Annotated in this window: 54 protein-coding genes and 1 riboswitch; of the genes, 27 read left to right on the top strand and 27 right to left on the bottom strand. The window is 74.2% G+C overall.

Translation table 11 applies throughout. The features are described from left to right. Positions 1–50: 50 nt before the first annotated feature. On the bottom strand, positions 51–554 hold the full coding sequence (locus tag ACF1BN_RS09895) for a MarR family winged helix-turn-helix transcriptional regulator (protein WP_392331090.1): 504 nt from the start codon (positions 552–554) through the stop codon (positions 51–53). A gap of 132 nt (positions 555–686) precedes the next feature. Between ACF1BN_RS09895 and ACF1BN_RS09890 the strand changes: the two genes are divergently transcribed. Further along, the gene (locus ACF1BN_RS09890) at positions 687–1754 is read left to right on the top strand and encodes an alkene reductase (RefSeq protein ID WP_392331089.1); all 1068 of its coding nucleotides are present in this window, start codon (positions 687–689) and stop codon (positions 1752–1754) included. Between the two features lie 90 nt (positions 1755–1844). Here the strand turns inward: ACF1BN_RS09890 and ACF1BN_RS09885 are convergent, their stop codons facing one another. After that, the gene (locus ACF1BN_RS09885; RefSeq protein WP_392331453.1) at positions 1845–2948 is read right to left on the bottom strand and encodes a pyridoxal-phosphate-dependent aminotransferase family protein; all 1104 of its coding nucleotides are present in this window, start codon (positions 2946–2948) and stop codon (positions 1845–1847) included. Positions 2949–3034: 86 nt separating this feature from the next. Between ACF1BN_RS09885 and ACF1BN_RS09880 the strand changes: the two genes are divergently transcribed. Continuing rightward, the gene (locus ACF1BN_RS09880) at positions 3035–4120 is read left to right on the top strand and encodes an amidohydrolase family protein (protein WP_392331088.1); all 1086 of its coding nucleotides are present in this window, start codon (positions 3035–3037) and stop codon (positions 4118–4120) included. 192 nt (positions 4121–4312) lie between these two features. Here ACF1BN_RS09880 and ACF1BN_RS09875 read toward each other — a convergent pair whose 3' ends face one another. Continuing rightward, entirely contained in the window at positions 4313–4879 is a 567-nt protein-coding gene (locus tag ACF1BN_RS09875; protein WP_392331087.1) for a GNAT family N-acetyltransferase, read from the bottom strand. Next, on the bottom strand, positions 4876–6954 hold the full coding sequence (locus tag ACF1BN_RS09870; protein WP_392331086.1) for a penicillin acylase family protein: 2079 nt from the start codon (positions 6952–6954) through the stop codon (positions 4876–4878). The genes ACF1BN_RS09875 and ACF1BN_RS09870 overlap by 4 nt, the downstream gene beginning before the upstream one ends. Before the next feature lie 102 nt (positions 6955–7056). Here ACF1BN_RS09870 and ACF1BN_RS09865 point away from each other — a divergent pair, with 102 nt between their 5' ends. Both ACF1BN_RS09865 and ACF1BN_RS09860 read left to right on the top strand, forming a co-directional pair. After that, entirely contained in the window at positions 7057–7776 is a 720-nt protein-coding gene (locus ACF1BN_RS09865) for a siderophore-interacting protein (protein WP_392331085.1), read from the top strand. A gap of 320 nt (positions 7777–8096) precedes the next feature. Further along, the gene (locus ACF1BN_RS09860) at positions 8097–9137 is read left to right on the top strand and encodes an SCO1860 family LAETG-anchored protein (RefSeq protein ID WP_392331084.1); all 1041 of its coding nucleotides are present in this window, start codon (positions 8097–8099) and stop codon (positions 9135–9137) included. A gap of 200 nt (positions 9138–9337) precedes the next feature. Here the strand turns inward: ACF1BN_RS09860 and cobC are convergent, their stop codons facing one another. Next, a complete protein-coding gene (gene cobC / locus ACF1BN_RS09855) occupies positions 9338–10894 on the bottom strand; it encodes an Rv2231c family pyridoxal phosphate-dependent protein CobC (RefSeq protein ID WP_392331452.1) in 1557 nt (518 codons plus the stop codon). A 36-nt stretch (positions 10895–10930) separates the two neighbouring features. Between cobC and ACF1BN_RS09850 the strand changes: the two genes are divergently transcribed. Beyond that, positions 10931–11659, top strand: a complete 729-nt coding sequence (locus ACF1BN_RS09850) for a ZIP family metal transporter (protein ID WP_392331083.1) — start codon at positions 10931–10933, stop codon at positions 11657–11659. A gap of 2 nt (positions 11660–11661) precedes the next feature. Here the strand turns inward: ACF1BN_RS09850 and ACF1BN_RS09845 are convergent, their stop codons facing one another. From ACF1BN_RS09845 to ACF1BN_RS09815, 7 genes are all read right to left on the bottom strand, one after another. Next, the gene (locus ACF1BN_RS09845) at positions 11662–13005 is read right to left on the bottom strand and encodes a cobyrinate a,c-diamide synthase (RefSeq protein WP_392331082.1); all 1344 of its coding nucleotides are present in this window, start codon (positions 13003–13005) and stop codon (positions 11662–11664) included. Beyond that, the gene (gene cobO, locus ACF1BN_RS09840) at positions 12999–13607 is read right to left on the bottom strand and encodes a cob(I)yrinic acid a,c-diamide adenosyltransferase (protein ID WP_043219477.1); all 609 of its coding nucleotides are present in this window, start codon (positions 13605–13607) and stop codon (positions 12999–13001) included. Before cobO ends, ACF1BN_RS09845 begins: the two co-directional genes overlap by 7 nt. Next, entirely contained in the window at positions 13607–15646 is a 2040-nt protein-coding gene (locus ACF1BN_RS09835) for a putative cobaltochelatase (RefSeq protein WP_392331081.1), read from the bottom strand. Before ACF1BN_RS09835 ends, cobO begins: the two co-directional genes overlap by 1 nt. 49 nt (positions 15647–15695) lie before the next feature. Then, on the bottom strand, positions 15696–17228 hold the full coding sequence (locus tag ACF1BN_RS09830) for a cobyric acid synthase (RefSeq protein ID WP_392331080.1): 1533 nt from the start codon (positions 17226–17228) through the stop codon (positions 15696–15698). Continuing rightward, positions 17225–18199: a cobalamin biosynthesis protein gene (locus ACF1BN_RS09825; RefSeq protein WP_392331079.1), complete on the bottom strand. Its 975-nt coding sequence runs from the start codon at positions 18197–18199 to the stop codon at positions 17225–17227. Before ACF1BN_RS09825 ends, ACF1BN_RS09830 begins: the two co-directional genes overlap by 4 nt. Before the next feature lie 54 nt (positions 18200–18253). Next, positions 18254–18335, bottom strand: a riboswitch (cobalamin riboswitch). A 157-nt stretch (positions 18336–18492) separates the two neighbouring features. Further along, a complete protein-coding gene (locus tag ACF1BN_RS09820) occupies positions 18493–18714 on the bottom strand; it encodes a hypothetical protein (RefSeq protein ID WP_376605914.1) in 222 nt (73 codons plus the stop codon). A gap of 28 nt (positions 18715–18742) precedes the next feature. Next, positions 18743–20017 (bottom strand): anion permease, encoded by a 1275-nt coding sequence (locus ACF1BN_RS09815; RefSeq protein WP_392331078.1) that lies wholly within the window; start codon positions 20015–20017, stop codon positions 18743–18745. 431 nt (positions 20018–20448) lie between these two features. On the opposite strand from ACF1BN_RS09815, the gene ACF1BN_RS09810 reads away from it, so the two are divergent. Both ACF1BN_RS09810 and ACF1BN_RS09805 read left to right on the top strand, forming a co-directional pair. Then, positions 20449–21558, top strand: coding sequence for an alpha/beta hydrolase (locus ACF1BN_RS09810; protein ID WP_392331077.1), 1110 nt, complete (start codon positions 20449–20451; stop codon positions 21556–21558). A 135-nt stretch (positions 21559–21693) separates the two neighbouring features. Next, complete coding sequence (locus ACF1BN_RS09805) at positions 21694–23133, top strand: hypothetical protein (protein WP_392331076.1); 1440 nt, start codon at positions 21694–21696, stop codon at positions 23131–23133. Positions 23134–23200: 67 nt separating this feature from the next. Here ACF1BN_RS09805 and ACF1BN_RS09800 read toward each other — a convergent pair whose 3' ends face one another. Then, positions 23201–23599, bottom strand: coding sequence for a VOC family protein (locus tag ACF1BN_RS09800; RefSeq protein WP_392331075.1), 399 nt, complete (start codon positions 23597–23599; stop codon positions 23201–23203). Positions 23600–23665: 66 nt separating this feature from the next. Beyond that, a complete protein-coding gene (locus tag ACF1BN_RS09795) occupies positions 23666–24559 on the bottom strand; it encodes a neutral zinc metallopeptidase (protein WP_392331074.1) in 894 nt (297 codons plus the stop codon). Between the two features lie 279 nt (positions 24560–24838). Here ACF1BN_RS09795 and ACF1BN_RS09790 point away from each other — a divergent pair, with 279 nt between their 5' ends. The 3 genes from ACF1BN_RS09790 to ACF1BN_RS09780 all read left to right on the top strand — a co-directional run bounded on the left by ACF1BN_RS09790 (position 24839) and on the right by ACF1BN_RS09780 (position 27913). Then, positions 24839–26437: an ABC-F family ATP-binding cassette domain-containing protein gene (locus ACF1BN_RS09790; protein ID WP_392331073.1), complete on the top strand. Its 1599-nt coding sequence runs from the start codon at positions 24839–24841 to the stop codon at positions 26435–26437. Between the two features lie 321 nt (positions 26438–26758). Further along, positions 26759–26980 (top strand): helix-turn-helix domain-containing protein, encoded by a 222-nt coding sequence (locus ACF1BN_RS09785; protein WP_006123601.1) that lies wholly within the window; start codon positions 26759–26761, stop codon positions 26978–26980. Positions 26981–27112: 132 nt separating this feature from the next. Further along, a complete protein-coding gene (locus ACF1BN_RS09780) occupies positions 27113–27913 on the top strand; it encodes an enoyl-CoA hydratase/isomerase family protein (RefSeq protein ID WP_392331072.1) in 801 nt (266 codons plus the stop codon). 26 nt (positions 27914–27939) lie between these two features. Here ACF1BN_RS09780 and ACF1BN_RS09775 read toward each other — a convergent pair whose 3' ends face one another. Beyond that, complete coding sequence (locus tag ACF1BN_RS09775) at positions 27940–28635, bottom strand: hypothetical protein (RefSeq protein ID WP_392331071.1); 696 nt, start codon at positions 28633–28635, stop codon at positions 27940–27942. A 93-nt stretch (positions 28636–28728) separates the two neighbouring features. Here ACF1BN_RS09775 and ACF1BN_RS09770 point away from each other — a divergent pair, with 93 nt between their 5' ends. From ACF1BN_RS09770 to amaP, 5 genes are read left to right on the top strand one after another with little or no spacing between them, the layout of a single operon-like run. After that, the gene (locus tag ACF1BN_RS09770) at positions 28729–29184 is read left to right on the top strand and encodes an Asp23/Gls24 family envelope stress response protein (protein ID WP_392331070.1); all 456 of its coding nucleotides are present in this window, start codon (positions 28729–28731) and stop codon (positions 29182–29184) included. Between the two features lie 47 nt (positions 29185–29231). Continuing rightward, a complete protein-coding gene (locus tag ACF1BN_RS09765) occupies positions 29232–29423 on the top strand; it encodes a hypothetical protein (RefSeq protein ID WP_031002902.1) in 192 nt (63 codons plus the stop codon). 6 nt (positions 29424–29429) lie between these two features. Then, entirely contained in the window at positions 29430–29792 is a 363-nt protein-coding gene (locus tag ACF1BN_RS09760; protein ID WP_392331069.1) for an Asp23/Gls24 family envelope stress response protein, read from the top strand. Beyond that, on the top strand, positions 29789–30445 hold the full coding sequence (locus ACF1BN_RS09755) for a DUF6286 domain-containing protein (protein ID WP_392331068.1): 657 nt from the start codon (positions 29789–29791) through the stop codon (positions 30443–30445). The genes ACF1BN_RS09760 and ACF1BN_RS09755 overlap by 4 nt, the downstream gene beginning before the upstream one ends. A gap of 7 nt (positions 30446–30452) precedes the next feature. Beyond that, positions 30453–31052, top strand: a complete 600-nt coding sequence (amaP, locus tag ACF1BN_RS09750) for an alkaline shock response membrane anchor protein AmaP (RefSeq protein ID WP_392331067.1) — start codon at positions 30453–30455, stop codon at positions 31050–31052. Positions 31053–31175: 123 nt separating this feature from the next. On the opposite strand, the gene ACF1BN_RS09745 is transcribed toward amaP, so the two are convergent. From ACF1BN_RS09745 to ACF1BN_RS09720, 6 genes are all read right to left on the bottom strand, one after another. Further along, the gene (locus tag ACF1BN_RS09745; protein WP_392331066.1) at positions 31176–31931 is read right to left on the bottom strand and encodes an SDR family oxidoreductase; all 756 of its coding nucleotides are present in this window, start codon (positions 31929–31931) and stop codon (positions 31176–31178) included. A gap of 4 nt (positions 31932–31935) precedes the next feature. After that, complete coding sequence (locus ACF1BN_RS09740) at positions 31936–33720, bottom strand: glycoside hydrolase family 15 protein (protein ID WP_392331065.1); 1785 nt, start codon at positions 33718–33720, stop codon at positions 31936–31938. Between the two features lie 33 nt (positions 33721–33753). After that, entirely contained in the window at positions 33754–34632 is an 879-nt protein-coding gene (locus ACF1BN_RS09735; RefSeq protein WP_392331064.1) for an SURF1 family protein, read from the bottom strand. Positions 34633–34734: 102 nt separating this feature from the next. Next, positions 34735–34968, bottom strand: a complete 234-nt coding sequence (locus ACF1BN_RS09730) for a hypothetical protein (RefSeq protein WP_360315617.1) — start codon at positions 34966–34968, stop codon at positions 34735–34737. Positions 34969–35031: 63 nt separating this feature from the next. Then, the gene (locus ACF1BN_RS09725) at positions 35032–36006 is read right to left on the bottom strand and encodes a DEDDh family exonuclease (RefSeq protein WP_392331063.1); all 975 of its coding nucleotides are present in this window, start codon (positions 36004–36006) and stop codon (positions 35032–35034) included. Further along, positions 36003–36701: a TetR/AcrR family transcriptional regulator gene (locus ACF1BN_RS09720; RefSeq protein WP_392331062.1), complete on the bottom strand. Its 699-nt coding sequence runs from the start codon at positions 36699–36701 to the stop codon at positions 36003–36005. The genes ACF1BN_RS09725 and ACF1BN_RS09720 overlap by 4 nt, the downstream gene beginning before the upstream one ends. Before the next feature lie 142 nt (positions 36702–36843). On the opposite strand from ACF1BN_RS09720, the gene ACF1BN_RS09715 reads away from it, so the two are divergent. The 8 genes from ACF1BN_RS09715 (at position 36844) to ACF1BN_RS09680 (ending at position 44764) form a co-directional block, all read left to right on the top strand. Next, entirely contained in the window at positions 36844–37641 is a 798-nt protein-coding gene (locus ACF1BN_RS09715; RefSeq protein WP_392331061.1) for an acetoacetate decarboxylase family protein, read from the top strand. Then, a complete protein-coding gene (locus tag ACF1BN_RS09710; protein ID WP_392331060.1) occupies positions 37641–38525 on the top strand; it encodes an SDR family NAD(P)-dependent oxidoreductase in 885 nt (294 codons plus the stop codon). Before ACF1BN_RS09715 ends, ACF1BN_RS09710 begins: the two co-directional genes overlap by 1 nt. Positions 38526–38550: 25 nt before the next feature. Next, positions 38551–39894 (top strand): amidohydrolase family protein, encoded by a 1344-nt coding sequence (locus ACF1BN_RS09705; RefSeq protein WP_392331059.1) that lies wholly within the window; start codon positions 38551–38553, stop codon positions 39892–39894. An 86-nt stretch (positions 39895–39980) separates the two neighbouring features. Then, positions 39981–41231: an amidohydrolase family protein gene (locus ACF1BN_RS09700; RefSeq protein WP_392331058.1), complete on the top strand. Its 1251-nt coding sequence runs from the start codon at positions 39981–39983 to the stop codon at positions 41229–41231. 24 nt (positions 41232–41255) lie between these two features. Further along, entirely contained in the window at positions 41256–41969 is a 714-nt protein-coding gene (locus tag ACF1BN_RS09695; protein ID WP_392331057.1) for a VIT family protein, read from the top strand. Positions 41970–42077: 108 nt separating this feature from the next. Next, entirely contained in the window at positions 42078–42956 is an 879-nt protein-coding gene (locus tag ACF1BN_RS09690) for a sterol desaturase family protein (RefSeq protein WP_392331056.1), read from the top strand. Then, the gene (locus ACF1BN_RS09685; RefSeq protein ID WP_392331055.1) at positions 42953–43705 is read left to right on the top strand and encodes a lysoplasmalogenase; all 753 of its coding nucleotides are present in this window, start codon (positions 42953–42955) and stop codon (positions 43703–43705) included. The genes ACF1BN_RS09690 and ACF1BN_RS09685 overlap by 4 nt, the downstream gene beginning before the upstream one ends. 15 nt (positions 43706–43720) lie before the next feature. Continuing rightward, positions 43721–44764, top strand: a complete 1044-nt coding sequence (locus ACF1BN_RS09680) for a zinc-dependent alcohol dehydrogenase family protein (RefSeq protein ID WP_392331054.1) — start codon at positions 43721–43723, stop codon at positions 44762–44764. 15 nt (positions 44765–44779) lie between these two features. Here ACF1BN_RS09680 and ACF1BN_RS09675 read toward each other — a convergent pair whose 3' ends face one another. After that, entirely contained in the window at positions 44780–46105 is a 1326-nt protein-coding gene (locus ACF1BN_RS09675; protein ID WP_392331053.1) for a CoA transferase, read from the bottom strand. Between the two features lie 89 nt (positions 46106–46194). Further along, on the bottom strand, positions 46195–47739 hold the full coding sequence (locus ACF1BN_RS09670) for a S8 family serine peptidase (protein ID WP_392331052.1): 1545 nt from the start codon (positions 47737–47739) through the stop codon (positions 46195–46197). A 275-nt stretch (positions 47740–48014) separates the two neighbouring features. On the opposite strand from ACF1BN_RS09670, the gene ACF1BN_RS09665 reads away from it, so the two are divergent. The 3 genes from ACF1BN_RS09665 (at position 48015) to moaA (ending at position 51206) form a co-directional block, all read left to right on the top strand. Further along, the gene (locus ACF1BN_RS09665) at positions 48015–48389 is read left to right on the top strand and encodes a DUF485 domain-containing protein (protein ID WP_376605028.1); all 375 of its coding nucleotides are present in this window, start codon (positions 48015–48017) and stop codon (positions 48387–48389) included. Further along, positions 48386–50044 (top strand): cation acetate symporter, encoded by a 1659-nt coding sequence (locus tag ACF1BN_RS09660; RefSeq protein ID WP_392331051.1) that lies wholly within the window; start codon positions 48386–48388, stop codon positions 50042–50044. The genes ACF1BN_RS09665 and ACF1BN_RS09660 overlap by 4 nt, the downstream gene beginning before the upstream one ends. Before the next feature lie 163 nt (positions 50045–50207). Next, a complete protein-coding gene (gene moaA, locus ACF1BN_RS09655; protein WP_392331050.1) occupies positions 50208–51206 on the top strand; it encodes a GTP 3',8-cyclase MoaA in 999 nt (332 codons plus the stop codon). Here the strand turns inward: moaA and ACF1BN_RS09650 are convergent. Together ACF1BN_RS09650 and ACF1BN_RS09645 are read right to left on the bottom strand one after the other, a co-directional pair. Beyond that, on the bottom strand, positions 51189–51407 hold the full coding sequence (locus ACF1BN_RS09650; protein ID WP_376605816.1) for a hypothetical protein: 219 nt from the start codon (positions 51405–51407) through the stop codon (positions 51189–51191). The two genes, moaA and ACF1BN_RS09650, sit on opposite strands and share 18 nt — an antisense overlap. A 228-nt stretch (positions 51408–51635) precedes the next feature. Beyond that, complete coding sequence (locus tag ACF1BN_RS09645; protein WP_392331451.1) at positions 51636–51980, bottom strand: DUF3099 domain-containing protein; 345 nt, start codon at positions 51978–51980, stop codon at positions 51636–51638. A gap of 168 nt (positions 51981–52148) precedes the next feature. Here ACF1BN_RS09645 and ACF1BN_RS09640 point away from each other — a divergent pair, with 168 nt between their 5' ends. After that, positions 52149–52424: a GlsB/YeaQ/YmgE family stress response membrane protein gene (locus tag ACF1BN_RS09640; RefSeq protein WP_392331049.1), complete on the top strand. Its 276-nt coding sequence runs from the start codon at positions 52149–52151 to the stop codon at positions 52422–52424. 69 nt (positions 52425–52493) lie between these two features. On the opposite strand, the gene tyrS is transcribed toward ACF1BN_RS09640, so the two are convergent. Further along, on the bottom strand, positions 52494–53759 hold the full coding sequence (gene tyrS / locus ACF1BN_RS09635; RefSeq protein ID WP_392331048.1) for a tyrosine--tRNA ligase: 1266 nt from the start codon (positions 53757–53759) through the stop codon (positions 52494–52496). A gap of 51 nt (positions 53760–53810) precedes the next feature. Then, positions 53811–55205: a metallopeptidase TldD-related protein gene (locus ACF1BN_RS09630; RefSeq protein ID WP_392331047.1), complete on the bottom strand. Its 1395-nt coding sequence runs from the start codon at positions 55203–55205 to the stop codon at positions 53811–53813. Between the last annotated feature and the right edge of the window lie 196 nt (positions 55206–55401).

The raw sequence follows: 55401 nt of genomic DNA, 5'->3' as shown, positions 1-55401 counted from the left end.
CCGTCGTAGGGCCCGCGCCGGCCCGGCCGACGGCTCAGGGGTTCAGCGGTTCAGCAGTTCAGCGGCGGGCACTCGCCCGCGTCGCCCGCCTCCGCGCGCAGGTTCTCCGCCAGGACGCCGAGGAGGCGGGCCAGCTCCGTCCGCTCCTCCGGGGAGAGGCCGGCCAGCGAGCTCTCCTCCAGGTCGGACCAGGCGCCCTCGACCCCGGCCCGCAGGGCCTGCCCCGACTCCGTCACCTCGACGATCACGGCCCGCCGGTCGGCGGGGTCGGGGGAGCGGCGCACGTGGCCGCACTGCTCCAGGCGCTGGAGCATCTTCGTCACGGTCGACGGGTCCAGGCCGAGCGACTGGATCAGCTCCGACTGGCGGACCGCCCCGCAGTCCCACAGCCGCATCATCATGAGCTCCTGGCCCGGGTAGAGGCCGAGCTCGCGCAGGCGCCGCCCCATCGCGATCCGGTGCGTCCGGGAGACCCGGGCCAGGGACATGCCGACCGGGCCGCCGCGGGCGGCGGACGGCAGCTGCTCGGTACAGACGGGCTCGACTGTGGTCATCGGGGCTCCTCGGGGCGGTTCCTCGCCCCCAGGTTACCGCGACGCGAATTATTGCTTGGCTGGCCAAGGAATGGGTTACAGTGGCGGCACGCCACATACTTGGCCGACCACATATTTGTCCGGGAGACCGTCATGACCACCGCCTTCGACCCCGTCGACCTCGCCGGCGCCCGCCTGGCCAACCGCATCGCCATGGCCCCCATGACCCGCAGCCGCGCCGAGGGCGACGGCCGCCTCCCCACCCCCCTGGTCGCGGAGTACTACGCCCAGCGCGCCTCCGCCGGCCTGATCATCACCGAGGGCGTCCAGCCCACCGCCGTCGGCCAGGGCTACCCCGACACCCCGGGCCTGCACTCCGCCGAGCAGATCGCCGCCTGGCGCGAGGTCACCGACGCCGTCCACGCGCGCGGCGGCCGGATCTTCGCCCAGCTCATGCACGCCGGCCGGATCAGCCACCCCCAGGTCCTCGGCGGCGGCCTGCACCCCGTCGGCCCCTCTCCGGTCGCCCCGGCGGGACAGCTCTACGCCGGCACCGGCCTGATCGACTTCGTCGCCCCGCGCGAGCTCACCGCCGAGGAGATCCACGAGACCGTCGAGGGCTTCGCCCAGGCCGCCCGCAACGCCGTCGAGGCCGGCTTCGACGGCGTCGAGGTGCACGGCGCCAACGGCTACCTGATCCAGCAGTTCCTCGCCACCGGCTCCAACCACCGCACCGACGCGTGGGGCGGCCCGGTCGAGAACCGCATCCGCTTCGCCGTCGAGGTCGTCGAGGCCGTGGCCGACGCCATCGGCGCCGACCGCACCGGCCTGCGGATCTCCCCCGCCAACACCTACAACGACATCGCCGAGACCGACACCGACGAGATCTACCCGGCGCTCGTCGACGCCGTGGAGCCGCTCGGCATCGCCTACCTCCACATCAGCGAGCCCTCGCCCGAGGTCCGCGAACTGACGCTCGCCCTGCGCAAGCGCTACTCCGGCACCCTCATCCTCAACCCGGCCACCGAGGGCCCCACCGGCCCCGACGCCCTGGCCCTGATCGAGGACGGCACCGCCGACCTCGTCGCCTACGGCGCCCTCTTCCTCGCCAACCCGGACCTGCCCGCGCGCCTGAGCGCCGGCGGCCCCTTCAACACCCCCGAGCCCGCCACCTTCTTCGGCGGCGACCACCGCGGCTACACCGACTACCCCGCGCTGTAACCGGCGCGCGGGCACGCGAAAGGGCGGGGCACGCGAAAGGGCGGGGTCCGGCACCGGACCCGCCCTTCGGCACGTACGCACGGACGCCGACTACACCGCCCAGGCAGCGGTGACCGCCCGGCGCGCGCCCTCCAGGTCCACGGTCCGGCCCGCCTCACCGAGCACCGCGCCCAGCGCGGCCAGCGAGGACTGCACGGCGTTCGGCGTCGCGTCCGCCCCGTAGTGGTTGAGCCGGATCATCTCCCCGGACAGCTTCCCGCCGCCCGCGATCAGCGGCAGCGACGGGTCCGCCGCCAGCGCCTTCGCCACCAGCTCCGCCGCGTCCAGACCGGCCGGGGCCCGGAGCGTCGTCGCCACCGGAGCCGCGTCCGCCGCCTCGTGCACATACGGCTCCAGACCCCCGCCCAGCGCCACCGCGCCCGCCCGGGTCGCCGCCGCGGCCGAGGCGTGCCGGGCCATCAGCCGGTCCAGGCCCTCCGCCTCGATCCGCTCCACGCACGCCTCCAGGGCCAGCATCTCCAGCTGCGCCGGGGCGTGCAGCAGCGCCTTCCGGCCGCCGTCGATCCAGCGCTCCTTCCAGTCCAGGAGGGAGAGGTACGAGCGGCGCGGCGCGGCCGGGTTGGCGGCGAACCGCTCCCAGGCCCGCGCGCTCACCGACACCGCGGAGACGCCCGCCGGGCCGCCCATCGCCTTCTGCGCGCCGATGATGCACATGTCCACGCCCCAGGCGTCCGGCAGCACCGGCTCGGCGCCGATCGACGCCACGGCGTCCAGGTAGAACAGCGCGCCGTGCGCCCGCACGACCTCGCCGATCTCCGCGACCGGGTTGGTGTTGCCGGTGGCGGCCTCCGCGTGCACCAGCGAGACGAAGTCGATCTCCGGGTGCTCGGCCAGCGCCCGCTCCACCTGCTCGGCGGTCACCGCCGCGTGGAAGGGCACCGCGAGGTCGACCACGGTCGCCCCGCAGTCGCGCAGCCAGTCGCCGAAGGTCTGCCCGTACGGACCGGTGACCACGTTCAGCGCGGTCGAACCGGCCCGCGCCCCGCTGCGGATGCACCCCTCCAGCGGCAGCAGCGCCTCGCCCTGGGTGATCACCACGTCCTGCTCGGTGGAGAGCAGCGCGGCGACCCGCCGCTCGATGGACGCGAAGTGCGCGGCGGTCATCGGGGCCAGGTCGAGCAGCGGGTGTGTCACGGTCACGGTGGTGCCTTCTCAGGTCGGTGGTGCGGGCCCGGCCAGCGTACGCCCACCGCTCCCGCGGGCCCTCGTACAGTGCTGGCATGAGCGATCACGAGGTGTTGCACGTGAAGGGGCGGGTGCTCGTCGGCCCGGAGGACGTACGGGACGAACTCTGGTGCGTGGGCGGGCGGATCACCTTCGAGCGGCCCGCGGGCGAGGCCCTGACCGTCGAGGGGTGGGCGCTGCCCGGTCTGGTCGACGCCCACTGCCACGTCGGCCTGGACCGGCACGGGCCCGTCGACGCGGCCACCGCCGAGAAGCAGGCCCTCACCGACCGGGACGCCGGCACCCTCCTGATCCGCGACGCCGGCTCGCCCTCCGACACCCGCTGGATCGACGACCGCGAGGACCTGCCGAAGATCATCCGGGCCGGCCGGCACATCGCCCGCACCCGCCGCTACATCCGCAACTACGCCCATGAGATCGAGCCCGCCGACCTCGTGGAGTACGTCGGCCGTGAGGCCCGGCGCGGCGACGGCTGGGTCAAGCTGGTCGGCGACTGGATCGACCGCGAGGTCGGCGACCTCACGCCGTCCTGGCCGCGCCCCGAGGTGGAGGCGGCGATCGCGGAGGCGCACCGGCTCGGCGCCCGGGTCACCGCCCACTGCTTCGCCGAGGACTCGCTCCGCGACCTCGTCGAGGCGGGGATCGACTGCGTCGAGCACGCGACGGGCCTGACCGAGGAGACCATCCCGCTCTTCGCCGAGCGCGGGGTGGCGATCGTCCCGACGCTGGTCAACATCGCGACCTTCCCGCACCTCGCGGACGGCGGCGAGGCCAAGTTCCCCCGCTGGTCGGCCCATATGCGCCGGCTCCACGCGCGCCGGTACGACACCGTCCGCGCCGCGTACGACGCGGGCGTGCCGGTCTTCGTCGGCACCGACGCGGGCGGCTCGCTCGCCCACGGCCTGGTCGCCGAGGAGGTCGAGGAGCTCACGAAGGCCGGCATCCCGGCCCTCGACGCCCTCTCGGCCACCACCTGGCGGGCCAGGGCCTGGCTCGGCCGGCCCGCCCTGGAGGAGGGCGCCCCCGCCGACCTCGTCGTCTACGACCAGGACCCGCGCGCGGACGTCCGCGTCCTCGCCGCCCCGCGCCGGGTCGTGGTCGACGGCCGGATCCTCGCCTGAGGATCCGGCCGGAGCCCGGAGCCCGGAGCCGGAGCCCGGAGCCCGAGGCCCGAGGCCCGAGGCCCGAGGCCCGGAGCCCGAGGCCCGAGGCCCGAGGCCCGGAGCCCGGAGCCCCGGCCGGGCCCGGACGCGAGCCCGAACTCTGGACTCCGGCCCGGACGCGAGGCGGACGCCGGCCCGGACCGTGGCCCGTCAGGCGGGCCGGCGGAGGAAGGCCAGTCGCGCCTTCTTCTCCGGGATGAAGACCTCCGGCAGGTCGACCTCGGGGAGGACGACCACCGGGCCGAGCTCGAAGCCGGCCCGCTCCATGCGGCGTACGGCCTTCTCGTTGTCCGCGTCCGGCTCGACCACGATCCGCCGGTGGTCCCGGAGGCAGAAGCCGAGCAGCGCGGAGATCAGTCCGGCCGTGAAGCCGGGGGAGGGGGCGGCGCTCGGGGCGATGAAGAAGTGGCAGCCGATGTCGCCCTCCTCCACCTCGTAGCACTCGCTCACCCGGTCCGCCTCGGGCTCGTACGTCTGGAGGATCGCGACCGGCTCCCCGTCGAGCTCCACCATGAAGCCGTGGTGGGTGGTGAGCGAGTCCAGGTGCGCGTAGACGTCCCTGACCTGCTCGACGGTGGTGCCGTTCATGCCCCAGAAGCGGGCCCGCTCCTCGTTGACCCACCTGTGCAGGAGCGGCGCGTCCGCGTCCGGGGCGACGGGTCTGACGGTGACGGTGCCGAGGCCCTCGACGGCCTGGACGTGGAGGGGGGCGGTCATTCCTGCTCCTTGGTGAGGCGGTTCCAGTCGGTGGTGACGGGGGCGAGCTCGCCCCGCAGCCACAGGGGGAGTTGGTCTTCGTGGTGCGGGTCCCCGGCCACCCCGGACGCGCCGAACGGCACGATCCAGCCGCTGCGCTCGCGGTCGGCGAGGTCCCACACGTACCGGGCGGCGGAGGCCCGGGCGCTGCGGTCGGTGTAGCCGGGGGCGCTGGAGGTGGAGAGCACGCAGTCGTGGTCGCCGCCGAGCCCGGGGTGCCTGTCGTCGTCGGGGTCGGGCAGCGCCTGCCACGGCGCGAGCCGGTGGGTGGCGCCCCAGACGGCCGGCGGCTCGCCGGCGGCGGTCTCCTCCAGCGCCTCGCGGACGATCCCGGCCACGTCGCCGGCCGGCACGGGCCCGGACACCAGCAGCGTCTCCAGGGCGAGTCCGACCCGGGGCCCCAGGTACAGCCAGGGCCGGAACACCTCGGGGTACGGCGCCGGCTCCCGCAGCCCCGCGAAGACCTCGTGCGCCGCGAGCCGGCGCACCACCGCGCCCCGCACGGCCGCGTACAGACCGGCGTCGGCGCTGTCCGCGTCCATCCGGCGGTCCCAGCCGAGCAGTCGCTCCCGCACCTCGCGGGCGGCGGGCGAGAGGTCGCCGGACGCGGCCCCGACGGCGGCGAGCAGCCGGGCCGCCGCGCGGTTGTCGGTGTCGCGGTGGACGGCGGGGGTGGCCTCGGCGGTCCAGGCGCCGGAGGCGCCCAGCAGCTCGGCGATCCGGTCGGCCCGGTGCGCCGGCGCGAACTCGACGCCGAGCGGGGCGGCGAGCCCGCGCGCGTTGGCCATCACCGCGTACCCGCCCGTCACCTCGGCGCGGGGCAGCGGCGCCGGCTCCGCGGCCCAGCCGTGCCCCGGCTCCCAGGCCGGCACGGGGCGCAGGGAGTTGGCCCGGTCGCGGACCGGGACGTGACCGGCGACCCGGTGCAGCAGTCCGCCCCCGGTGTCGGCGGCGAGCACCACGTTGACCGGCTCCACCCAGGCGTCGAGGGCCGTGTCGACCTCGGCGACGGTACGGGCGGCGAGCAGGCGCGGCAGGACCTCGAAGCCCAGCCGGCCGGTGACCCGGGGCACGTACCGCAGGCTCAGCCCCTCGCCCTCGGCGCCGGGCCGCTCGGGCACCTCGCCCGTGATCACCGGGCCGCGGTCGGTCTCGACCAGCTCGATCAGGACCGGCTCGCCGCCGGCCGTCTCGACCGTCTCGGTGTGCGCGGCGGCCGGGCGCCAGCCGTCGGGGCCGTACGCCTCCACGCCGCCGTCGGCGGTGCGCCGCAGCCGCTCCCGGTAGAGGTCCTGGTAGTCGGCCATCGCGTTGGTGATCGCCCAGGCGACCGGCCCGGTGTGGCCGAAGTGGGCGAGTCCGGGGACGCCGGGCACGGCGAGGCCGACGACGTCGTACTCCGGGCAGGCGAGCCTGATCTGCTGGTAGACGCCCGGCGCCTCGATGAACCGGTGCGGGTCGCCGGCCACCAGGGCCGCCCCGCTCGCGGTCCGCTCGCCGGCCACCAGCCAGCCGTTGGACCCCGCCGTGGCCGGTCCGTCGGCGGCGAAGAGCTCGGTCCACTCCTCGCCGAGGCCGGTCGCCACCTGCTCGCGCCACAGCTTCGTCGGGAAGCCCGCGAAGAGGATGTGCGTGGAGAGCCAGACGGCCAGCGGCGTCCACGCCTCCCATCGGCCGGCGGCCGACCCGGTCGCGGCGAACTCGGGGGCGCGGCGGGCCCCTTCGGCCAGTCCGGCGTTCACCCCGTCCGTGTACGCCCGCACCCAGTCCGCGGTCCGCGGGTCGGTCTCCTCCAGGCGTGCCAGACAGCGGCGCGCGGTGTCCGCGAGCCGGGCCCGCCGGACGAAGACGTCCCAGCCCTGCTCGGCCGCGCCGAGGAGGGCGGCCGAGGTGCCCCGGGCCCGGTGGCGCTCGACCTCCAGCTGCCAGGCGCGGTCGCGCGCGGTGACCCGGCCCTGCGCGAAGGCCAGCTCCTCCGGGTCCCCGGCGCGCAGATGGGGGACGCCGTACGCGTCCCGGTAGACCTCGATGCTCACCCGATCCGATCCCGTCCTGTGCTTCCCGATGCCGTTAGGTTAGGCTGACCTAAATTGATCGCCGACCCAAAGTAACCCATGGGTCCGGGGGAGGAGCACGCGGTGGGGCACGGGTGGCAGGGCGCCGTCCTGAAGCTGATGGGCGCCAAGGACTTCACGTTCACCGTCACGGGGGCCGAGCAGGTCACCGAGGACTACCGGAGGGTCCACTTCACGGACGGCGGGCTGCTCGCCGCAGCCGGGGTCCACCCGACGATGTGGGTCCGGATCTGGTTCGAGAACGCGGGCAAGCCGCACCAGCGCGGCTACACCCTGGTCGACCCCGACCCCGAGGCGGGCACCTTCAGCCTGGAGTTCGCCCTCCACGACGGCCCCGCCAGCCACTGGGCCCGCGGCTGCGCCCCCGGCGACACCGTCGAGGCCACCCTCCAGGGCACCGGCTTCGAGACCCCCGAGCCCCGCCCCGAGCGGCTGCTGGTCGTCGGCGACCCGGCCTCGCTGCCGGCCGTCAACTCGCTGCTCGACGCACACCCGGACCTCCCGGCCACCATCTGGTTCGAGACCCAGCACGCCTCCGACGAGGAGCTGCCCTTCCGCACCGACCCGGCACGCCACGAGCTGCGCCGGGTGCCCCGTCAGCGGTCCGGCGCCGCCCTCGTCGAGCGGGTCAGGGCCGAGCTGCCCGAGCTCGCCGGTCCCGGGGCGTACGTGTGGATCGCCTGCGACACCGCGACCACCCGCGCGCTGGCCGCGTACGCCCGCAAGGAGCTCGCGCTGCCGAAGGACCGGGTGCACGCGCTCGGCTACTGGCGGGAGAGCTGAAGCGTCCTCATCGGGCAGGCTGTTGACGATCCGTGACCTCATCGGGGCGCGGATCGTTTCTTTTGCCCGCGCGAGGACCTCCCGCGCTCCGGACACACCTCCCCGTACGAAACACGCGGGACGAGCGGGAACGGTTGTGTCCTAAAGAATCGAAAAAGAACACGGAAACCCCCCTTTGGAGTGAACTCACGTCAGGCGACTGTCGGTTCACTCTCCGTGCGTAAAGATTCCGGTGTCTCAAGTCGCCGCCGCCGCGCAGATCCACCGTCCCCGTGGTGAGCGGCCGGCGACGCCATGTCTTCTGTGGGGGTTCCACCATCTTGAACAGCAACACCTTCCGCACGCCCGTCCGCCGGACCGCCGCCGCCGCGACCGTCGTCGCCCTGGCCGTCGGCCCCGTCCTCCTGGCGTCCCCGGCCGCCCAGGCGACGGACGGCGAGCGCCGCGAGGGCAAGGCGGGCGCCGTCGTGCTCCGCACCGGACTGGACGTCTCCCTCCTCGGCGAGACCGTGAAGGTCCCGGTCCGCGCCACGCTCAACGAGGTCCAGGCGCCCGAGAGCGAGAACAAGACCGCGCTCAGCGTGAAGGTGCAGGGCGCGGAGGAGGGCGAGCCGATCGACATCCTCACCGCCGACGTCGCCACCTCGACCGCCACCGTCGACGAGCGCCGGGCTGAGGGGTACGTGAACCTCGCCAAGGCGCGTGTCCACGTCCCCGGCCTCCCCGCGCTCGCCCTCGTCGAGGTCGAGAAGGTCACCTCCAAGGCGGTCTGCGAGGTCGGGAAGAAGCCGGTCGCGGAGTCCAACGTCCTCGGCCACGTCCAGGCCCTCGGCAAGAAGGTCACGCTCACCGCGGGCGGCCGCACCCAGCTCGACGTGCCCGCCGTCGGCCGGATCACCCTGGACCTCTCCCGCACCAGCACCACCACCCGCACCGCGGCCGCCACCGCGCTGGAGCTCGACGTCGAGGTCAACCCGCTCAACCTCGGCGTCGCCAAGGTCAAGGGCACGGTCACCCTCGCCGAGGCCACCTGCGAGACGCCCGACGGTCCGGCCCCGACCGAGAAGCCCACCGAGAAGCCCACCGAGAAGCCCACGGAGCGGCCGACCGAGCAGCCGACCGAGCGGCCCACCCAGGAGCCGACCGAGCAGCCCACCGAGAAGCCCTCGCCGCGGCCCACCGAGCCCGCCGACGACGGCGGCATCACCACGAACAACGGCGGCTCGACGCCGACCCAGAACCTCGCCGAGACCGGTGGCAGCTCCGCCACCCCGTACATCGCGGGCGGCGCCCTCGCGCTGCTGCTCGCCGGCGGTGTCGCCGTGGCCCTGACCCGGTCCCGCGCCCGCGCCCGCGGCTGACGGCCCGAGGGGGAGACAGGGGGAACCCGGCAGGGCGGGCGGTGTGACCACACACCGCCCGCCCTGCCCGTCCGTCCGTCCGTCCGCCCGTGTCCGCCCGCTTCCGGGAGTACGCGAAGGCCTCGGCGTCCCGTGGTGCGTGAAGGCCTCAGCCTCCCGTGGTGTGCGAAGGCCTCGGCGTCCCGCCGTGCGTGAAGGCCTCAGCCGCCCAGCAGAAGCGCCTGGTCCAGTGCCTGGAGGAAACGATTCGTCGTCGCCCGGTCCCGGACCGCGAGCCGCAGCCAGTGCCGGTCGAGCCCCGGGAACGTGTCCCCGCGCCGCGCCGCGAACCCCAGCAGCCGCAGCCGCTCCCGTATCGCGTCCGCGCCCTCGATCCGCATCAGCACGAACGGCCCCTCGGCCGCCGCCACCGTCCGCACCTCGTCGAACTCCGCGAGCCCCGCCAGCAGATGCGCGCGCTCCGTCCCGATCCGGTGCGCCGCGTGCTCCGCCTCCGCCAGCGCCGCCCGCGACATGCAGGCCTCCGCCGCCACCAGCGCCGGCGTCGACACCGGCCACAGCGGCTGCGCCCGCTCCAGGAGCGCGACCGTCTCCGGCTCCGCGAGCACGTAACCGATCCGCAGCCCCGCCAGACCCCAGGTCTTCGTCAGGCTCCGCAGCACCACCAGACCCGGCACGTCCGTCCGGCCGGCCAGCGCCTCCCGCTCGCCCGGCACCGCGTCCATGAACGCCTCGTCCACGACCAGGTACCGCCCCGGCCGAGCCAGCGACGCGATCGTCTCCGCCGGATGCAGCACCGAGGTCGGGTTGGTGGGATTGCCGATCACCACCAGGTCCGCGTCCTCCGGCACCGCCGCCGGATCCAGCCGGAAGCCGTCCTCCTCGCGCAGCAGCACCCGGGCCACCTCGTGCCCGGCGTCCCGCAGCGCCGCCTCCGGCTCGGTGAACTGCGGATGCACCACCACCGGCCGCTTCACCGCCAGCGCCCGCGCCAGCAGCACGAAGGCCTCGGCGGCGCCCGAGGTCAGCAGCACCCGCCCGGTGGGCAGCGCGTGCCGCTCGGCGACCGCCGCGCGTGCCGAACGTCCGTCCGGGTACTGCGCCAGACTTGTCAGGGAGTGGGCGATCCGTTCCCGCAGCCAGTCCGGCGGGGTCGCCGTCCGGACGTTGACCGCGAGGTCGATGAGTTTCTCGTCCCGGACCTCGGCGTCACCGTGATGACGCAGGTCGTGGATGTGCCTGCCCATGTGGGGGCTGTCCGTGTGGGTGTCCATGTCCGCCGTCGTGTGGGGGGTGGGGATGTGGGGTGAGTCAGGCTTGCCAGCGATGTACCCGCACGTCAAGGGCAACAACCGTGCGACGGACGTCACTTCGTCCGGACGAAACGGGACAGAAGCAGCTATCGCGCACGTCACGCGCCGCGACTTCCGCTTCGGCACCAGCAGCACCGCCCCCGGCCCCGCCGCCCGCAGCGCCGCCGCCTCCGCCACCGACGCCGTCCCCGTCGCCGCCAGCGGCACCTCCGACGGATGCGGTACGGCCACCCCGGCCAGCTCCTCCGCGGGGAACCCCGCCACCGGCACCCCGAGCCGCGCCGCCGCCGCCGCGATCCCCGGCTCCGCCACCCGCGCGTCCAGCGTCGCGAGCCCCCGCACCCGTACGCGCGCGTGCCCCGGCCCCTCCACCTCGGCGAGCGCCGCCCGCACCACGGTCAGGACCTCGTCCTCCGAAGCGCCCGAACGGGCCCCGACGCCGATGTGCACATCCGGCCCCCCATCCGATAGCAAGGGCCCATGGCAGTGGTCGTCGCGCTCGGCGCGTTCCTGATGACGCTCTTCGGCGGCTGGGTCGCACAGCGCGTCACCGACCGCCGGCACCTCGTCCTCGGACTCGCCGGCGGCCTCATGCTCGGCGTCGTCGGACTCGACCTGCTCCCCGAGGCCCTGGAGGCCGCCGGGACCGAGGTCTTCGGCGTCCCCGAGGCCCTGCTGCTCTTCGTCGGCGGCTTCCTCTTCGCCCACGTCGTGGAGCGCCTGCTCGCCGTCCGCAGCGCCGCCCACGGCGTCACGGCGGGGGAGCGGGTCCCCCAGGTCGGGCTCACCGCGGCCGCCGCCATGGTCCTGCACAGCCTCATGGACGGCATCGCGCTCGGCGCCGCCTTCCAGGTCGGCGGCGGCATGGGCGCCACCGTCGCCCTCGCCGTGATCACCCACGACTTCGCCGACGGCTTCAACACGTACACGATCGCGAGCCTCTACGGGAACGCCCGCCGCAAGGCGGTCGCCATGCTCGTCGCGGACGCCGCCGCCCCCGTCGTGGGCGCCGCCTCGACTCTCCTGTTCACTCTTCCGGAGGAACTTCTCGGCGCCTATCTCGGCTTCTTCGGCGGCGCCCTGCTCTACCTCGCCGCCGCCGAGATCCTGCCCGAGGCCCACCACGAACACCCCGCCCTCTCCACCCTGCTCTGCACGGTCGCGGGCGTCGGCTTCATCTGGCTCGTGGTGGGACTCTCCGGCCACTGAACTCACCCGCAGTGCGCCACGAACCGCGCGGCGACCTCCGGCGACCCCGCCCAGTGCGTGTGCACGTAACTCGCGTGCACCCCGCCCCGCACGAAGCCCTCCACGCGCCGCTCGGGCTGCCGCAGCCCCCAGGCCGCGACCTCCCCGGCACCCGGCTCGATCACCGTCCGGTGGAACTCGTGCCCGCGCAGCCGCGCGCCGGTCGGCGCCAGCACGCTGTCGCTCACGGCGACGGCGTCCCGGTAGCCGAGCGTCAGCCGCTCCGACATCCGCGCGTCCGCCTCCAGCACCCCGCACATCGGCGTGCCGTCCAGCGACCGCGCCAGGTACAGCAGCCCGGCGCACTCGGCCGCGACCGGCGCCCCGCTCGCCGCCAGCTCCGCCACGGCCTTCCGCAGCGGTTCGTTGGCCGCCAGCTCGGCCGCGTACATCTCCGGGAACCCGCCGCCTATCACCAGGCCGCGCGTGCCCTCGGGAAGCGCCTCGTCCCGCAGCGGGTCGAAGGTGACGACCTCGGCGCCCGCGGCCCGCAGCAGCTCGGTGTGCTCGGCGTACGAGAACGTGAACGCCGCCCCGCCCGCCACCGCCACGACCGGCCGCCGCCCCGCCGCGGCCGCCGCCCCGACGGCCGGGCTCCACGCCTCCGTGTCCAGGGCGGGCGCCGACCGCGCCAGCGCCAGCAGCGCGTCCAGGTCGCACCCGGCCCGCACCTGCTCCGCCTGCGCCGCCACGGCGTCCACGGCCTGCGCCTGCCGCTCGGCGACCGGGATCAGCCCGAGGTGCCGCGACGGCGTCGCCACCGCGGGCGCCCGCCGCAGCGCCCCGAGGACCGGCACCCCCGACTCCCCGAGGGCCTCCCGCAGCAGGTGCTCGTGCCGATCGGTCGCGACCTTGTTGAGGATCACGCCCCCGATCCGCACCTCCGGGTCCCAGGACGCGAAGCCGTGCACCAGCGCCGCCACCGACCGCGACTGCGAGGACGCGTCCACCACCAGCACCACCGGCGCCTTCAGCAGCTTCGCCACCTGCGCCGTGGACGCCAGCTCCCCCTGGTCGGCGGCCCCGTCGTACAGCCCCATGACCCCCTCGACCACGGCCAGGTCGCAGCCGCGGGACCCGTGCGCGAAGAGCGGCGCGACCAGCCCCGTCCCGCACATGTAGGCGTCGAGGTTGCGGCCCGGGCGGCCGGTCGCGAGCGCGTGGTAGCCCGGGTCGATGTAGTCGGGCCCCACCTTGTGCGGGGAGACGGCCAGGCCGCGGGAGGCGAACGCGGCCATCAGGCCGGTCGCCACCGTGGTCTTGCCCGCCCCCGAAGACGGGGCCGCGATGACGAGACGTGCTACCACTCGATGCCCCGCTGGCCCTTCTGACCGGCGTCCATCGGGTGCTTGACCTTGGACATGTCGGTGACGAGGTCGGCGAAGTCCACCAGCTCCTGCGGCGCGTTGCGCCCGGTGATCACCACGTGCTGGTGGCCCGGACGGTCCCGCAGCACCTCGACGACCTCCTTCACGTCGATCCAGCCCCAGTGCAGCAGGTACGCGAACTCGTCGAGGACGTAGAACTTGTACCTCTCCTCGGCCAGGTCCCGCTTGACCTGCTCCCAGCCCTCGCGCGCCTTGTCCTCGTGCGACTGCTCGCCCTCGGCGACCTCGCGCTGGATCCAGGACCAGCCCTCGCCCATCTTGTTCCAGGTGACCGTGCCGCCCTTGCCGGTCTCGCCGAGCGCCTTCAGGGCGTTCTCCTCGCCGACCTTCCACTTGGCCGACTTCACGAACTGGAACACCCCGATCGGCCACCCCTGGTTCCAGGCGCGCAGGGCCATCCCGAAGGCGGCCGTCGACTTCCCCTTGCCGACGCCCGTGTGCACCATCACCAGCGCCCGGTTGCGGCGCTGACGGGTCGTGAGACCGTCGTCGGGCACGACGGTCGGCTGTCCCTGCGGCATTAAGCGGCCCTCCTGACAGAGCGGTTGACTTGCGCTTCCCGTACGAGCCCGGCGATCGCGTCGGCGCGCAGCTCGTCCAGGGTGACGGCGGTGCCGCCCAGATCACGGGCGAGGTTCCCGGCGAGACCGAGCCGCACCGGGCCCGCCTCGCAGTCCACGACCACGCTCGCGGTGCCGTCGGCGGCGTGCAGCCGCGCGGCCCGCGCCGCCAGGCCCACCGGATCCGGCCCGCCGGCCGTCGCCCGCCCGTCGGTCACGACCACGAGCAGCGCCCGGCGCGAGGGGTCCCGCAGCCGTTCCACCCGCAGCACGTCGTGCGCCTTCAGCAGTCCGGCGGAGAGCGGCGTACGCCCCCCGGTCGGCAGCTCCTCCAGCCGGGCGGCGGCCGCGTCCACGGAGGACGTCGGCGGCAGCGCCAGCTCGGCCCCGCGCCCCCGGAAGGTCACCAGGCCCACCTTGTCGCGCCGCTGGTAAGCGTCGAGCAGCAGCGACAGCACGGCGCCCTTCACCGCGCCCATCCGCTTCCGGGCCGCCATCGACCCGGAGGCGTCGACCACGAACAGCACGAGGTTCCCCTCGCGCCCCTCCCGGACCGCCTGCCGCAGGTCGTCGCGCCGCACCACGAGCCCGGCCCCGGACCGGCCGCGCGCCCGCTGGTGCGGCGCGGCGGCCCGTACGGTCGCGGAGAGGTGCAGCTTGGTCAGCGCGCCCCGGGGCCGGGTCGCGCCGGTGGTCCTGCCGTGCTCCGTACGGGCCCGGGAGCGCCGCCCGGCGGCCCCGTCCCCCAGTCCGGGCACGCTGAGCATCTTCGTACGGAAGGGCTCGGCGGCCTTCACCGCGGCCCGCTCACCGGACGCGCCCCGGGGCGCGGGCGCGTGCTCGGGCGCCTGGGCCGGCGCTTCCTCCGGCACGCCGTCGGTCTCGGGCGCGGGCCCCTCGCCGCCCTGCGGCGGCACCCCGCCGCCCCCGCCGGGACCGCCGTCGGGCCCGTCCGGCCCCGGATCGGGATCGTCCTCGGGCTCGTCCCCCTTGAACCGCTCCAGGGTCTCGTCGAGCTTGTCCTCGTCCATCCCCGGCGCGTCGAAGGGATTCCGCCGCCGCCGGTGGGGCAGGGCCAGCAGCGCGGCCCGGCGCACGTCCTCGCTCGTGACCTCCTCCCGGCCGGCCCACGCGGCGAGCGCGGTCGCGGTCCGGGCCATCACGATGTCGGCGCGCATGCCGTCCACCTCGAACGCGGCGCAGGTGGCGGCGATCTGCAGGAGTACGGCGTCCCCGAGCGCCACCTTCGGCAGCAGCTCCCGCGCGGCGACGATCCGCTCCCGCAGCGCGGCCTCCTCGCCGGCCCAGCGGGCGGCGAACCCGGCCGGGTCGTCCTCGAACGCCAGCCTGCGCCGCACCACCTCGACCCGCTCCTCGGGCACCCGGGAGGCGGCGACCTCCACGGTCAGCCCGAACCGGTCGAGCAGCTGCGGCCGCAGCTCACCCTCCTCGGGGTTCATCGTCCCCACGAGCAGGAAGCGGGCGGCGTGCCGCACGGAGACGCCCTCGCGCTCGACGTGGGAGGCGCCCATGGCGGCGGCGTCGAGGAGATGGTCGATCAGGTGGTCCGAGAGGAGGTTGACCTCGTCGACGTAGAGGATCCCCCGGTGCGCGGCGGCCAGCAGTCCCGGCTCGAACGCCTTCACCCCGTCGGCGAGCGCCCTCTCGATGTCGAGCGATCCGACGAGTCGGTCCTCCGAGGCGCCCACGGGCAGCTCGACCATCCGCGCGGGCCGGGCGTCGGAGCCGTCGTCCCCGTGCGGCCCGTCCGGGCACCCGGGGTCGGGGGAGGCGGGATCACAGCTGAACCGGCACCCGGCGACGACGGCCACCTCGGGCAGCAGCTCGGCGAGCGCGCGCACGGCGGTGCTCTTGGCGGTGCCCTTCTCGCCCCGCACGAGCACGCCGCCCACGCTCGGGCTGACGGCGTTCAGCAGCAGCGCGAGCCGCAGGTCGTCCATGCCGACGACGGCGGTGAAGGGATAGCGGGTGCTGCTCATCGGACGGTCGCTCCTTCGGTACGTACGGATGCCTGGACCGGGACGGTGCTCACGGCGCCCCCGGCGGGACGAACGGCAGCCCCTTGGGCGCGCCCTCCTCGATGAGCCGCAGCAGCGCGTCCGTGTCGGCGTGCTCCTCGATCAGGTCGCCGAGGCGGTCGAGCTGCTCCTCGCGCAGGGTGTGGAAGGACGTGTCCGGGGCCGGGACGAAGGACCGTCCGGCGGCCGCCGCCACCTCCCGGAGGAAGGCGCGGCGGAAGGCGTCGCTCTCCAGGGAGCCGTGCCAGTGGGTGCCCCAGACGGCGCCGACGCGGCAGCCGTCGAGGCCGCGGCCCCTGCCGTCGGAGATGAACGCCTCCCCGCCGCGCACGTCCGCGACGCCGTGGTGGATCTCGTACCCCTCGACCGGTTCGCCGAGCGCCTCGCCGACCGGCCGGGCGAGGGTCTTCTCGCGCGCGAACCGGACCCGTACGGGCAGCAGTCCGAGTCCGTCGACGGCGCCCGCCCTCGATTCGACCTCGTCCTCGATGTGCTCGCCGAGCGCCTGGAAGCCGCCGCAGATCCCCAGCACCGGACGCCCCTCGGCGGCCCGCCGGGCGATCGCGCCGGCGAGGCCCCGCTCGCGCAGCCAGGCCAGTGCCCTGACCGTGCCGCGGGTGCCCGGCAGGACGACGAGGTCCGCGTCGGCCAGCTCCTCCGGCCGGTCGACGAACCGCACGATCACGCCCGGCTCGGCGGCCAGCGCGTCGACGTCGGTGAAGTTCGACATCAGGGGGACGGCGCAGACGGCGACCCGCAGCACGTCCGCCCCGAGCGGCGGCGCGACGACGGACTCGCGGACGGTCCCGCGCAGCGAGACCCGCAGGCCGTCCTCCTCGTCGATGCCGAGCCCGTGCGCGTACGGCAGGACACCGAGGGTCCGGCGGCCGGTGAGGCCGTGCAGCATGTCGAGCCCGGGTTCGAGGAGCGTCACGTCGCCCCGGAACTTGTTCACCAGGTATCCGGCGATCAGCTCCTGGTCCTCGGGGGCGAGCAGCGCCGTCGTGCCGAAGAACTGGGCGAAGACCCCGCCCCGGTCGATGTCGCCGACCACGACCACGGGGAGCCGGGCGGCCCGCGCGATGCCCATGTTGACGATGTCGGTGCGGCGCAGGTTGATCTCGGCCGGGCTTCCCGCGCCCTCGCAGATCACCGCGTCGTGGGTGGCCCGCAGCTCCTCCAGGCAGGCGAGGACCGGCTCGAAGAGGGTCTGCTGCCGGCCCCCGTGGTAGCCCTTGGCGCTCATCTCGCCGACCGGCTTGCCCATGAGGACGACCTGGCTGGACCGGTCGCCGCCCGGCTTGAGCAGCACCGGGTTCATCAGGGCGGTCGGCTCGACGCGGGCGGCCTGGGCCTGCATGGCCTGGGCGCGGCCTATCTCGGCGCCCTCCCGCGTCACGAAGGAGTTGAGGGACATGTTCTGTCCCTTGAACGGCGCCACCTTGACGCCCTGCCGGACCAGCCAGCGGCAGATGCCCGCCGTGACGACGCTCTTGCCCGCGTCGGAGGTCGTCCCGGCGACGAGCAGCCCCCCACCCCTCACTTCGTCCTCCGCTTCACCGTGTCGGTCAAGATCCGGCCGCCGACGCAGGCGGCCAGGGTCAGCCAGGTCACCCGGCGGGAGAGCCGGACGGCCCGGTCGATGTCGGCGACCTCGACGGGCCGCCCCCCGCCGTTGAGGACGGGCCGGTGCTCGACCCGTCCGCCGTACGAGAGGGTCCCCCCGAGCCGTACCCCGAGGGCGCCCGCGAACGCCGCCTCGACCGGTCCGGCGTTGGGGCTGGGGTGCCGGGAGGCGTCGGCCCGCCAGGCGCGTGCGGCGCCGCGCGGGTCGCCGCCGGCGACGGTCGCGAGGGCGGCGGTGAGCCGGGCGCCGGGCCAGCCGGCCAGGTCGTCGAGGCGGGCGGAGGCCCAGCCGTAGCGGCGGTACCGGGGCGATCTGTGGCCGACCATGGCGTCCAGGGTGTTGACGGCGCGGAAGCCGAGCAGACCGGGCACGCCCGCGACCGCGCCCCAGACGAGGGCGCCGACGACGGCGTCGGAGGTGTTCTCGGCGACGGACTCGACGACCGCGCGGGCCATCGCGGGCCCGTCCAGGGCCTGCGGGTCGCGCCCGACGAGGTGCGGCATCCGCTCCCGGGCGACCTCCAGGTCGCCGACGGCGAGCGCCCCGCCGATGGCGCGGGCCTCGCGGCCCAGGGTGGTCCCGCCGACGACGGCCCACACGGCGGCGGCGGTCAGCGCGGCGGAGGCCGCCCGGCTGCCCCGGGCGGTACGGGCCGCGAGCGCCCCGGCGGCGGCGGCGCCGCCCGCGCAGACGGCGGTGTGCAGGGCGCCCCGGCCGCGGTGGTCGCGCCAGAGGCGCTGCTCGACGGCGGCGGCGGCCCGGCCGAAGGCGGCGACGGGGTGGCCGCGGCGCGGGTCGCCGACGATCAGGTCGACGGCGAGGCCGGCGGCGGCTCCGGTCGCGAAGACCGCGGTGGCTCGGGAGGCCCTGGGGGTGCGGCCGGGCATGGCGGCGTGTCCTCACTCAGGGTCCGCGCCCTGGCTCGACGTGACCGGCGGCGAGAGTTCCTGGCTCCCGGCCCCGGGTGTGCGCGGGGCCGGTCACAGTGGCGGGACCGCGCCGGATTCGCACCGGGCTTCCTCTCCATTGCCGCCGTATTGGCCCCGGCAGTCCACCACGCCCCGCGAAGGGCCGTCAACCCAGCCTTGACCTGCGACGGATCACTGTGCGAAGCGCCACAGACACGAGGGCCGGGCCCGCCCTCGGAAGAGGTGCGGGCCCGGCCCCGGAGCGTCGTGGATCAGACGACGATGAGGTAGATGCCGTACGCGACGGCGGCGGCGCAGAGCGCGAAGCAGGCGTAGGCGCCGGTGCGGGCGAGGGCCGCGGAGCCTCCGCGGGCCGCGGCCTCCTCCTGCTTGGTGAGGCCGACGATGCCGAGGGTGAAGAGGCCCACGAGGGCGACGGTCGCCACGAGGCTGACTCCGAAGACGGAGCCGAGAGCTGCCCAGTCGATCTTCATGGCTTGGTTTCCCGTTTCCTTGGAGGTCTCAGACCGCGGCGGCGGGGGCCGGGGGAGCGGCGGGGTCGTTCGGCCCCGGCGCGTGGATGGTGGTCTTCAGGCCGTCGTCCGCGACGGCGGCGACGGTGCCGGCCGGCGGCGGGGAGACGGCCGCGATGGCCGTGGTCACGACACCGGGGGTGCCGGAGTCCGGGCCGTCGACGTCGTCGCCGTTCACGTTGTTGTGGTCGACCGGCTCGCGGCGGGAGAGCGCCCAGATCACGGCCGAGCCGCCGATCAGGACGAAGGCCGTGGCGGCGATGCCCCAGGGGCCCTGCTTGGTGAGGAACTCCGCGCCGGCGCCGACGAGGCCGGCGGCCGGGAGGGTCAGGCCCCAGGCGACGAACATCCGGGTGGCGGTCGACCAGCGGACGACACCGCCCTTGCGGCCGAGGCCGGCGCCCATCACGGCACCCGAGCAGGACTGGGTGGTGGAGAGCGAGAAGCCGAGGTGCGAGGAGGCCAGGATGACCGTGGCGGCGCTGGTCTGGGCGGCGAAGCCCTGCTGCGGCTGGAGGTCGGTGAGGCCCTTGCCCATGGTGCGGATGATGCGCCAGCCGCCGAGGTAGGTGCCGAGCGCGATGGCGACACCGGCGGAGACGATGACCCACATGGGCGGGTTCGAGCCGGGGGCGACGACGCCCTGCGTGACCAGGGCGAGGGTGATGATGCCCATCGTCTTCTGGGCGTCGTTGGTGCCGTGGGCGAGGGAGACGAGACCGGCGGAGGCGATCTGGCCGGCCCGGTAGCCCTTGGCCGTGGCCTTCGCCTCGGGGTTGGCCTTGATCTTGTACGTCAGCTTGGTCGCGGCCATCGCGGCGAGACCGGCGACGAGGGGCGCCGCGATCGCCGGGATGAGGACCTTGGTGACGATGGTGGAGCCGTTCACGGCCGACCAGCCGGCCGACATCACCGCGGCGCCGATGAGGCCGCCGAAGAGGGCGTGGGAGGAGCTGGACGGCAGGCCCAGGAGCCAGGTCAGCAGATTCCACAGGATGGCGCCGACGAGGGCCGCGAAGATCACTTCTGTGCGGATGCCCTCTTCGTTGATGATCCCGCCGGAGATCGTCTTGGCGACCTCGACGGACAGGAAGGCGCCGACCAGGTTCAGCACGGCGGACATGGCCACCGCCGTCTTCGGCTTGAGCGCACCGGTCGAGATGGTCGTGGCCATCGCGTTGGCGGTGTCGTGGAAACCGTTCGTGAAATCGAACACGAGAGCTGTCACGACCACAATGGCGAGCAGCAGCGTGATGTGTTCCATTTACCCAGGCAATCGTTTGACGTCAGTGGCTGGACGAACGTAGGCAACCTGAGTGAACGGAAGGTGAACTGGGCGGGGCATCACGGTGTCCCGAACCGGTGTCGCGAGATTCCGCTTCGCCTCCAGGATGCCCCCGTGTCCACCATCCGGTCACCCCGCAACCCCGGGTAATCCCGCCCTGAACGGGACGCACCGGACCCGAGCCGCCTTCACCGCGATCGGCGCGTTCCACGCCCTGGACGGGTTCATCCGCACGGGGCACCCGCGGAGGAGACGCTCGTCACCCTCCCGGGGCGTCCCCGAGGGCCGCCCCCGGGCTTTCCGGCCCGAACCCGCCGGGCTTCCCCGGGAGCCCGGGCTCCCCGGGCCCTCGGGCACCCGTGCGGCCCCGTCCGGTGGCAGCCCGCGGATCCCGTGCCGAGACTGGGAGCGTGCGCCCGGCTACAGCGACGGCAGCGGCCGTCACCACCCTGATCGGTGTCGGCGCGGCCGCGGTGGCGGCCGCCCGCCACGCCGGCGACGTCGCGCTCAGGCCGGCGTCCGGACGGCCCCTCCCCGGCGACCCCAAGCTCACCGTGCACGCCACGGGACCCGAGCGGGTCACCCTCACCCGCAGCCTCGCCTCGCTCCGCCCCGGTACGTACGGGATGACGGCACCCGGAGTGCACGCGGTCACCGGACCCGTCCTCGACCGCGTCCCGCACACCGCGGACACCGTCGTGCGCCGCCTCGAACGCGTGGAGCGGGGCGCGCTCGGGCCCGGCAGCCGCGTCCGGCTCACGCCGCAGCTGCACACCGGCACCCCGGAGACCGCCCTCGGCCTCTTCCACGAGGACGTCGAGATCCCCGGCGAGCTCGGCCCGCTGCCCGCCTGGCTGGTCACCGGCCCCCGCTCCACCTGGGTGGTCGCCCTGCACGGCCTGACCGCCGGCCGCGAGCACACGCTGAACCTCGTCCCCTTCTACGCGCGCCGCCGCGTCCCGGTCCTCGTCCCCGCCTACCGCGGCGACGCGGGCGCCCCCTCGCCGGCCGACGGCCTCTCCCAGCTCGGCGACACCGAGTGGCGCGACGTCGACGCGGTCCTGCGGTACGCGGTCCGGCGCGGCGCGACCAAGATCGTGCTGCACGGCTGGGGCACCGGCGCGACGATGGCGCTGCGCGCGGCGGCCGAGTCCGGCGTACGCGACCGCATCGCCGGCCTCGTCCTCGACTCCCCGGTCCTCGACTGGGAGGCCACCGTCCGCAACCTCGCGGCGGCGCGGGGCGTCCCCGGCCCGCTGGTCCCGCTCGCCGTCCGCGCCGCGCTCGGCCGCACCGGCCCGCACCCCGGCCACACGGCGGGCCTCCGCGTCCCGGTCCTGCTGGCCCACGGCCCCGACGACACGATCGCCCCCTGGGAGCCGTCCGTCGAACTGGCCGCCCGCCGTCCGGACCTGGTGACCCTCCTCCCGGTCCGCCAGGCCCCCCACACGGCCATGTGGAACGCCGACCCCCTCCGCTACGAGGAAGCCCTCCGCCGCTTCCTCACCCCCCTGATGTGACCCCGCGGGCGGCCGCCGGAGCGCCGCCCGCCCCCGGACCCGCCCGCCCCCGCAGGGAGGCGGACACCCGGCGTCCCGCCGTGGCACGCGGCATTCCGATTGGGCTTTCGGGCCGTCAGCGGGAAGACTGCCCCCGTGACGTCTCGAAAGCCCGATGAACCATTGGCGCGCAACTCCAGACTCCGACTCGTCCGTCCGCGGTCGCTGGCCACCGCCCGACGGGCCGCGACGACGCGGCGCACCCGGCCTGCCCCGAGGCCGCCCGAGGGCACCCCGCCCCGCGCGGAGCTGGCCCGCCAGGCCCGGCTCGTCCTCGCCGACGCCGTACGGATCGCCCGCTGGGCCGCCGCGCCGCGCGGCCCGCAGGCGGGTCCCCGGGCGGTCGCCGCCGACGCCTCCGCTTCCGCCCCGCTCGACGGCCCCGCGGCCGCCGAACGGGCCGCCGCCGACCTCGGCCTGACACCGGCTCGGGTCCGGGCCGGCTGGGACCGGGCCCGGCTGGCCGGCCTCGTCGAGCTGCACGGCGCCACCGTCCGCCCCGGCTGGCGGCTCCAGGCGTGGGACCGCGACGACTCCGCGGTGCTCCGCGGCTGGGTCGCGCTCCTCGACGCCTGGTCGCTGGTCCACCCCGCCCCGGAGGGCGTCGCGCCGGGCGCGGTCGCGGAGGTCGTGGAGGCGGTGCCGCAGGTCCTCTCGCTGCTCCAGCTCTCCCAGGGCCCCGTCCTCCTCCCCGCCCTGCTGGACCTCCTCGGCCAGCGCGTGGACGAACTGCGCGAGGAGCGCTGCGAGGTGCCGGACGACGGCGCCCCCGCCCCCGTGGCTCCGCCGGCCCCGGCCGAGCGGCTGCCCGCGCTCCTCGACTGGGCCCTGGAGGGCCTCGCCGAGGTCGGCGCGCTCACCCTCGACCCGGCGGGGCCGGAGGGACGTCACGCGACCCTGACCCCGCTCGGCAACTGGGCGGTCTGGGTCAAGCTGGAGCAGATCTGCGTGGCCGCCCAGAGCCCCGCGGGCAACATCGAGCAGTCCGCCGCCGACATGCTCCGCGGCTGCGCCCGGCTCACCCCCGGACCGGCCCGCGACGAGTACCGCGCCTGGCTCGCCGCCCGCCCGCTGGCCGGCGCGGTCGCCGAACTCCTCGCCGCCGCCCGCGGCGAGGACGCCCTGCTGCGCGGGCTCGCCTTCGAGGCGCTGCGGGTCGTCGGCGCCCCCGCCGAGGCGGAGGTCCGCGCCGCGGTCGCCGAGCCCTCGCTGCGCCCGTACGCGCTGCTGTGGCTCGCCGAGTACGACGGCACCGACCCCGACGACGCCGCCGAGGTCCTGACCCGGGAGGAGGCGACCTGGCTCTGGGTGGACACGGCCGCCGCCGTCGCCGACCACGGCGAGAGCGAGCTGCTGGTACGGCACCTGGACTCGGCCGTCCAGGGCACGGTGCCCGCGCTGCTCGACGAGGTCAGGGCCGTCGGCCACCCGCGTACCGTGCAGGTGCTGGTGGCGCTGGCCGCCGCCCACCCGGACCCGGCCCTGGCGAAGGCCGTGCGCCGGGCCGCCTTCCAGGTCCACACCGGGGGCGCCTGACGGGACGCCGGGACCGGGCCCGCCGCACCGCGGGAACCGACCGGCCCGGCCCGGTCCGCCGACCGGCCTAGTCGCTGCCGGGGGCGTACGTGCCGAAGCTCCACACGTTGCCCTCGGCGTCCTTCGCCATGTAGTCCCGGGAGCCGTAGTCCTGGTCGGTGGGGGGCATCACGATCTCCACGCCGTGCGCGACCGCCCGGGCGTGGTGCTCGTCGACGTCCCGGACGCGGACGTAGATCCCCACCGGGCCGCCCGCGCCCATCGCCTTGTCGAAGACGCTGTCGGTGCCGGTGCTGCCGAGCATCACCGTGCCGTTGCCGTAGCTCAGCTCGGCGTGCGCGACGAGGCCGTCCTCGCCCTCGTACACCGCCGTGGCGGTGAAGCCGAACGCCTCCGTGAGCAGCGTGATCGCCGCCTTGGCGTCGCGGTACTTCAGCGCCGGACAGATGTCGGGTGCCTCGGACATGCCGTCACTCCCTCTCGGTTCGGCCGAATGTGACCTGGGACACAGTCTCTCAGGCGGCCGGGGCGATCAGCGGAAGGTGTTGCACCGGGCCATGTCACCGGTCCGGTACCCCGTGTAGAACCACTGCTGCCGCTGTTCGGCCGAGCCGTGCGTCCAGCTCTCCGGGGTCACCCGGCCCTGGAAGCGCTCCTGGATCCGGTCGTCGCCGACCGCCGCCGCCGCGTCCAGGCCGTCCCGGATGTCGGCGTCGTCGAGCCGGGCGATCAGCGGCCGGCCGGTGGACTCGTCCGGGGTGCTCGTCGCGTGCCGGGCCCACACGCCCGCGTAGCAGTCGGCCTGGAGCTCGACCCGGACGGCGTTGGAGTCGGCCCCGGTCCGCCCGTCCTGGGCCCGGCTGAGCGTCCCCATCAGGTTCTGCACATGGTGCCCGTACTCGTGGGCCACCACGTACGCCTCGGCGAAGGGGCCGCCGCCGGAGCCGAACTTGGTCCGCAGCTCGTCGAAGAAGCCGAGGTCCAGGTAGACCCGCCGGTCGCCCGGGCAGTAGAAGGGGCCGACCGCCGAGCTCGCCGCCCCGCAGGCGGTGTTCACCCGCTGGCTGAACAGCACGGTGGAGGCGTCCCCGTAGGTGCCGCCCCGGCGCCGGTACTCGCCGCGCCAGAAGTCCTGGACGCTGTTGACGACGGCCACGGTCCGGCAGTCCGGCCGGCTGTTGGCGTCCGCCCCGGTCCGGCAGGACCGGTTCACCTCGGCCGCGGAGGAGGCGCCGACGGCGGGTTCCTCCTCGCCGCCGGAGGAGAGCCCCAGCTGGTCGGGGCCGACTCCGAAGAGGACGCCGAGGATCAGGGCGATGAAGCCGATGATGCCGCCGCCGACGGTCGCCTTCCCGCCGGGGATGCGGCTGCCGCGGACGTCCTTCACCTCGGAGGTGTCCAGACGGGCGTCGTCGTCGAACTGCACGGTCCACCTCCGCGTCACCGCGACGGCCCGACCGCCGCCCTCCGCCGAGTATCAGCCGATCTTCCGCGCCCCGCCCCTTTTGTTCCCTCTGGTACGGACTGAGAGATAGGTCCCGATCTGCCCCTCGTCGCCCGCGTGGCCGAAAACCAGTTGCAGGCGCCCGATAGAATGGCCGTATGGACATTCTCCCCTGGGACATCCTCCCCTGGGTGCACTAGCGGCGCCGCAGCCCGTCACCAGCCGTCATCCGCCGTTTTCCCACCGCCCTGGAGTCTGTCCGTGATCACCGCTTCCGGCATCGAGCTGCGCGCCGGTGCCCGCATCCTCATCGAGAACGCTTCCTTCCGCGTCGCCAAGGGTGACCGCATCGGCCTCGTCGGCCGCAACGGCGCGGGCAAGACCACCCTCACCAAGTGCCTGGCCGGCGAGGGCCAGCCCGCCGGCGGCACCATCGCCCGCTCCGGCGAGGTCGGCTACCTCCCGCAGGACCCCCGCACCGGCGACCTCGACATCCTCGCCCGCGACCGGGTCCTCTCCGCCCGCGGTCTCGACGTTCTCCTGCGCAAGATGCGGCAGAACGAGGAGCGGATCGCCACCGGCGCCGGCGCCACCCGCGAGAAGGCCCTCAAGCAGTACGAGCGCCAGGAGACCGAGTTCCTCACCAAGGGCGGGTACGCCGCCGAGGCCGAGGCGGCCACCATCGCCGCCGCCCTGGGCCTGCCCGACCGGGTCCTCGGCCAGCCGCTGCACACCCTCTCCGGCGGTCAGCGCCGGCGGATCGAGCTGGCCCGGATCCTCTTCTCGGACGCGGACACCCTGCTCCTCGACGAGCCGACGAACCACCTCGACGCCGACTCGATCGTCTGGCTGCGCGACTACCTCAAGAGCTACCGCGGCGGCTTCATCGTGATCTCCCACGACGTCGATCTGGTCGAGACCGTCGTCAACAAGGTCTTCTACCTGGACGCCAACCGCTCCACCATCGACGTCTACAACATGGGCTGGAAGCTCTACCAGCAGCAGCGCGAGGCCGACGAGAAGCGCCGCAAGCGCGAGCGCCAGAACGCCGAGAAGAAGGCCGCCGCGCTCAACTCGCAGGCCGACAAGATGCGCGCCAAGGCCACCAAGACGGTCGCCGCGCAGAACATGGCCAAGCGCGCCGAGCGCCTGCTCTCCGGCCTGGAGGCGGTCCGCGTCTCGGACAAGGTCGCCAAGCTGCGCTTCCCGGAGCCCGCGCCCTGCGGCAAGACCCCGCTCACCGCGGAGGGCCTGTCCAAGTCGTACGGCTCCCTGGAGATCTTCACCGACGTCGACCTCGCCATCGACAAGGGCTCCCGCGTCGTCATCCTCGGCCTCAACGGCGCCGGCAAGACGACCCTGCTCCGCCTCCTCGGCGGGGTCGAGCAGCCCGACACCGGCGAGGTCACCCCCGGCCACGGCCTCAAGCTCGGCTACTACGCCCAGGAGCACGAGACCCTGGACCCGGAGCGCACGGTCCTGGAGAACATGCGCTCCGCCGCCCCCGACCTCGACCTCGTCGAGGTCCGCAAGACGCTCGGCACCTTCCTCTTCTCCGGCGACGACGTCGACAAGCCGGCCGGAGTGCTCTCCGGCGGCGAGAAGACCCGGCTGGCGCTCGCCACCCTGGTCGTCTCCTCGGCCAACGTGCTCCTGCTCGACGAGCCCACCAACAACCTCGACCCCGCCAGCCGCGAGGAGATCCTCGGCGCGCTGCGCACCTACAAGGGCGCGGTCGTCCTGGTCACCCACGACGAGGGCGCCGTCGAGGCGCTGGATCCCGAGCGGATCATCCTGCTCCCGGACGGCGTCGAGGACCTGTGGGGCCCCGACTACGCGGACCTCGTCGCCCTGGCCTGAGAGCGGACTGGATCATTCGGCTCATCGCCGGATCCGTCATCTGAGTGAGAAGGTCTCGTACCCCCGGCGCGGACCTCTGCCGAATCCTTCCGGCAGAGTCCGCGCCGTACGTGTGTTCGCATGGCTGCGCTGACCTGCCAGTCCCTTGATCCACTCGTCCGATGGTCGGGTTCCGGCCGCGCGGAATGACTGCTTCCGATCGTGAGGACGACCTCCTCGTCCGCAAACCCGACAGGACGGACCTCGTCGAATGGGTGGCCAGGACGACGGTGAGGGGTGATCATGAGAAGTCCAGAGCGCACTTCCCATGAGGAGGCACGGGTGGCCGAGACTCTGAAGAAGGGCAGCCGGGTGACCGGCGCCGCGCGCGACAAGCTCGCGGCAGACCTGAAGAAGAAGTACGACTCCGGTGCGAGCATCCGGGCGCTGGCCGAGGAAACGGGCCGCTCCTACGGATTCGTCCACCGGATGCTCAGTGAATCCGGAGTGACGCTGCGTGGTCGCGGCGGAGCTACCCGGGGCAAGAAGGCGGCCTCGGCCTGACGCCGGGGGCGGCTCGACCGGTCCACCGGGACCTTCCCGGTGGGCACCCGGTCGGTCCTGCGACCGACCCGGTGGTTACTGTGCAGTCACTTAGCATCGGATGCAGTGCTGCACCGGAACCGGAGGCGCCCCATGACCACGCCCGACGACGCCCAGCTCGTCTTCGACAAGGACGGTGTACGGCTCACCGTCGAGGACGCCGTTGCCACGGTGACTCTGACCAACCCGGCGAAGCGCAACGCCCAGTCTCCCGCTCTGTGGCGGGCGTTGACGGAAGCCGGCCGGTCTCTGCCGGGCAGCGTGCGGATCGTCGTCCTGCGCGGTGAGGGCCAGTCCTTCTCCGCCGGACTCGACCGACAGGCCTTCACGCCCGAGGGCTTCGACGGAGAGCCGTCCTTCCTCGACCTCGCACGGGGTTCCGACGCGGACCTCGACGCGGTCATCGCCGAGTACCAGGAGGCGTTCACCTGGTGGCGCCGCAGCGACCTCGTGTCGATCGCGGCCGTCCAGGGCCACGCCATCGGCGCGGGCTTCCAGCTCGCCCTCGCCTGCGACCTGCGGGTCGTCGCCGAGGACGTGCAGTTCGCCATGCGCGAGACCAGCCTGGGCCTCGTCCCCGACCTCACCGGCACCCACCCGCTCGTCTCCCACGTGGGCTACGCCCGCGCGCTGGAGATCTGCGCCACCGGCCGCTTCGTCCACGCCGACGAGGCCGAGCGCATCGGCCTGGCCAACATCGCCGTGCCCGCCGCCGAACTCGACGCCGCGGTGCGGGACCTCGCTGCCGCCCTGCTCGCCGCGCCCCGGGACGCCGTCGTCGAGACCAAGGCACTGCTCCGGGGTGCCGCAGGCCGCTCCTACGAGGAGCAGCGCGTCGCCGAGCGGGCTGCCCAGGCCCGCCGCCTCCGCGACCTCGCCGGGCTCGGCGACTGACACCGGCCCGCCGGGCCCTCGGGCCGTCAGCGCACCTCCGTGATCAGGACGGTGACCGTGACGTCCGCGGGGGCCTCGGCGGCGGCCGCCGCGCGCGCGGCCCGGGCCACCTCGGCCGGCGGATGGTCCGCCGCCACGGCGAACTCCACCCGAACGGCCCCCCGCGTGCGGAGCACCGGCGGCCCCAGTGCGTCGGTGACCGCCGCCACGCCCGGCACCAGCAGCACCGCGAGCGCCACCGGGTCGTCCGTCGCCGGCACGCCGTGGCCCGCAGGCGGGGGCGCCGGCCCGTCCGAGGGTTCCGGGGGCGCCTCCTCCAGCAGGTTCGTCACCCGCAGATCCGCCTCCGTCACCGCCAGGCCCAGCTCCGCCGCCGCGGCGAGGAGAACCGCCCGCACCTCCTCCGCCGTCTCCGGCAGCGGGCGTCCGACGGCCACCGCCGCGAACTCGGCCTCGATCCGCAGGGGCCCCGGCGCCAGCCCGCCCGGCGGTACCGGGAAAGGCTGATCCGGGGAGGGCTGATCCGGGAGGTCCGCCTCCGTCGCCGCGCCGATCCTGAGCCTGCCCGGCGCCGCGCCCCGTACCCCCGTCACCGCGCGGACCAGCACCTGCCGGGCCGCGCGCTCCGTGAGCCACGCTCCCGCCGCCGGAGCCAGCGGCAGCAGCCTGCCCGGCGCCAGGCGGTCGCGCACCGCCGTCGTCCAACCGTCACCCATGGTCATTGCCCCAGCCTGCCGTATCCCCGGAGCGGTCTCGGGGAACCGCCTTTAGTGTGGGCGAAGAACCCCGAAATATCCCGGAAGGGGCTGAATTCCATGACGGACAGCGAACGCACAGGCGAGAGCACCTCGATCACCAAGAAGGGCGGCGGCGCGGCCGGTTCCCGGGGCCGCACCACCATCGCCGACGGAGTGGTCGAGAAGATCGCGGGCATGGCCGCCCGCGACGTCGTCGGCGTCCACGCCATGGGCAGCGGGTTCTCCCGCACCCTCGGCGCCGTCCGCGACCGCGTCCCCGGCGGGGGCGGCGGCAAGGCGGGCGTCACCCGCGGCGTGAAGGCCGAGGTCGGCGAGGTGCAGACCGCCCTCGACCTGGAGATCGTCGTCGACTACGGCGTCTCCATCGCCGACGTGGCCGGCGACGTCCGCGAGAACGTGATCGCGGCTGTGGAGCGGATGACCGGTCTGGAGGTCGTCGAGGTCAACATCGCGGTCAGCGACGTGAAGCTGCCCGACGAGGAGGACGAGGAGCCGGAGTCGCGGCTCCAGTAGCCGACCGACCCCGACAACGGACCACAGGGCCCGGAAAGAGGTTCAGCATGAGCATGGCGGTGGTCGGCCTGCTGGCCGGCATGGGTCTCGGCTTCGCCGGATACTTCGGCGGCTTCGGGGCGTTTCTGCTGGTCGCGGCCCTGGGCGCGGTCGGCTTCGTGGCCGGCCGCTTCCTCGACGGCGACCTCGAACCCGGCGATCTCCTCCGGGGCCGCGACCGCGGCGACCGGCGGCGGTGACGGCGGGTGCCCACGGACGTGAAGGAGTGGCGGCCCCGGCTGCGCGAGCGGGGCGCGACCACGATCGCCGACCGGGTGGTCGCCAAGATCTCCGCCCAGGCCGCCCGGGAGGCCCTCGGCGGCGTGCCGGAGGGCGGCCACCCGCCGCACGCCTCGGTCGTCGTCCACCGGGACGCCGCCCGCATCTCGATCAGCCTCGAACTCGACTACCCCACGGACGTCGGCCGCCGCTGCGGAGCCGTCCGGGGGCGGGTCCGCGGCCGGGTCGAGGAGCTCGTCGGCATGGAGGTCCACGAGGTGGCCGTCCACGTCGAGCGCCTCCACTCCCCGCGCACCTCGCCCGCCGCCAGGAAGGGCCGCCTGGCATGACGACACCCGGACAGCCCACCGACCCCCGGGAGACCGGGGAGACCGGGGAGACGGCCCGGGGCGGCGACGACGGCGTCCCCGTCCTCGCCGGAGGCGGAACCGACACCGAACGGGTCCGCCGGTTCTGGGCCGTCCGGCGGATCCCCGCCGCGCTGCTCGCCGCCGTCGTGCTCGCCGGCGCCGGGCTGCTGCTCTACGACGTGGCCGCCGTCCGGGCCGACCACAGCGCGATGAGCTGGCGGCGCGACCTCGCCGACGGCCTCGCGACCCGGTCCCTCGACAGCACCACGGTCCTCGTGGCCGCCGGCGTCGCCGTCCTGCTCGGCGTCTGGCTGCTGGTCCTGGCATGCACCCCGGGCCTCCGGGACGTCCTGCCCATGCGGCGCTCCCACCCCGACGTACGCGCCGGGCTCGACCGGGACGCCGCCGCGCTCGTCCTGCGCGACCGGGCCATGGAGGTCTCCGGCGTGCAGTCCGTGAAGGTCCGGGTCGGCCGCGCCAAGGTCGCCGTCCGGGCCGTCTCCCACTTCCGCCCGCTCGACGACGTCCGCGCGGACGTCGAATCCGTCCTCGGCGACGGGATCGAGGAACTCGGGCTCGCCCGTCCGCCCGCCCTCACCGTCCGGGTGGACCGCCCGCCCGAGAAGGGGTGACACACCGGTGAACGCACCCGTCACCGCCGTCCTGCGGCGCGTCAACCGTGCCCTCCTCGGCCTCGCCGGGCTCCTCCTGGTCCTCGCCGGCGGCGCCGTCCTCGCGGCGGGACTCGACCTGCCCGTCCCGTCCTGGTGGCCCTGGTCGAGCCCCGACGACGTGCTCCTCACCGCCGCCGACCGGCAGCGGTGGCGGGAGGAGGGCTGGTGGTGGCCGACGGTCATCGCCGTCCTCGGCGTCGTCGTCCTGCTCGCCCTGTGGTGGCTGTTCGCCCAGTTCCGCCGGGCCCGGCTCGCCGAGGTCCTGGTCGACACCGGCGACGGCGACGCCGCCGCCCTGCGCGGCCGGGCCCTGGCCGAGGTCCTGGAGGCGGACGCCGCCGCGCAGGAGGGCGTGGCCCAGGCCCGGGTCGCCCTCACCGGCCGCCGCACCGCGCCCCGTACCCGCGTCGCGCTCCGCCTGGAGCCGTACGCCTCCCCGGGCGAGGCGCTCGCCGGCCTCAGCGACGAGGCCCTGGCCCGGGCCCGTACGGCGGCCGGCCTGGCCGCCCTCCCCACCGAGGCCCGGCTCCGCGCGGTCAAGCACCGGGCCCGCCGGGTGAACTGACAGCCCCCGGACCGGCGGACCCGACCCGAGGGCCCGGCCCTCGCGGACCCGGTCCAGGGCCCTGGACCCTGCGGACCCGGCTCAGGGCCCCGGATGCGGCAGACCCGACCCAGGGGCCCGGACTCAGAAGCCGTGCCGGGCGCCGCCGTCGACCGGGAGCATCAGCCCCGTCAGATAGGAGGCGGCCGGGGAGAGGACGAAGGCGGCGGTGCGGCCGAACTCCTCCGGGGTGCCGTAGCGGCGCAGCGGGATCCCCAGCTCGTTGGCCGCGCGGGACGCCTCGGCGTCGCCGGAGAGGGCGTCGAGCTGCCGGACCCGGTCGGTGTCGATGCGGGCGGGCAGCAGGCCGACCACCCGGATCCCGCGCGGCCCGAGGTCGTTCGCGAGCGACTTGGCGAAGCCGGCGAGCCCGGGGCGGAGCCCGTTCGAGACCGTCAGGCCCGCGATCGGCTCGTGCACCGACCCCGACAGGACGAAGCCGATCACACCGCCCTCGCCCAGCGCCTCGGCCGCCGCGCGGGCGAGCCGCACCGCGCCGAGGAAGACGGTGCCGAAGGCCGCCGTCCACTCCTCGTCGGTGTTGTCCGCGGCGAAGCCCGGAGCCGGGCCGCCGACGCTGATCAGGATGCCGTCGAAGCCGCCGAAGCGGGCGCGGGCCTCCGCGATCAGCCGGGCCGGGGTCTCCGGGTCGTCGTTGTCGGCGGCGACCCCCGCCGCGCCCTCGCCCAGCTCCGCGACCGCCCCGGCGACGGTCGCCTCCTCACGGCCCGTGATCAGCACCCGGGCGCCCTCGGCGAGCAGCGCCTCCGCGGAGGCCCGGCCGAGCCCCCGGGTCGCGCCGGTGACGACGTACACGCGGTCCTTCAGTCCAAGATCCATGGGGCTATCCTGCCGTCTCGTCCCACGGCAGGGCGAGCGCCGTACCGACCAGTCCGATGTGGCTGAACGCCTGCGGGAAGTTGCCGAGCTGCCGGCCCGTCACCGGGTCGTACTCCTCCGCGAGGAGCCCCACGTCGTTGGTGAGCCGCGTCAGCCGTTCGAAGAGTTCCCGGGCCTCCTCGCGGCGCCCGGTCATCCGCAGCGCGTCGGCGAGCCAGAAGGAGCAGACGAGGAAGGTGCCCTCCCCGCCGGGCAGTCCGTCGACCGAGCCGGAGTCGGGGGTGTAGCGGCGCAGGAGGCCCTGATGGCTCAGCTCGGCGCGGACGGCGTCGATCGTGCCGACCACCCGGGGGTCGTCCGGCGGCAGGAAGCCGACGCGGGGGATGAGCAGGGTGGCCGCGTCCAGCTCGGCGGAGCCGTACGACTGGGTGAAGGTGTTCCGCTCCGCGTCGTACGCCTTCGCGCAGACCTCGGCGTGGATCTCGTCCCGCAGCGCCCGCCACCGGTCCGGCTCGCCGGGCAGCGAGGGGTCGTCCTCCAGGGTGCGCACGGCCCGGTCGGCCGCCACCCAGGCCATCACCTTGGAGTGGGTGAAGTGGCGGCGCGGGCCGCGCACCTCCCACAGCCCCTCGTCGGGTTCGCGCCAGTGCGACTCCAGGAAGCCGAGCAGGCTGAGCTGGAGGTTCCAGGCGTGCCGCTCGGGCGGGATGCCGGCCTCGCGCGCGAGGTACAGGGAGTCCATGACCTCGCCGTACACGTCGAGCTGGAACTGGTCGACGGCCGCGTTCCCGGTCCGTACCGGGGCCGAGTCGGCGTAGCCGCGCAGCCAGGGCAGCGTCGTCTCGGGGAGCCGGCGCTCGCCCGCGGGTCCGTACATGATCTGGAGGTCGGCGGGGTCGCCCGCGACCGAGCGGAGCAGCCAGTCGCGCCAGGCGGCGGCCTCGTCGCTGTATCCGGCGGCGATCAGCGCGCCGAGGGTGAGGGAGGAGTCGCGCAGCCAGCAGGACCGGTAGTCCCAGTTCCGCACGCCGCCGAGCTCCTCGGGCAGGGAGGTGGTGGGGGCGGCGACGATCCCGCCGGTGGGGGCGTAGGTGAGCGCCTTGAGGGTGATGAGGGAGCGGATCACGGCGGCGCGGTACGGACCCCGGTAGGTGCAGCGGGCGGTCCACTCCCGCCAGTCGGCGAGCGAGTGCTCCAGGGCCTCGTAGGGGTCTATGAGGGCGGGCCGGCGCTCGTGCGAGGGGTGCCAGGTGAGGACGAACGCGACCCGCTCGCCCGCGGCGACGGTGAAGGAGGAGCAGGTGGCGAACTGCTGGCCCCAGGTCTTCACCTCGGGCTCGCTGCGGAGCCAGACGGCGTCGGGCCCGGCGACGGCGACCCGGTGGCCCTCGGAGCGCCTTATCCACGGGACGATCGAGCCGTAGTCGAAGCGGAGGCGGAGCACGGCGCTCATCTCGACCCGGCCGCTGACCCCTTCGACGATCCGGACGACGTCCGGGGCCCGGTCCCGCTGGGGCATGAAGTCGGTGACCTTGACGGTGCCGGTGCGTGTCTCCCAGAGGGTCTCCAGGACGAGGGAGTCCTCGGCGTAGCGCCGGGAGGTGCAGGTGCCGGAGCCCTTGGGGGCGATCCGCCAGTGGCCGTTGTCCTCGTCGCCGAGGAGGGCGGCGAAGCAGGCGGCGGAGTCGAAGCGGGGCAGGCAGAGCCAGTCGATCGATCCGTCGCGGCCGACGAGGGCGGCGGTCTGGAGATCGCCGATCAGGGCGTAGTCGTCGATGCGTCGGGTCACCCTGTGGGCGTTCCCGCAAGAGGCGACGGTCAATCAGCGGGGCGAGGTGGCCTGCATCGCGCTGCCGTCCTCCCGGGGGGCGCCCGGGGTGTCGCCCTCCGGTCCCGGCCCTCCGTCGCCACCCCCGCCGTCGCCGTCCCCGCCGCCTTCGGCCGAGGGCGCGGCGGCGGTCTCGCGGTCGCGCTTCTCGCGTCGGACGAGGACGATCCAGCCGACCGGCACGCCGGCGGCGAAGAGCCACCACTGGACCGCGTACGCCATGTGGGCGCCGATCGAGTCGTGGTCCGGCTCGGGGATCTGCTCGGGGGAGTCGCCCGCCGGTTCGGGCTCGGTCTGCTCGACGTAGCCCCCCAGCACCTCGCGGCCGATCAGCTCGGCCTGCTGGGCGCTGCTGATGAGCATCACCTGACGGTCCGGCAGGCCCTTGAGGTCCTTGATGCCGCTGGCGCCGGTGGTCTCGTCGGCCTTGAGCCGGCCGGTGACGGTGACCTCGCCCTTCGGGGCGGGCGGGACCTCGGGGTAGTCGCGCTGGTTGGCCGCGGCGGGCACCCAGCCCCGGTTGACCAGGACGACCGCGCCGTCCTTCAGGACCAGCGGGGTGAGGACGTGCGCGCCGACCCGCTCGTCGGACGAGGTGCGGCGGCGGACGACGACCTCGTGGGCGGTGTCGAAGGTGCCGGTGGCGGTGACCCGGCGCCAGTAGTCGGCGCGGGGGACGACGTGGCCGGGCGAGGTGAGCTCCTCGACCGGGACCGGCACGGCCTTCAGGTTGTCCTCGATCAGGGCGTTCTGGGCGACCCGGCGTTCGTGCCGGTGGAACTGCCAGAAGCCCAGCTCGATCATCGCGGGGATGAGGACGAGGGCGACGAGGGTGAGGATCACCCACTGCCGGGACAACAGGAAGCGGTACACGGAACGACCGTACCGTCCGGTGCGCGGACGCCCGCAGCGGGGGTCGGGTGACCGGCGCCACCCGACCAGGATCGTTTCCTCACCACGGGACCGGGGCGGTGGTCACACCCGGTCGACGATGCCCGCCTTCCCCTCGGCCCGGGCGCAGTGGGCGCCGCAGTACCAGTTCCCCTCGACCTCGACGCCCTGTCCGATGATCTGGACCCGGCAGTGCTCGCAGATGGGTGCCATCCGGTGGATGGCGCAGGCGAAGCAGTCGAAGACATGGATCGCGCCCTGGGCATGGATCTCGAAGGACATGCCGTAATCGTTTCCGCAGACCTCACAACGTGCCATGCGCCACAGGGTGGAGCCCCGGGCCCGCGCGTGCCGGGCACCACGCCCGCCGGGGGCGGGGTGTCACCCGTCTGCCGGGGCCACGTCCCGCAGCAGATGGGCGTAGGCGGCCTCGTCCACGATCGGTGTGCCGAAGGCCTTCGCCTTGACGGTCTTGGAGGTGCCGGCGTCCGGGTCGTTGGTGACCAGCAGGCTGGTGAGCCGGGAGATCGAGCCGGCGACGTGCAGCCCGGCCTCGACCGTGCGGTCCTCCAGGAGCTCCCGGTCGACGGAGGTGTCGCCGGAGAAGGCGATCCGCATGCCCTGCTTGAGCGGCTTGTCGCTCGCGTAGCGGCCGGGGTTGGGGTACGGGCAGGCCGGGCGCTTCCGGGAGGGGCGCCAGCCGCCCGCCCCGTAGGAGGACTGCCGGCCGATCATCGGACGGGCGGGCGAGGACGCCCACTCGGTGAGCGGGCGGCACTCCAGGAGCGGCAGCCGTACGCCCCGCTCCGCCGCCGCGTGCAGGCTCGGGCGGAACGCCTCGGCGAGCACGCGCGCGTCGTCGAGCGCGTTGTGCGCGCGCTGCTGCACCACCCCGAAGTGGGCGGCGAGCGACTCCAGCTTGTGGTTGGGGAGCGGCAGCGCCAGCTCCTTGGAGAGCGCGATGGTGCACAGCCGCTGCCTCACGGGCGCGGTGCGCTCCGCGCGCGCGTACTCCCGGGCGATCATCTGCCAGTCGAACATGGCGTTGTGCGCGACGAGGACGCGTCCGTCGAGGCGGGCCGAGAACTCCTCGGCGATCTGCGGGAAGAGCGGCGCCCCTTCGAGGACGTCGCTGGTGAGGCCGTGGATCCAGACCGGTCCCGGGTCCCGCTCCGGGTTCACCAGCGTGTACCAGTGGTCCTCCACGCCGCCCTGCGCGTCGAGGCGGTAGACGGCGGCGGACACGATCCGGTCGTCGCGGGCGAGACCGGTGGTCTCCACGTCGACGACCGCGTACCCCTGCGGGTAGGCGGCCGGCCACGTCGCTGCTGTCGTACGGTCGTCGAGCATGGTCACTGAGAATACGGCCCGCGACGGACACTCCCCTGCCCGCTGTCCGGCTTGTCCGTGATGTCCCCCTCGGTGGGGGGCGGGGCCCCGGCCAGCAGCCCCTCGACCAGTGCGCGCACCGAGGCCGCGAAGAGCCGCTCCGGCTCCACCGGGGCGGCCAGCGCGCGGGCGAGCGGCGGATCGGCGTCGGCCGACTCGGCGTCCCACAGCTCCTCGTCGGCGGACGGCCGGGCCGGGGCGCGCTCGCGGTTGCGCTCCACCAGCACGTACCCGACGACCTGGAAGGCGACCGCCCGGACCAGCTCGGCCGCCCGCTCCCCGCGCAGCCCCGCCGCGTGCGCCTCCCGCACCAGGGCCCGCTGGGCCGGCAGGAACATCCGCTCCGTCAGACCCCGCTCGTGCACCATCGCCACCAGGTGCGGGCGGTCGCGCAGCGCCCGGCGCAGCGCGTGCGCCACCGAGCAGATCCGCTCCGCCGGGTCGTTCCCGCGCGGCCTGATCGCCCCCAGGTCCGCCACCGTGCGGGCGGCCAGCGCGTCGAGCAGGGACTCGCGGTTGCCCACGTGCCAGTAGATCGAGGTGACCGCCGTGCCGAGCGCGGCGGCGAGGCCGCGCATGGTGAGCGCGTCGGGGCCGTGGGCCCGCACCAGGGCCGCCGCGGCCTCCAGGACCTCCTCGCGGCTGAGCGCCGGGCGTGTCATACGCACCTCCCTGACGGTTCGTCAATTCACTGTGCGCACGCGTCTTTACCCTGCATCGGCGGCGGTGTAACAGTGTTACAGGCCGTCGGTCCCGGGCCCGTGGGGCCGGGACCTTGTCCGTCCGGAAGGGTGGTACGACGACATGGCACGAGTACGGTACGGGGCGCGCACCGAGGCGGAGAGCGCCGCCGCCCGCGCCGCCGCGGCGAAGCTCCCCGACATCTGGTCCACCGGCGTGGTCGCCCTCTGGGAGACCGACCCCGACGCGGTCGCGGCCGTCCTGCCGCCGCCCCTGAAGCCCACCGGGCGCCCGCTCGTCCGGGTCACCGTCAGCAAGGTCGACCTGCCCGGCTACCCCCTCGGCGCCGGCTCGGTCTCGGTGGCCGCCGCCCACGGCGCCACCGAGGGCTGGTACCCGCTGGTCATGCCGATGACCCACGAGCGGGCCCTGATCGGCGGCCGCGAGGTCTTCGGCGAGCCGAAGAAGCTCGGCGAGGTCGTCGTCGAGCGCGACGGCCTCGTGGTGGGCGCCCGGCTCGCCCGGCACGGCATCGCCTTCGTCGAGGTGCGCGGCGCGGTCTCCAGCCCGCTGCCGCTGCCCGAGCCGGTCGAGCGGACCGACTTCTACTTCAAGTTCCTGCCCGGAGTGGAGGGGGCGGGCTTCGACGCCGACCCGGTCCTCGTCCACTGCGTCCGCCACGAGAAGGTGCGGAGGCTGGAGCAGGTCACCGGGGACGTCGTCCTGCGCGAGTCCATGTACGACCCCGTCGCCGACCTCCCGGTCCGCCGGCTCGTCGGCATCACCTTCGGCGAGAAGACCTCCGACCAGCGCGGCCGGGTCGCCGAGCGGGTCTCCGCCGAGGCCCTGCTGCCCTACGTCCACCAGCGGTACGACGACCCCGCGCAGATCCTCGACGGCCCGCCGGAAGGGAGCGTCTGATGGAGCTCGCGGAGGGACAGGTCGCCGTCGTCACCGGCGCCGCGAGCGGCATCGGCCGCGCGATGGCCCGCCGCTTCGCCGCCGAGGGACTCGCCGTCGTCCTCGGCGACGTCGAGCGGGGCCCGCTCGACGAGGCCGCCGACGAGCTGGCGGCGGACGGGGCGCGGGTCCTCGCCCGGACCGTCGACGTCTCCGACCCGGAGCAGGTACGGGCCTTCGCCGACGCCGCCTACGAGGCCTTCGGTGCCGTCCACGTGCTCTGCAACAACGCCGGCGTCGGCTCCGGCGCCGAGGGCCGCATGTGGGAGCACGAGCCCAACGACTGGAAGTGGGCCTTCTCGGTCAACGTCTGGGGCGTCTTCCACGGCATCCAGGCCTTCGTGCCCCGCATGCTCGCGGGCGGCGAGCCCGGCCACGTCGTCAACACCTCCTCCGGCGACGGCGGCATCGCCCCGCTGCCCACCGCCTCCGTCTACGCGGTCACCAAGGCGGCCGTCGTCACCATGACGGAATCCCTCTACGCCCACCTGAGGGCCGAGCACGCGCGCGTGGGCGCCTCCGTGCTCTTCCCCGGGCCCCACATGCTCCGCACCGGCCTGTGGGAGTCGCACCGCAACCGGCCCGAGCGGTACGCCAAGGAGCGCCCGCGCCGGACCCCGTACCGCACCCTCGACCAGTGGGAGGCCGCCATGAAGGAGGCCGGCCACGAGATCGCCTTCACCCCGGTCGAGGAGGTCGCCGAGCACGTCGTCGAGGGCATCAGGGCCGACCGGTTCTGGATGCTTCCGGCGAGCGAGCACAGCGACCGGCAGATCACGGCACGCTCGCGGTCGATGCTCGACCGCGCGAACCCGTCCTACCTGGAGAGCTTCATCCTCGACTGACCGGCCTGAGGGGGCTGTGCGCACCATGAGCCATGAGGACCCGTATCTGATCGTCTCCTCCGACTGCCACGCCGGGCTCCCCACCGAGGAGTACCGGCCCTACCTGGAGTCCCGCTTCCGCCGGGCCTTCGACGACTTCCTCGCCGGACGGCAGGCCCGCCGCGAGGCCATGACCCGACTCGGCGTCCGCAACGAGGACTTCGCGAACAAGTGGTTCAGCGACCACGAGGAGGGGCTGCGCGGCGGCTGGGACCACGCGCAGCGGATCAAGGAGCTGGACGGGGACGGCGTCGCCGCCGAGGTCGTCTTCCCGGACGCGGACGCCGTCGACAGCCAGACCGCCGCCCCCTTCGGCGTCGGCCTCGGCCTCTCCGGCGACCAGGACCCCGAGCTGGGCATGGCGGGCGCCAAGGCGCACAACCGCTGGCTCGCCGAGTTCGTCGCCCACGCCCCGGCCCGGCACTGCGGCGTCGCTCTGCTGCCGGTCACCGCCGACCCGCGCGAGGTCGTCGCCGAGATCCACCGGGCCAAGGAGTCCGGGCTCGGCGCCCTGATGATCCCGTCCATGTGGGTCGACAAGGCGCCCTACCACGACCGGCGCTACGACCCGGTGTGGGCGGCCGCCGCCGAGACCGGGATGCCGGTGGTCACCCACTCGGGGGCCGCGCCCCGCGAGGAGTACGGCGACCACCTCGGCATCTACGTCTCCGAGGTCACCTGGTGGCCGGCCCGGCCCCTGTGGTTCCTGCTCTGGTCCGGGGTCTTCGAGCGGCACCCGGGGCTGCGGTTCGGCGTCGCCGAGTCCGGCTGCTGGTGGCTGCCGAACCTGCTCTGGTTCATGGACCGGCTCTACCTCGGCGCGCACGGCGGCAAGAAGCTCTCGCCCTTCGCGGAACTGCGGCGCCCGCCGAGCGAGTACCTGGACCGGCAGGTCTTCGTCTGCGCCACCAACACCAAGCGGCGCGAGCTGGCGCAGCGGTACGAGATCGGCGTGGACAACATCCTGTGGGGCTCGGACTTCCCGCACCCGGAGGGGACCTGGCCGAACACCCGGTCCTGGCTGCGGAACACCTTTCACGACATCCCGGTGGGGGAGACCCGGCGGATGCTGGGCCTGGCCGCCGCCGAGGTCTTCGGATTCGACACCCGAGCACTGGGACCGATCGCTCAGCGGATCGGGCCCACCCCCGCCGACCTCGGCCAGCCCGCCGAGCAGACCGCCGTGGAGGCGTCCTGGGCCCGCTCCCGGGAGACCGGCCGCCACTGGCTCACCGGCGGCGACTTCCCGGTGACGGGCCCGACCGCAGACCCCGGCCCCGGACCGGCCGCGGCGCCGACGTCCGGACCGGCCGCGGAGGTGACCCGGTGACGGGCGGGGGTGACGGGACGGCCGGTCGCGGGGGAGACCCGCTGACGGCCGGGGGCGGCCCGGTGGCAGGCCACGGAGGTGGACCGGTGACCGCCCGCGAGGGCGACCCGGTGACCGACCGGTACACCGTGGTCTCCGCCGACTGCCACGCCGGAGCCGACCTCCTCGACTACCGGCCGTACCTGGAGAAGCGCCACCACGACGACTTCGACGCCTGGGCCGCCACGTACGTCAACCCGTACCAGGACCTGCTCGCCGACACCGCCGACCGCAACTGGAACTCCGGGCGGCGGCTGAGCGAGCTGGAGGCCGACGGGATCGTCGCCGAGGTCGTCTTCCCCAACACCATCCCGCCGTTCTTCCCCTCCGCGTCCCTCATGGCCCCCGCCCCCACCCGGGAGGAGTTCGAGCGGCGCTGGGCGGGGCTGCGCGCCCACAACCGCTGGCTCGCCGACTTCTGCGCCGAGGCCCCCGGCCGGCGGGCGGGCGTCGCCCAGATCCTCCTCAACGACGTCGGGGCGGCCGTCCGCGAGATCCGCCGCACCCACGCGGCCGGCCTCACCGGCGGCATCCTGCTCCCCGGGACCCCGCCGGGCAGCGGACTGCCGGAGCTGTACTCGGAGACGTACGACCCGATCTGGGCGGTCTGCGAGGAGCTGGGCGTCCCGGTCAACCACCACGGCGGCTCGGCCTCCCCGCCGCTCGGCGACGAGCCGGCCGCCCGCGCCGTCTTCATGGTGGAGACCACCTGGTTCTCCCACCGGGCGCTGTGGCACCTGGTGTTCGGCGGCGCCTTCCGCCGCCACCCGGGGCTCCGGCTGGTCCTCACCGAGCAGGGCTCCGGCTGGATCCCCGGCGTGGTGGAGATGCTGGACTACTACCACGGGCGCCTCGTCGCGGCGGCGAGCCGGGCGGTCACCGCCGAGTCGAAGTTCGGCGCGGGCCTCGCGGACGCGATGGGCCGCAGCCCCGGCGAGGTCTGGCGCGAGAACTGCTTCGTCGGCGCCAGCTTCATGCGCCCGCACGAGGTGCCGCTGCGCGACCGGATCGGCCTCGACAAGATCATGTGGGGCAGCGACTACCCGCACGACGAGGGCACCACCCCGTACTCCCGGGAAGGGCTCCGGCTCGCCTACGCCGGCCTGCCGAGGGAGGAGGTCGCGGCGATGGTCGGCGGCAACGCGGCCCGCGTCTACGGCTTCGACCTCGCCCTGCTCGACCGGCTCGCGGCCGTCCACGGTCCGACCGTCGAGGAGATCGCCACCCCCCTGGAGAAGGTCCCGGAGGGCGCCACCAGCCCGGCCTTCGCCCCGGGCGGGTCGGTCCGCGTCTGGTGACGCGACGGGTGCGACCCTCCTGAGGTGACCGCACCCCCCGCCCACGACGAGGCCCACGGCGGCGCCCTCGGCTCCCGTCTCAACTGGCTCCGGGCCGCCGTGCTCGGGGCCAACGACGGCATCGTCTCCACCGCGGGCCTCGTCGTGGGCGTCGCGGGCGCCACCGGGTCCCGGGCCGCCCTCCTCACCGCCGGACTCTCCGGCCTGCTGGCCGGCTCCCTCTCCATGGCGGCGGGGGAGTACGTCTCCGTCTCCGTCCAGCGCGACTCCGAGGACGCCGCCCTCGCCACCGAGAAGCGCGAGCTCCGCGAGAGCCCCGCCGCCGAGCTCGACGAGCTGACCGCACTCCTCACCGCCCGCGGCCTCAGCCCCGACGTGGCCCGCGAGGCCGCCGTGCAGCTCACCGAGCGCGACGCCCTCAAGGCGCACGCGCGCGTGGAGCTGGGCATCGACCCCGACGACCTCACCGAACCGTGGCACGCGGCCTGGGCCAGTTTCCTCGCCTTCACCGCCGGCGCCCTGCTCCCGCTGCTCGCGATCGTCCTCCCGCCCGCCTCCGTCCGGCTCTGGATCACCGTCGGCTCGGTCCTCGCCGCCCTCACCCTCACCGGCTGGTGGGCCGCCCGGCTGGCCGCCGCCCCCGCACCGAGGGCCACCCTCCGCACGGTCGTCGGCGGCGCCCTCGCCATGGCCGTCACCTACGCGGCCGGCTCCCTCCTGGGCGTCGCCGGGGTGTGACGCGCGGCCCGCTTGTCGGAAGCCGCCAAATCCTGCTGACAAGTCGTCTCGCATACTTGTCGGTAATGGCGTCTAGCCGTCCTCGGGGACGGGCCCTACCGTCGACGCATGCCGCACCTGCCCGATGTCGTGCTCTGGTCCATACCGGCGTTCGTGCTGCTCACCCTCGTGGAGATCGTCAGCTACCGGTTCCGTCCCGACGAGGAGGAGGCCGGGTACGAGACCAAGGACGCCGCCACCAGCATCGGCATGGGGCTCGGCAGCCTCGCCTTCGACGCCCTCTGGAAGATCCCGATCGTCGCGATCTACGCGGCCGTCCACGAGCTCACCCCGCTCCGCGTGCCCGTCCTGTGGTGGACGATCCCGCTGATGCTGCTCGCCCAGGACTTCTTCTACTACTGGTCGCACCGCGGGCACCACGTCGTCCGCGTCCTGTGGGCCAGCCACGTCGTGCACCACAGCAGCCGCAGGTTCAACCTCTCCACCGCCCTGCGCCAGCCCTGGACCGGCTTCACCTCCTGGCCGTTCTACCTGCCGATGATCGCCCTCGGCGTGCATCCCGCGGCCGTGGCCTTCTGCTCGTCGGTCAGCCTCGTCTACCAGTTCTGGATCCACACCGAGCGCGTCGAACGGCTTCCCCGGCCCTTCGAGTACGTGCTCAACACCCCCTCCCACCACCGCGTCCACCACGCCTCCCAGGGCGGCTACCTGGACCGCAACTTCGGCGGGATCCTCATCGTCTGGGACCGCCTCTTCGGCTCCTGGGCCGGCGAGACGGAGCGGCCCGTCTACGGCCTCACCAAGAACATCGAGACGTACAACCCGCTGCGCGTCGCCACCCACGAGTACGCCTCCATCGCCCGCGACGTCCGCGCCGCCCGCGACTGGCGCGAGCGCGCCGGCCGCGTCCTGCGCGGGCCCGGCTGGCAGCCGGAGCCCCGCACCGCCCCGCACCACGACCAGACCGCCCCGGAGCCCGCCGCGTGAACACCCCCGACACAGCCCCCGACACAGCCCCCGACACGACCCCTGACACGGCCCCCGCCGCCCCCGCCGCCGGCTCCCTCCTCGCCGCCGCCCGCACGGCTCCCCGGGCCCCCGCCCTCTCCCGGGCCCTCCTCGGCGCCTTCCTCCTCGCCGCCGCCGTCGACCTCGGCTCCCTCCTCGCCGGCGCCGACACCGGCCATCTGGTCGCCAAGCCGCTCCTGATGCCGCTGCTCGCCGTGTACGCCGCCACCCGCGGCGCCCCGAGGCTCCTCGTCCTCGCGCTGCTCCTCGGCTGGGGCGGCGACGTCCTCCTGCTCCTCGACGCCGACTGGGCCTTCCTCGCCGGCATGGGCTCCTTCGCCCTCGGCCACGTCTGCTACCTGACCCTGTTCGGCCGCCGCCGCACCTCCCCGGCGCTCGGCGCGCTCTACGCGGCCGCCCTCGCCGGCACGGTCATCGCCCTCTGGCCCGGCCTTCCCGCCGACCTGCGGATCCCCGTGGCCGGATACTCCCTGCTGCTCACCGCGATGGCCTACCGGGCCAGCTCCCTCGGCGCCCTCGCCGGCACCGGCGGGGCCCTGTTCCTGCTCTCCGACACCCTCATCGCCACCGGCATCGCGGAGTGGCCCCAGCTGCCGGCCCCCGACTTCTGGGTCATGCTGACCTACATCGCCGCCCAGTACCTGCTGACCGCGGGTGGCCTGAAAGCGATGTACGGTGCACGCCGAGAAGGCCGTACAACCAGCTGACCCGGACGAGGAACCATGCGCGCCACCACCATCCACGCCCCCTTCGACATGCGCGTGGAGGAGGTGCCCGACCCCGTCGTCCAGGACCCCGCGGACGTCGTCGTCCGGGTCCTGCGCGCCTGCATCTGCGGCAGCGACCTGTGGGCCTACCGCGGCGAGTCCGCCCGCCTGCCCGGCCAGCGCATCGGCCACGAGTTCCTCGGCATCGTCGAGGAGACCGGCTCCGAGGTGCGCGGCTTCAAGGCCGGCGACCTCGTCGTCGCCCCCTTCGTCTGGTCCGACGGCACCTGCGAGTACTGCGCCGAGGGCCTCCAGACCTCCTGCCCCCGCGGCGGCTTCTGGGGCTCCGTGGGCTCCGACGGCGGACAGGGCGAGGCCGTCCGCGTCCCCTTCGGCGACGGCACCCTCGTCAAGCTCCCCGCCGACGCCGCCTCCGACGACCGCCTCCTCACCGCCCTGCTCGCCCTCTCCGACGTCATGGGCACCGGCCACCACGCCGCCCTCGGCGCCGGCGTCCGCCCCGGCTCCACCGTCGCCGTCGTCGGCGACGGCGCCGTCGGCCTCTGCGGCGTCCTCGCCGCCAAACGCCTCGGCGCCGAGCGGATCATCGCGCTGGGCCGGCACACCGCCCGTACCGACATCGCCCGCTCCTTCGGCGCCACCGACGTCGTCGCCGAGCGCGGGGAGGCCGCCGAGGCCGCCGTCCGCGAACTCACCGGCGGCCAGGGCGCCCACGGCGTCATCGAGGCCGTCGGCACCGAGCAGTCCATGCGCACCGCCGTGGGCATCACCCGCGACGGCGGCTCCATCGGCTACGTCGGCGTCCCGCACGGCTCCGGCACCGGCCTCGACCTCTCCGTCATGTTCGACCGGAACATCGCCCTGCGCGGCGGAGTCGCCCCCGTCCGCGCCTACCTCCCCGAGCTGCTCGCGGACGTCCTCGACGGCACCATCGACCCGTCCCCGGTCTTCGACCTGACCGTGGACCTCGACGGCGTCCCCGCCGGCTACCGCGCCATGGACGAGCGCACCGCCCTCAAGGTCCTCGTCACGCCGTAGCGCCGGTCCGGCGGATCACGCCCGGTCCCGGCCCCGATCCGCCGGAGGGGCCCACACGGGCGCGTCCGCCCCCGCGACGCCCGGCGGGCGCGACCAGCCCGCCGGGCCGCCCTCGTACGCCACCGGCGACACCGCGTGCCGCAGCCTCCCCAGCGGCCCCTCCGCCTCCACGAGGTACCGCCCGGGCTCGTACCGGGGCAGGCCGTGGGCCAGCCAGTGCCCGGTCTGCGCCAGCGCGAGCCGTACGAGGCGGCTGCCTCCGTCCCGCCGCTGCTCCGTCAGCGACCGCAGCACCGCCGCCGCCAGCAGGTACCCGGTCCCGTGGTCCAGGGCCTGCGCCGGCAGCGCCCCCGGCTCCCGCGCCGACCCCTCCGTGACCGCGATGCCCGTCGCCACCTGCACCAGGCTGTCGAAGCCCCGCCGGCCGCCCCACGGGCCGTAGTCGCCCCACGCCGACAGCCGGGCCGTCACCAGGCCCGGCCGCTCCAGGCCGTACCGCTCCAGCGCCCCCGGCCGGTACCCCGTCACCAGGACGTCCGCCTCGTCGAGCAGCCCCTCGAAGGTCCGCCGGTCCGAGGGCCGGTCCAGGTCGAGGGCCGCCGTCCGCTTCCCGACGTCCGTGTCCGCGTGCTGGTCCGGCAGTTCGGGCCGGCCCGGGGGATCGATCCGCAGGACGTCCGCGCCGAGCAGCGCCAGCGTCCGGGTCGCCACGGGACCCGCGATCACCCGGGTCAGGTCGAGGACCCGCAGCGGCCCGTCCGTCCGGCGCCGGGGCGCCGCCCCGTCCCGCACCTCCCGGCTCAGCAGCGGGCGCGCGGCCACCTTCCGGCCCTGCTCGTGGCCGGCCCACCCGTCCGGGGTGCGCAGCGCCACGGCGAGGCCCCCGGAGCCGTACACCGCCGTCTCGACCTCGACGGCGGTCCGCCCGCCGATCGCCTCCGCGACCGCCTCCACCGAGTCGTCCGCGCCCAGCGCCGCGAGCAGCGCCGCCTTGTGGTGCGGGTAGTTGGCGTGGGTGCGGATCCAGCCGTCGGCGGCCCGCCAGAACCGCGACAGCGGCGCGAAGCTCACCGGTGCCCGGCCGTCCACCCGCAGATGGCGCTCGCTGGTGAAGGCGGTGGCCACGGCGCCGTCGTCCACCCGTACCGGCCCCGCCACGCGCGCGTGCTCCACGGCCGCGAGCCCGCAGACCGCGACCGTCGCCCGCGCCAGGTCCATCACCGGCAGCCGGGCCGGCAGCAGCCCCGACACCCCGCCGTACTCCACCCGGTCCACCTGGGCGGGATCGCCGCCCAGGACGGCCCACAGCGCTTCCGTACCACTTCGAACCGTGCTGTCCATGCCCGCACTATGGCACCCGGTGCCACCCCCGGACACGCGAAGGGCCCCGGTGTGGCCGACCACACCGGGGCCCCGCGAGCGCTAGGGCGTCACCACTTGCGGACGGCGTCCAGCGCGTCGACCAGACCGGCTCCGTAGAAGCCGTTCTTGGCCTTGCCGCCCTCGCAGACGGCGTCGATCGTGCCGTCGCCCTCGATGTCGTACGGGTTGGTGCAGGCGCGGTCGTCGGCCTGCGCGTACAGCATCGCCTTGAGGGCGGTCGGGCCCGCCCACGGGTGCGTCGACTTCAGCAGCGCGAGCACACCGGCGGCGTGGGGCGAGGCCATCGACGTACCGGCCTTGTAGTTGTAGCCGCCGTCGACCGTGGTCGACAGGATGCGGCCGTTGACCGCCGGGGCGTCCGGGGTCTGGTACTCGGTGCGGTCACCGCCGGGGGCGGCGATGTCGATGACGCCGAGACCGTAGTTCGAGTAGGACGCCTTCAGGTCCTTGGCACCGGTCGCGGAGACCGTCACGACGCCCGGCAGCTGGGCCGGGAAGTCGAAGCACTCCTTCGGGTCGATGACCCGGTCGCCCGGCGTGGTGTCGTTCGGGCTGGAGTTGTCCACGATCTCGTCGGCGGCGAGGTCGAACTTGGAGTTGCCGGCCGCGGCCACGTTGACCGTGCCCTTCTTCTCCGCGTACCGCGACGCCCGGGTGACCGCCTCGACGAGGGCCTTCTGGTCCGCGTCCGTCTTGCAGGCGAACATCCACGGGTCGGTGTAGTAGCTGTTGTTCGTGATCTCGACGCCCTTCTCGGCCGCCCACATGAAGCCGCAGACCACGGCCTCGGTGTAGAAGAAGCCGTCCGGGGTCGACACCTTGATGCCCGAGACCTTGACGCCCGGCGCGACACCGGTGATGCCGATGCCGTTCTTGGCGGCGGCGATCGTGCCGGCGACGTGCGTGCCGTGGTCCGACTCGCCCGGGTTGGGGCGCCACGAACCGGGGGTGGTGTCCGCCTTGCCGGTGACGCAGTTGGCGGACGCCCTGGTGTCGAAGTTCGGCGCCAGGTCCGGGTGGGTGTCGTCCACGCCGGTGTCGATGACGGCGACGGTCACGCGCTTGCTGCCGAGCGTCTTCTGGTGGGCCTTGTCGGCCTTGATGGCCGGGAGGTCCCACTGGAGCGGCTCCAGCGCGTCCTGCTCGTCCGTGGCGCGGGCCGCGGCGGCCTTGGCCTCGGCGGGCGACAGCGCCTGCGAGGCCTCGCCGACCGAGTTGTCGTTCTGCACCGAGAGCGGAGCCGTACGGGTCGCACCCGCCGACACGACACCGCGGGCCTTGCGGATCGTCTGAGCGAACGTCGGGTTCGTCGAGTGGACGACGATGACGCCTATCTGGTCGTACGCGATGACGACCTCGCCGCCGGCGGCGGCTATCGCCTTCTTCACCGAGGAAGCCGTCCAGCGGCTCCCGTCGGTGTTGACGACGTACGAGAGCTTCTCGCCCGTCGCCGCGGCGGTGGCGACCGCCGGGGCATCGCTCGCTTCCGCGGCGGAGGCGGCGCCGGAGGGAAGGAAGCCGAGCGAAGCGGTGAGCGCGAGACCAGCAGGCAGAGCGAGTACTCGGCCGCGCCTCGATCCCAGATGAGCCATGGGTTCTCCACATCATCCGTATGTACTGCGCGCGCGCGGGGTTGCGCACGGGCAGGTGCATGACGAGTGAAGCTATCGCTGATCTTCCCCGCTCATCAATGAGTTGAGAAGACTTCATGAAGATTCCCTCGGGGAATTCCACTCGGCTGAACCACTTCGCATCCCGCTCCGTGCCGTTGAGCAGGGGAGGGGCTCCAGCAGGCGCCCCGGTTCCCGCACCCCCAGGTGAGGCCCCCTTGACCATGCCGTCCGTCCCCGCGTCACGAGGAGATTCCGTGGCTACCGAAGCACCGCCGCCGCCGAGAAAGGGCGCCGAGACCGACCCCGGTCCCGCCCGGCCCACCACGGAGCAGTTCGTCGAGGTCCAGCGGAGCGAGGAGTTCGGCGAGCTCCGCCGCACCTACCGCTCCTTCGCCTTCCCCCTGACGATCGCCTTCATCACCTGGTACCTGCTCTACGTCCTGCTCTCCAACTACGCGGGCGGGTTCATGGGCACCCGCGTCCTCGGCAACATCAACGTGGCCCTCGTCCTGGGCCTCGGCCAGTTCGCCACCACCTTCCTCATCGCCTGGCTCTACTCCCGCCACGCCGCCCTCCGCCTAGACCCCAAGGGCGAGGCCATCAAGGCCCGTATGGAGGGCGACGCATGAGCAGCCTCGTCACCGCCGGCACCCCCGTCCTGCTCGCCGCCGACAACGCCACCACCCAGCACCGGCCGCTGATCATCGCCCTCTTCGGCGCCTTCGTCATCGCCACCCTGGCCATCACCGTCTGGGCCGGCCGGCAGACCCGCAGCGCCGCCGACTTCTACGCCGGCGGCGGCCAGTTCACCGGCTTCCAGAACGGCCTTGCGATCTCCGGCGACTACATGTCCGCCGCGTCCTTCCTCGGCATCAGCGGCGCCATCGCCCTCTACGGCTACGACGGCTTCCTCTACTCCATCGGCTTCCTCGTCGCCTGGCTCGTCGCCCTGCTCCTGGTCGCCGAACCGCTGCGGAACTCCGGCCGCTTCACCATGGGCGACGTCCTCGCCTACCGGATGCGCCAGCGCCCCGTCCGCACCGCCGCCGGCACCTCCACCATCGTCGTCTCGATCTTCTACCTGCTCGCCCAGATGGCCGGCGCCGGCGTCCTCGTCTCGCTCCTCCTCGGCATCACCAGCGACGGCGGCAAGATCGCCATCGTGGCCCTGGTCGGCGTCCTGATGATCGTCTACGTGACCATCGGCGGCATGAAGGGCACCACCTGGGTCCAGATGGTGAAAGCGGTGCTGCTCATCGCCGGCACCCTCCTCATCACCTTCCTCATCCTGCTGAAGTTCGACTTCAACCTCTCCGACCTGCTCGGCGCCGCCGCCACCAACAGCGGCAAGGGCGAGGCGTTCCTGGAGCCGGGCCTCAAGTACGGCCTCACCGAGGTCTCGAAGCTCGACTTCCTCTCGCTCGGCATCGCCCTCGTCCTCGGCACCGCGGGACTGCCGCACATCCTGATCCGCTTCTACACGGTGCCGACCGCCAAGGCCGCCCGGAAGTCGGTCAACTGGGCCATCGGCATCATCGGCGCCTTCTACCTGATGACGATCGTCCTCGGCTTCGGCGCCGCGGCCCTGCTCAGCCCGGAGACCATCACCTCCTCCAACAAGGCGGGCAACACGGCGGCCCCGCTCACCGCCCTGGAGGTCGGCGGAGGCGCCGACTCCACCGCCGGCGCGATCCTCCTCGCGGTCATCTCCGCCGTCGCCTTCGCCACCATCCTCGCCGTCGTCGCCGGCCTGACGCTCGCCTCCTCCTCGTCCTTCGCGCACGACATCTACGCCAACGTGATCAAGCGCGGCAAGGCCACCGAGAAGCAGGAGATGCGGGCCGCCCGCTGGTCCACCGTCTTCATCGGCGTCGTCTCCATCGGACTCGGCGCCCTCGCCCGCGACCTCAACGTCGCCGGCCTGGTCGCCCTCGCCTTCGCGGTCGCCGCCTCCGCCAACCTGCCGACGATCCTCTACTCGCTCTTCTGGAAGCGGTTCACCACCCAGGGCGCGCTCTGGTCGATCTACGGCGGCCTGGTCTCCTCCGTCGTCCTCGTCCTCTTCTCTCCGGTCGTCTCCGGCGGACCGGGCTCCATGTTCAAGGGCGTCGACTTCCACTGGTTCCCGCTGGAGAACCCCGGCCTGGTCTCCATCCCGCTGGGCTTCCTCCTCGGCTGGCTCGGCTCGATCCTCTCCAAGGAGGAGCCGGACGCGGGCAAGTACGCCGAGCTGGAGGTCAAGTCCCTCACCGGCGTCGGCACCGCCGCGGCCGTCCGGCACTGACCGCGGGCGTCCGGCCGTACACGGTCCGCAGTCATCCCCCGGCCGCGTCGTAGAGTTCTACGACGCGGCCGGTGCCGTCCTCGTGACAATCGGCCCGTGTCCGACGCCCGCGCGGTCACGTAGGCTCGAACGAGAAGCGAACCTGGAGAAGGGGAGGGGAACCGTGCTCCTCGACACGTACGGCCGAGTCGCCACCGACCTGCGCGTTTCCCTCACGGACCGGTGCAATCTGCGCTGCACCTACTGCATGCCCGAAGAGGGCCTCCAGTGGCTGGCCAAGCCCGACCTCCTCACCGACGACGAGATCGTCCGGCTGATCCGGATCGCCGTCACCGACCTCGGCGTCACCGAGGTCCGCTTCACCGGCGGCGAGCCGCTGCTCCGCCCCGGCCTCGTCGGGATCGTCGAGCGCTGCGCCGCCCTGGAGCCCCGCCCCCGGATGTCCCTGACCACCAACGGCATCGGCCTCAAGCGCACCGCCACCGCCCTGAAGGCGGCCGGCCTCGACCGGGTCAACGTCTCCCTGGACACCCTGCGCCCCGAGGTCTTCAAGACCCTCACCCGCCGCGACCGCCACCACGACGTCATCGACGGCATGGCCGCCGCCCGCGACGCCGGCCTCACCCCGGTGAAGGTCAACGCCGTCCTGATGCCGGGGCTCAACGAGGACGAGGCCCCCGACCTGCTGGCCTGGGCGATCCAGGAGGGGTACGAGCTCCGCTTCATCGAGCAGATGCCGCTCGACGCCCAGCACGGCTGGAAGCGCGACGGCATGATCACCGCAGGGGACATCCTGGAGTCGCTGCGCACCCGCTTCACGCTCACCGAGGAGGGCGCCGACGAGCGCGGCTCCGCCCCGGCCGAGCGCTGGGTCGTCGACGGCGGCCCCCACACGGTCGGCGTCATCGCCTCCGTGACCCGCCCGTTCTGCCGGGCCTGCGACCGCACCCGGCTCACCGCCGACGGGCAGATCCGCACCTGCCTCTTCGCCACCGAGGAGACCGACCTGCGGGCCGCCCTCCGCTCGGAGGACCCGTCCGGATCGGACGCGGCCGTCGCGGAGCTGTGGAAGAAGGCGATGTGGGGGAAGAAGGCCGGCTCGGGCCTGGACGACCCGAGCTTCCTTCAGCCGGACCGCCCGATGTCAGCCATCGGCGGCTGAGTCCCACTCCGCGAACGGCACGACGTCCTTCAGGAACCCCCGCACGCCCAGGAACTGGGAGAGGTGCTCGCGGTGTTCCTCGCAGGCGAGCCAGGTCTTGCGGCGCTCCGGCGTGTGCAGCTTGGGGTTGTTCCAGGCGAGCACCCAGACGGCGTCGGCCCGGCAGCCCTTCGCGGAGCAGATCGGCTTCTCGTCACTCACGGGACCATTGATCACCGGAACATTGTCCAGCAAGGGCGATGCCGAGCAGCCACGGGGGGAGCTGCCCGGCATCGGTCCGTCGCTCCGACGGGGGATGCGGAGCGCGTACGCAGTATGTCACGGCACCCTGGGTGCGGTGCACCGGAACTTCATGATTGATCTGAGCTTTTCTTGAGGTTCCCGGCGGCTTCGCCGTCACGTCGTGTGACCGGGAGAGGCCGGGCCGGGTCAGGCGCGACCGTGCGGACGTTCCGCTCCGGGTTCCGCGGGTTCCTCGGCCGCCCCGAGCGCCGGCCGCACCGGCGCCGGCAGATACGCCGACGGGAGCGAGGGGGCGCTCTCCCGGCCCGCGTTCGCGATCACCACGGCGATGTACGGCAGCAGCACCCCGAGGGCCAGGGCGACGATCGCGACGTGCCGCTCCACGTTCCACAGCACCGCGGCCGCGATCACCGAGAGCGTCCGGACCGACATCGAGATGACGTACCGCCGCTGCCTGCCCCGGACGTCGTCCGCGAGTCCCTGCCGGGCCCCGGTGATCCGGAAGACCTCGGGTCCTCCTTGCTTCCGCATCGCGTTCCACCACCCGCCGCTCACGCCGGACCTCCCCGGTCCGGACCTCGGACCACCGTACGCCCACGGGCCCGCGGCGACGAGACCGGGGCACGGACGGAGGCGTCCGACATGCGCCGTATGGCCGGTAGGCCGAGACTGGGGCCACATGCGTACGAGGAGGCGACTATGAGTTGGTTGTGGGCGATCATCGTCGGTTTCGTCCTGGGCCTGATCGCGAAGGCGATCCTGCCGGGGAAGCAGCAGATCCCGCTGTGGCTGACGACGATCTTCGGCATTCTGGGCAGCATCCTGGGCAACGCGGTCGCCGGCTGGATCGGCGTCGAGGACACCAAGGGCATCGACTGGACCCGTCACCTGCTCCAGCTCATCGGCGCCGTGCTCGTGGTCGGCGTCGGCGACATGATCTGGGCCTCGCTCAAGGGCAACAGACAGCGCACCTGATCAGGGCGGAGCACACCGGAGGCCCGGTACGGCGAACAGTCGCCGTACCGGGCCTCCGGTGGGTACGTGCTATCCCGCGTACTCGATCGCCGCCAGGTTCTTCTTGCCGCGCCGCAGCACCAGCCAGCGGCCGTGCAGCAGTTCGCCGGCCTCGACGACGGCGTCCTCGGCGGTCACCTTCGCGTTGTTCACGTAGGCGCCGCCCTCCTTCACCGTGCGCCGTGCCGCCGACTTGCTCGCCACCAGGCCGACCTCGGCGAACAGGTCCACGACCTGGCCCAGTTCGGTCACGCGCGCGTGCGGCAGCTCGGAGAGGGCCGCGGCCAGCGTCCGCTCGTCCAGCTCGGCCAGGTCGCCCTGCCCGAACAGCGCCTTCGACGCCTCGATCACCGCGCGGCACTGGTCCGCCCCGTGCACCAGCGTGGTCAGCTCCTCGGCCAGCGCCCGCTGCGCGGCCCGCGCCTGCGGACGCTCGGCGGTCTGCGCCTCCAGCTCCTCCAGCTCCTCGCGGGACTTGAAGGAGAGGATCCGCATGTAGGTGGAGATGTCCCGGTCGTCCACGTTCAGCCAGAACTGGTAGAACGCGTACGGCGTGGTCATCTCCGGGTCGAGCCAGACGGCGCCGCCCTCGGTCTTGCCGAACTTGGTGCCGTCGGCCTTGACCATCAGCGGGGTCGCCAGCGCGTGCGCCTCGGCGCCCGGCTCCAGCCTGTGGATCAGGTCGAGACCGGCCACCAGGTTGCCCCACTGGTCGGATCCGCCCTGCTGGAGCGTGCAGCCGTAGCGCCGGTACAGCTCCAGGAAGTCCATGCCCTGGAGCAGCTGGTAGCTGAACTCGGTGTAGCTGATGCCCTGCTCGGACTCCAGACGGCGGGCGACGGAGTCCTTGGTCAGCATCTTGTTGACCCGGAAGTGCTTGCCGATGTCCCGCAGGAACTCGATCGCCGACAGGCCGGCGGTCCAGTCCAGGTTGTTCACCATGACGGCCGCGTTCTCCCCCTCGAAGGAGAGGAACGGCTCGATCTGGGAGCGCAGCCGGTTCACCCAGTTCGCGACCGTCTCGGGGTCGTTCAGGGTGCGCTCGGCGGTCGGCCGGGGGTCACCGATCTGGCCGGTGGCCCCGCCGACCAGCGCCAGCGGCCGGTGCCCGGCCTGCTGGAGCCGGCGGACGGTGAGCACCTGGACCAGGTGGCCGACGTGGAGACTGGCCGCGGTCGGGTCGAAGCCGCAATAGAACGTGACGGGACCGTCCGCGAGAGCCTTGCGCAGGGCGTCCTCGTCGGTGGACTGGGCGAAGAGCCCGCGCCACTTCAGCTCGTCGACGATGTCCGTCACGGTCGTCAGTCTCCTTGGATCGTTATGGGGTGACAGCCCAGTCTAGGCGGGTCAGACGCCCTTGCTGACCGAGCTCATGTTGAAGTCCGGCACCCGCAGCGCGGGCATCGCGGCCCGGGTGAACCAGTCGCTCCACTCGCGCGGCAGGGTCCGCTCCGTCCGGCCCGCCTCGGTGGCCCGCGACAGCAGGTCCACCGGCGACTCGTTGAACCGGAAGTTGTTGACCTCGCCGACGACCTCGCCGTTCTCGACGAGGTAGACGCCGTCCCGGGTCAGGCCGGTGAGCAGCAGCGTCGCCGGGTCCACCTCGCGGATGTACCAGAGGCAGGTCAGCAGCAGCCCGCGCTCGGTGGCGGCCACCATCTCCTCCAGCGAGCGGTCGCCGCCGCCGTCCAGGATCAGGTTCCCCGCCCCGGGCGCCACCGGCAGGCCGGTGAGGCCCGCGGTGTGCCGGGTGGTGATGAGCCGGTCGAGCACACCGGCCCGCATCCACTCCACCGGGCCGACCGGCAGGCCGTTGTCGAAGACCGACTCGTCGTCGCCCGAAGTGTGCGCCAGCACGAAGGGCGCGGACTCCAGGCCCGGCTCGTTCGGGTCGCTGCGCAGGGTCAGCGGCAGCGGGGAGAGGGTCTCGCCGAGCCGGGTGCCGCCACCGGGACGGGAGAAGACCGTCCGGCCCTCCACCGCGTCCCGCGCCATCGACGACCACAGCTGGTAGATCAGCAGGTCGGCGACGGCGGTCGGCGGCAGCAGCGTCTCGTACCGGCCGGCCGGCAGCTCGATCCGCCGCTCGGCCCAGCCCAGCCGGACGGCCAGCTCGGCGTCGAGCGCCGCCGGGTCCACGTCCTTGAAGTCCCGGGTGGAGCGCCCGGCCCAGGCGGAGCGGGTGCGATCCGGCGACTTGGCGTTGAGCTCCAGGGTGCCGTTGGGCTGGTCGTGCCGGAGCCGCAGCCCGGTCGAGGTGCCCAGGTAGGTGGAGCTCAGCTCGTGGTTCGCGAAGCCGTACAGCTCCCGGCCGCCGGCACGCGCGCGTGCGAACGCCTCGCCGAGCGCCGGCGCGAAGTCGGCGAAGACGGCGGAGGAGGTCTCGGCGGGCGCGTCGGTGAAGTCGGGGGAGGAGGGCACGCCCTCCACCAGCGGCTGCGCGTCCTCGGCCGGTCCCGCCGCCCGCGCCGCCGCCTCGGCGGCCCGCACCAGCGGCTCCAGGTCCTCCGCGGTCACCGCGGAGCGGGACACCACCCCGGAGGCGGTGCCCTCGGCGCCGTCCACGGTGGCGATCACGGTGAGGGTACGGCCCCGGGTCACGCCGTTCGTGGTGAGCGCGTTGCCCGCCCAGCGCAGGTTGGCCGAGGACTCCTCGTCCGCGATGACGACGCACCCGTCGGCCCGGGACAGCTCCAGGGCCCGCTCGACGATCTCGTACGGCTTGCTGACGCGGCTGTTCATCGACCGGCCTCCTGCGTCGTGTTGAGGCTGTGCTGTCCCGGGTGGCGACCCCCGGACCCCCGGTGGAGGGTCCCGTCCGTCATCGTCGCGGTCATCGACCCGCCTCCTGCGTCGTGTTGAGGCTGTGCTGTCCCGGGTGGCGACCCCCGGACCCCCGGTGGAGGGTCCCGTCCGTCATCGTCGCGGTCATCGACCC

Source organism: Streptomyces sp. NPDC014861 (assembly GCF_043081625.1).
Taxonomy (GTDB): Bacteria; Actinomycetota; Actinomycetes; order Streptomycetales; family Streptomycetaceae; genus Streptomyces.
Note: the sequence above shows the minus strand (reverse complement) of the source record. Positions and strands in the feature narration are given on the sequence as shown.

What these genes read in the sequence shown, in the direction of transcription:
- ACF1BN_RS09895 (WP_392331090.1), bottom strand. Translation starts at nt 554, where the DNA reads ATGACCACAGTCGAGCCCGTCTGTACCGAGCAGCTGCCGTCCGCCGCC.
- ACF1BN_RS09890 (WP_392331089.1), top strand. Translation starts at nt 687, where the DNA reads ATGACCACCGCCTTCGACCCCGTCGACCTCGCCGGCGCCCGCCTGGCC.
- ACF1BN_RS09880 (WP_392331088.1), top strand. Translation starts at nt 3,035, where the DNA reads ATGAGCGATCACGAGGTGTTGCACGTGAAGGGGCGGGTGCTCGTCGGC.
- ACF1BN_RS09875 (WP_392331087.1), bottom strand. Translation starts at nt 4,879, where the DNA reads ATGACCGCCCCCCTCCACGTCCAGGCCGTCGAGGGCCTCGGCACCGTC.
- ACF1BN_RS09850 (WP_392331083.1), top strand. Translation starts at nt 10,931, where the DNA reads ATGGCAGTGGTCGTCGCGCTCGGCGCGTTCCTGATGACGCTCTTCGGC.
- cobO (WP_043219477.1), bottom strand. Translation starts at nt 13,607, where the DNA reads ATGCCGCAGGGACAGCCGACCGTCGTGCCCGACGACGGTCTCACGACC.
- ACF1BN_RS09835 (WP_392331081.1), bottom strand. Translation starts at nt 15,646, where the DNA reads ATGAGCAGCACCCGCTATCCCTTCACCGCCGTCGTCGGCATGGACGAC.
- ACF1BN_RS09825 (WP_392331079.1), bottom strand. Translation starts at nt 18,199, where the DNA reads ATGCCCGGCCGCACCCCCAGGGCCTCCCGAGCCACCGCGGTCTTCGCG.
- ACF1BN_RS09820 (WP_376605914.1), bottom strand. Translation starts at nt 18,714, where the DNA reads ATGAAGATCGACTGGGCAGCTCTCGGCTCCGTCTTCGGAGTCAGCCTC.
- ACF1BN_RS09815 (WP_392331078.1), bottom strand. Translation starts at nt 20,017, where the DNA reads ATGGAACACATCACGCTGCTGCTCGCCATTGTGGTCGTGACAGCTCTC.
- ACF1BN_RS09800 (WP_392331075.1), bottom strand. Translation starts at nt 23,599, where the DNA reads ATGTCCGAGGCACCCGACATCTGTCCGGCGCTGAAGTACCGCGACGCC.
- ACF1BN_RS09780 (WP_392331072.1), top strand. Translation starts at nt 27,113, where the DNA reads ATGACCACGCCCGACGACGCCCAGCTCGTCTTCGACAAGGACGGTGTA.
- ACF1BN_RS09775 (WP_392331071.1), bottom strand. Translation starts at nt 28,635, where the DNA reads ATGACCATGGGTGACGGTTGGACGACGGCGGTGCGCGACCGCCTGGCG.
- ACF1BN_RS09770 (WP_392331070.1), top strand. Translation starts at nt 28,729, where the DNA reads ATGACGGACAGCGAACGCACAGGCGAGAGCACCTCGATCACCAAGAAG.
- ACF1BN_RS09765 (WP_031002902.1), top strand. Translation starts at nt 29,232, where the DNA reads ATGAGCATGGCGGTGGTCGGCCTGCTGGCCGGCATGGGTCTCGGCTTC.
- ACF1BN_RS09755 (WP_392331068.1), top strand. Translation starts at nt 29,789, where the DNA reads ATGACGACACCCGGACAGCCCACCGACCCCCGGGAGACCGGGGAGACC.
- ACF1BN_RS09745 (WP_392331066.1), bottom strand. Translation starts at nt 31,931, where the DNA reads ATGGATCTTGGACTGAAGGACCGCGTGTACGTCGTCACCGGCGCGACC.
- ACF1BN_RS09730 (WP_360315617.1), bottom strand. Translation starts at nt 34,968, where the DNA reads ATGGCACGTTGTGAGGTCTGCGGAAACGATTACGGCATGTCCTTCGAG.
- ACF1BN_RS09720 (WP_392331062.1), bottom strand. Translation starts at nt 36,701, where the DNA reads ATGACACGCCCGGCGCTCAGCCGCGAGGAGGTCCTGGAGGCCGCGGCG.
- ACF1BN_RS09715 (WP_392331061.1), top strand. Translation starts at nt 36,844, where the DNA reads ATGGCACGAGTACGGTACGGGGCGCGCACCGAGGCGGAGAGCGCCGCC.
- ACF1BN_RS09710 (WP_392331060.1), top strand. Translation starts at nt 37,641, where the DNA reads ATGGAGCTCGCGGAGGGACAGGTCGCCGTCGTCACCGGCGCCGCGAGC.
- ACF1BN_RS09705 (WP_392331059.1), top strand. Translation starts at nt 38,551, where the DNA reads ATGAGCCATGAGGACCCGTATCTGATCGTCTCCTCCGACTGCCACGCC.
- ACF1BN_RS09690 (WP_392331056.1), top strand. Translation starts at nt 42,078, where the DNA reads ATGCCGCACCTGCCCGATGTCGTGCTCTGGTCCATACCGGCGTTCGTG.
- ACF1BN_RS09680 (WP_392331054.1), top strand. Translation starts at nt 43,721, where the DNA reads ATGCGCGCCACCACCATCCACGCCCCCTTCGACATGCGCGTGGAGGAG.
- ACF1BN_RS09675 (WP_392331053.1), bottom strand. Translation starts at nt 46,105, where the DNA reads ATGGACAGCACGGTTCGAAGTGGTACGGAAGCGCTGTGGGCCGTCCTG.
- ACF1BN_RS09670 (WP_392331052.1), bottom strand. Translation starts at nt 47,739, where the DNA reads ATGGCTCATCTGGGATCGAGGCGCGGCCGAGTACTCGCTCTGCCTGCT.
- ACF1BN_RS09660 (WP_392331051.1), top strand. Translation starts at nt 48,386, where the DNA reads ATGAGCAGCCTCGTCACCGCCGGCACCCCCGTCCTGCTCGCCGCCGAC.
- ACF1BN_RS09645 (WP_392331451.1), bottom strand. Translation starts at nt 51,980, where the DNA reads ATGCGGAAGCAAGGAGGACCCGAGGTCTTCCGGATCACCGGGGCCCGG.
- ACF1BN_RS09640 (WP_392331049.1), top strand. Translation starts at nt 52,149, where the DNA reads ATGAGTTGGTTGTGGGCGATCATCGTCGGTTTCGTCCTGGGCCTGATC.
- ACF1BN_RS09630 (WP_392331047.1), bottom strand. Translation starts at nt 55,205, where the DNA reads ATGAACAGCCGCGTCAGCAAGCCGTACGAGATCGTCGAGCGGGCCCTG.